Below are 56,110 nucleotides of genomic sequence, written 5' to 3' on the forward strand. Positions count from 1 at the left end.
ACGGCAGCCCCGCCGGCGCCTGGACCTTCTGGCAGAACCACCACTGGTACTAAACCACCAGCGGAACGCGGGGACACGAAACGCTCGGCCGGACATTCCGGCCGAGCGTTTTCGCATGCGTACTCCGCCCTCGCCGGACGCGCTGCCCGGACGGTCAGTGCACCGCGGGGTCGATGTTGCAGCTGGCTCGGCGGCGCCCGATGGTGACCAGGGCATGGTGGAGGGCGTCGAGATCTCCACGACGGACCTCGTGGATGGCCCCTTGGACCGGCTCGAGTCCCGGGCCGATCGCCTCGGCCGCCTCGTGCGGGTCGCGGCGCAGGATGATCCCCGTGGGAGGGTCGAAGGAGCGAAGGGCGTGAACGAGGGTCCGGCGGTCGCGTTCTCCCCGGGCGTCCGGACGGTGGAGGGTGACCACGGCGATGTCCGGCAGGAGCACGCGGGCCTGGGCCAGTGCGACGTCGGCTTCGTGGGTGTGGGCGACGATGCGGAAGTGCGGCCCCGTGTGAATGCACGTACGGAGGGCTTCCAGCTCGGCGCCATCCGTCACACCCGTCACCAGAACGGTCATCATTTACCCATTCTTCACGAATTCACCAATTTTGGTAGAGGTGGTGAGGTGGGTGGCCGAGTGCGGCGCGGTAGGGACGGGGCCGCGAGGCTAACGTCACTGTCATGACATCTGACTCCCTGCGCTCCGTCACCGTCGAGCGGACCGGTCCGGGCATGTTCACCGCGACCAACTCCCGCGGTGAAACGATCACCTTCGGCACCGGATCGGGCGGGGGCTTCACCCCCGTCGAACTCTTCCTCGCCGCGATCGGTGGCTGCTCCGCGGCCGATGTGGACGTCGCCACCAGCCGGCACGCCGAACCCACCGAGTTCTCCGTCGCCGTCCACGGGCACAAGGCCGAAGACGCCGACGGCAACCGCCTGACGGACCTGGAAGCAGCCTTCACGGTCCGCTTCCCGGCGGGCGAGACCGGGGACCGGGCCCGTGCGATCCTGCCTCGCGCGGTGAAGACCTCCCACGACAAGCTCTGCACGGTCAGCCGCACGGTGGAGGCCGGAACCCCGGTCGCCGTAAAGGTCGTGGACACGGACTGACCAGCCGAAACGGGTGGCAGGGACCCGAGCCGCGAGGCGTCGAGGGTGGCGGTCTGCCCGGTGCGGCCGGTCTCCCCGCACCAGGCACCCGCCGACGGCGGCCTCGGCCCGCCGGTGGTCGGCCGCGCGGTGTCCTGCGACCGTCACACCGGCCACCCCCTCCACGAACGGAAATCCCCTCCCGATGACCACCATCCGCCTCACCACCGCCGTGGCCGACGCCTTCCCCGACACCCTCATCGCCGTCGTCACCGCCACCGGCCTGCGCGGTCGCGAGGCCTGGCCCGCTACGGCCGCCGCCCAGGAAGACCTGGAGCGGCAGCTCGCCGCCGGCACCTGGGCCCCCGCCGACGAGACGGACCCGCGCATCGAGGCATGGCACACCGCCTACCGCTCCTTCGGCACGAACCCCCGCCGCATCCGCCCCAGCGTCGACGCCCTCGGCCGACGTCTGGCGAAGAAGGGCTCCCTGCCTCGGATCAACCCGGCCGTCGACTCCTACAACGCCGTCTCCGTCCGCCATGGCCTGCCGGCCGGCGCCTTCGACCTCGACCGCGTCACCGGCGACGTCGAACTCCGCTACGCCGACGGCGGCGAGGCCTTCACCCCGCTCGGCGAGGTCGGCACGGTCGAGAACGCCAAGGCCGGGGAGATCATCTACATCGACACCACCGACGTCCTCACCCGTCACTGGAACCACCGTGACGCCCACCGCACCCGCGTCACCGAAGACTCCACTCACGTCGCCTTCGCCCTCGAAACCCTGCACGCCATCCGCGACGGCCACCTCCTCGAGACCGCCGCCGCCGAACTGCGGGACCTGCTTGCCGGGCACTCCACCCAGAGCGCCGTCCACTACCTCAGCCCCGCACATCCGCAGATCACCGTCTGAAGTCAGGCCGGCGCCGGAGGCTCTTGCCGATCGGGGCCTGCCGCATCATGGCGAAGATCGCGGCGAGTGCGGCGAGTGCGGAGGGTTGGAGGGTGAGGCGGTGGGTGGCGCGAAAAGTGCCTGGACGGTCTCGGTGGCCAGCTCGCGCAGCCAGGTGTGGGCGCGGTCGTCGTCGTAGCGCTGGTGCCACAACAGGTACAGGGGTACGTCGGGCAGCGGGAGCGGCGGCACCAGGGCGACCAGGCCGAGTCGCTCCCGGGCCGTACGGGTCACCGCGTCGGGGAGGGTGACGACCAGGTCGGTGTCGAGGGCCAGTCTCAGGGCGAAGGCGGCGGTGGGCCCGGCGGCGACGACGCGACGTTCGAGGCCGCGTGCGGTCAGAGCGTCGTCGATCGGGTCGCGGAGGCTTCCGCGTCGCGAAACGGTGAGGTGGTCGGCGGCGGCGTAGCGCTCGAGGCTCAGCGGGCCCGTGGTGAGCGGGTGACCCGGCCGGACGGCGACGACGAGCCGGTCCGTGCCGACGAGGCGGTGGCGTATGTCGGGGAGCGTCGGGGGGCTGGAGCTCGATTCGAGGTCGACCTCACCCCGGCGCAGCTCGGCGTCGTCCGTCCCGGGTTCGGCGGACATGCGCAGCCGCACGCCGGGGGCCTGGCGGTGGACGGCGGTGATCAGGGCGGTGCCGGACGCCGCGGTCAGGGCATCGTGCCACCGCACGGTGAACACCCTTTCCAGAGCCGCCAGATCGAGTTCCCGCTGCGCGGAGAGAAGCCGGTGGGCCTGCTGTACGAGGGCGTGGACCTCGGCGCGCATGGCCAGTGCGCGGGTGGTGGGGACCATGCTGCGGCCGGTGCGGACCAGGATCTGGTCCCCGGTGGCCTTCCGGATCCGGCCCAGGGAGCGGCTCATCGCCGGTGAGGTGACGTGGAGGCGTGCTGCCGCGCCGGCGACGCTGCCCTCTTCCAGCAGGGCGTCCAAGGCCGTGAGCAGGTTCAAATCCAGTTGCATGGCAGTAACTCTACAAGTGACAAGCATGCACTTGTTGTTAACGATCGGGCGGCCTACCTTCGAAGTGCGGGCGAGACAACCGCCCCGCTTCTCCAGACATCTACAGATCTCCGTAGATCGCGTAGATCTCCACAGATCCCCAGGGAGTCCGCCATGAGCACAGCCATGCCTTTCGCCGCCGGTACGACGCTGCTGTCCGACGTGACCGCCGTGGTGAAGACGGCCGGCGTCACGCTGCGCGACCGCTACACCACCCAAGCCCGTGGCGTGAGCCTCGACGAGGTCGTGGGCGAGATCCACGCCAACGACGACGCGGTGCTGGAGGTGCTGCGGGAGCCGCTGCTGCGGGCCCGCCCGGGTTCCCGGTGGGCCGAGGACGAGCTGGCCGGCGGCGCGCTTCCGCCCGGCGAGTGGTGGGTGGTCGACCCCGCCGAGGGCAACATCAACCACGTCCACGGGATGGACGACTGGGCCGTCACCGCCACCCTGGTCAGCGACAACCGGCCCGTACTCACCGTCGTCCACCTGCCGCTGACCGGCGACACCTACACCGCGGTCGCCGGGGGCGGTGCCCATCTGGGCGACCGGCCCCTGAAGGTGTCGGCCAAGACCGACCTGGGCGCCGCACTCATCGGCACCGGCCAGGCCAAGCCCGGCGAGGACGAGCGCACCTTCCGGCGGATCGGTGACTCCGTGACCGCCATGCTCATCAACGGCCTGGTCGTACGCGTGTCCGTTCCCGCCACGATGCAGCTCATCCACGTCGCCGCCGGACGCATGGACGCGTTCTGGCAGTTCTCCGACGTCCGCTCCGGCCTGGTCGCCGGCGCCCTGCTCGTCTCCGAGGCCGGAGGCACTGTCACCGACCTGGCGGGCGAACCCTGGACCACCGCCAGCAGCGACTTCCTGGCGTCCGCGCCCGGCATCCACGCCGCGGCCTTGAAGGTCCTCGCGCCGATCGTCTGACCTGCGGCATCCGCACTTCCACCCACCCCACCCCCCTGATACCGCAAGGAGCATGCCCCCATGACCAGCATCGGCATCCTGGGCGCCGGCCGCGTCGGCACCAACCTCGCCCGCAAGCTCTCCGCAGCCGGGCACCACGTCACCCTCGGCGGCCGCGGCTCCGAAGACGCCACCTCCCACACCACCGCGCACACCGACGGGCTCGCCCCGCGGATCGCCTTCGCCGATCAGCGCACCACGGCCCTCACCTCGGAGATCGTGATCAACGCGACGCCCGGCGACAGTTCCCTGGACCGCCTCGCCGACCTGCGCACCGAACTGGCCGGCAAGATCCTCGTCGACGTCTCCAACGCCACCCGCAGCGACGGTGACGGCCTGCCCGGGGACCTGTGCTACCCCGGCAGCAGCCTCGCCGAGAAGCTCCAGGCCGCGCTCCCCGACACCCGCGTGGTCAAGACCCTGAACACCATGCTCTTCATGGTCATGACCGCCCCCGAAATCCTGGCCACCCCACCGACCGCCTACCTCTCGGGCAACGACCAGCACGCGAAGGCAACCGTCACCGGCCTCCTCGCCGACCTCGGTTGGCAGCCCGAACGCATCGAGGACCTCGGGGGCATCACAACGGCCCGCGCCACCGAGGCCATGATCCTGGTCGTGCCCCACATCCTGCGCCGACACGGGTTCAAGCCCTTCGCCGTCTCCCTGGCCCGCTGACCCGCCGAGACCGGGGGCTTCGGGCGCAGGCGAGGACGTCGGCCACGGCGCGCTCCGCGCCCGGGCCAGGCGCCGGGCCTCGGGCCTCGGGCGAATCGGGGGACGGCGCGGCCACCCGCGCCGCTGTCGCCCGCACATCCGAGTCCGTCAATCGAAGTGAACCGAGCCGGAGCGACCCAGCGGCCCCGTGCCTTCAGGTGTGGATCGGGAAGGACGCCTGGAACGCCAGACGATGGTCAGCCGCGTCGCCGATGCGAGTGAGAACCTCGTCGAGCGCCATGAACTCCTCCCATGACGCTCGCCCGGTCGCTCGGGCCAGGCGTGCCACGACGAGGTCTTCCAGGTCGGGGACGCGCTTGTTCTTCCAGATCTTGTCGGCGAGGCTCACCACCAGGTCATCCAGGCCGGCCCGCGCGTCCGTCCATGACGCGTGAGTGGCGGCGAAGCGCGCCAGCTCCGGACTGAACCCGTGGCCGATCAGAAGGGCTTGCCCGGCCTCCTCGTGCGCCGATCCGGGCCCGGAGAGTTCGGCGAGGTGCACCGTCTTTCCCACGTCATGCGTGGCCGCCCCGAAGAGCACCGCCTCGCGGTCGAAGACCACGGCGGGGGCGTGCCGTTCCACCCAGTCGACCAGCTGGTGCGCGACGTCATGGACGGCGCGCAGGTGAGCTCCCAGCCGTGGTGGGCTTCCCAGCTCCGAGAGAAGGTCGGCGACACGATCCGGCAGAGGGAGCAGCGGCGGGCGGGCGGTCCCTCTCATCGCCCTAGACAAGGGGGTGTTGGTCATCACCGCGTCAGGGTACTGACAGCCGCCCGCGCCGATGGCCGCTGCGTGCTGGCCCAGCGCCACGCGGTGGGACGAGGGTCAGGCGAGCCCGAAGCCTTCCGCCACGTCGTGCAGGGGGACCAGGGTCTCCACCACCCCCATCGCCGCGAAGCCCTCGGGGTCCGACACCCCGGCCGCATGGTGGGCGCGGACCCGGGGCGACGCCGTACGCACCATGGCGACCAGCAGCGCGCCGCACGCCTCCAGCACTTGCACCAGCCCGGCCGGTCCCGCGTCACGGTCCGCGTAGAGGAACTTCACGGGTCCGCCCGGCCTCTTCCGGCTCAGCGCGAAAGGAACATGGGTGTCCAGCGGCGGGCTCTGCGGCCCCAGCCAATCCCTGCTCGCCAGGGCGTGCGGGCTGTCCGGGATCACGTCGATCCGGGCGCCATCTGGACGGGCCGCCCGGACTCTCCCGAGCGCGGCCCGGGAGGGGCCGATGCGGGTACCGATGGCGATCCCGATGGTGATGGCGACGCTGATGCCCTTGTGCCGCCACCGATGGGTGGCCGCCGCCGGCCCGGGCTCAGCTGGCCCGCCACGAGCGCGGCCAAGGCGAGGCCGAATCCGGCGAGTTGGCCCGCGGTGAAGGCCTCGCCGAGCAGCACCGCGCCGATGACCGCCGCGACGAGCGGTGACAGCAGGACGAGCATGGCCGTCGCGGTGACCGGAAGGCGCCCGAGGCCGCGGAACCACAGCACGTGGGCGATGAAGCCGCCCACGGTGCCGAGCCACAGGTAGCCGGCCACCGCGGACCCGTCGAGGTGCGGGGGAGCCCCTTCGAAGACGGCGGCGAGCGGAAGCAGGACGAGTCCGCCGGCCGTGAGCTGCCAGCCGGCGAGCGCCGCCGGGCCGACTCCGGCGGGACGCCCCCAGTGCTTGGTGAGGACGATCCCCAGCGCCATCGACCCCGCCCCGGCGAGCCCCGCGAGGACTCCGACCCCGTCGAGCCGCGCGTTCGGTCCGAGGATCACGAGCCCCACCCCGGCCACTCCGGCGACTCCCCAGCCGATCCGCCAGGCCGAGGCCCGTTCCCGCAGCACCACCACCGCCAGCCCCGCGACCATGATCGGCTGGACGGCGGCGAGGGTTCCCGCGACGCCGCCGGGAAGCAACTCGGCGGCCACGAACAGGAACGCGTAGACGGCGCTGATGTTGAGGGTGCCGAGCACCGCCGCCTTCCCCCACCACGCGCCGCGCGGCAGGACGCGGGCGACCAGCGCGAGCAGCAACCCGCCGGGCAGCGACCGCAGGAGAGCGGCGAACAACGGGTGCCCCGGCGGCAGGAGTTCGGTCGTCACCGCGTACGTCGTCCCCCAAGCGGCGGGCGCGAGCGCGGTGGTGGCGATCAGTGCGACCGTGCCGCCGGCCCGGCGCCGCACCCGGGCGGAGCGTGCGGTGGGCGCGGGCGAAGGGATCTGCTTCCGGGGCGGGAAAGGGGTCATGCGGGCAGTTTCGGCCCGCCGTGATCCATGCGTCCAACACATGATTGGCATCGAACCGATCGCGGAGGAAGATGGATCGCGTGGAACTCCGACAGCTCCGGTACGTCGTCGCCGTCGCGGAGACCCGGAACTTCACCCGGGCCGCGGCGCGTTGCTTCGTCGCCCAATCGGCGTTGAGCCGTCAGATCGGCAACCTGGAGCGCGAGCTGGGGGCGAAGCTGTTCGCCCGGACCAGCCGGCGGGTCGAGCTCACACCGGCCGGCGAAGCCTTCCTGGTCGGCGCGCGGCAGTGTCTGGAGGCCGCCGAGCGGGCCGTGACCGACGCGGCCGCGGCGGTGGGCGAGGTCCGCGGCCGGCTGCTGATCGGGACCGTTCCCACGGTGGTCGCGGTCGACATCGCCGAGGTGCTCCAGCGGTTCCGGGAGCGGCATCCTCAGGTGCGCGTGGGCCTGAACGTCGGCGCCAGCGACGCCATGACGGCCGAGATCGCCGCCGGCGACCTGGACGTGGCCTTCCTCGGGCTGCCCGCCGGCCACGAGCCCCGGGGCGTCGCCGCACTGGAACTGGCCCGGGAACAACTCGTCGCCGTGGTCTCACCCACGCACGAACTCGCGGACCACGACCGGGTCAGCCTCCACCAACTCGCCACTTCTCCCTTCGCCGACTTCCCGGCGGGCTCCCCGGGCCGGGCGCAGAGCGACCGGGCCTTCGAAGCAGCGGAGTTGGAGCGCGAAGTCGCCTACGAAATGATGTCCGTCGACCTCATGACGCGCATCGTGGGCCGAGACCTGGCGGTCGCCCTCCTCCCCGCCGCCGTCGCCCGTGGCAACCCGTCGGTCCGCGCCCTCCCACTCACCGACGGGCCGAGCCGCGTCGAATACCTCGTCTGGAGCGGCTTCAACCCGACACCCGCGACCAGGGCATTCCTCTCCACATTCCGGCCGTGACCCCGCGCCGCCGTAGAAGTACTCGTCGTGGACCACGGCGATCCGGTCGACGGCCGCCTTGCACCAGCGGGCCGGCCGCCCGCCACCCGGTGCGGACCCAGGAGGGTCAGGCGTCCTCCGTCCGGCCCGTCCGGCCACTCCGGTCCGTCACCACCCGCAGGGTCATGGCGGCCGCGACTCCCGCCACCAGACCCCAGGTCAGGGCGGCCGGAACGCCACTGCCGAGGGCGGCGAACAGGCGCGGAGCCCCCCAGGGCGCGCCCGAGTCGGCCGCCTCCATGAGGACCTGCAGCAACTGGCTCGCCACCAGACCCAGGACGGTCGCGCACACCGCGCCCACTGCCATGGCCGGGACAGTGACTCGGGTGAGCAGCCCCGGCAGCCTGCGCAGGGCCCCCCACACCACGGCGAGCAACACCACGTCGGGGACGCGGTTCAGGAGCCAGCTGCCGATCGACCCGCCCTCCGGACCCGCCCATGCACCGAGCAGCAGCCACAGCCGCAGGAGGTCGCCGGGATCGGACAGCAGCCCGGAGGCCGTGGAGGCCTCCTGGATGGCGGCGGCGACCGGGTGGTACGACAGGACCACCAGCGACACGGCGATCAACGAGGTTCCGACGGTGGCGGCCAGCCGGGCCGCACGCGCCGGTACGACAGCCTGTGGCAGCGGGCCCGCGCCCTTGGCGGTGACCCGCGCCAGGAGCACCGTGACCGCCGCCGCCAGCAGGGCGGTCACCACCAAGACCTGGGCTCCGGAGGCGATCACACTCGCGATCTGGGGGAGGAAGCGGTAGCTTCCGTGCCCTTGCCCGGCGATCAGCCAGGGCGCGGAGACGGCCCGCCCCAGCATCCCGGCCACCAGCCCCCAGGCCCACACGGCGAGCAGCGTCGCCCACACGCGGCCGCGCAGCGGCGGCAGCCTGCGGACCAGGAGCAGCGCCCCGAGCACGAAGAGAGCGAATACCGCACCGAACCGGATCTGGACCGCGGTCTCGTACAGCGAGAGGTACCGGGACGAGTCGCCGCTCCCGACCGCGTAACCGCCGCCGACGACTGCGCTGTCCGCACCGTCCGCACCGGGGGGATCGTACGACCAGGGGGCGAGCCAGTGTTCGAGCTCGGCGGCGGTATCGATGCCGAGGACGCGGCTGCTGCCCGGCAGATGCAGTGCCGCCGCGCTCGCCCCCGCCCACCACAGGAGCGCCGCCAGGAGCAGCCCCCCGGCCAATGCCGGTATGGCCGCGCGCCGGTATGTCATGTACTGCCCCCGCTTGGTCGTGCACCCCGTGTGCTTCCTGATCAGCGGGAGAGTACGGGGTGGCGACGACACGCGGAAAGGCACCTGGTGCGCTCCACCTGCGAGCAAGGAAGACGTCTCAGGGTTCGGCCGTCCACCGAGTGCACACTCCGGTCGGTGGCCGGCCGGTGCTGGTGACTCGTCTGGTCAGAGGTCGACGCGGTGCTCGGCGGCCGATGGGTCATCGACTGATCCGTAGCGCAGGATGACATGGGCCGGGCGGTACGGGAGGCCGTGGAGGATGGGGGCCATCACCGCGAAGAGCGCGTCGGCGTCCGGTCCGTAGGTATAGAGCACCACCTCGCCGCCCCCGTACTCGTTTCCGTCGAACTCTCCGACCTCGGCCTGCTCGATCGCCTCGGTCAGCAGGGTCTCGGCCTCGCGGACGGCCTCCCGTTGGCGGGGCTCGCCGAAGCCTTCATCGGCCAGTCGGTAGCGCGCGATGACGGCGTGCTCAACGTCGGTGTCTGCTTCGTCGGTGTCGGCCATGCGGGAAACGATCGCATCCCGGACCGCAGCCCCGAACACGATTGCCCCTGGCGCAGTTGCCGGAGCATCGGTCGCCGGAGGGGCCCGGTGCGGGGGAGTCGGCCCGTCGCTTCGTGGAGCTCGCTCATCGGCGGCGCGGTGTCGTCGCGTTGCGTGCCGTGTCGGGTGTTGTGCCGCTACGCCCGCTCTGACCTCGGCTTATCCATGGCCTGAGCTATTGCGGAGAGTGATCACTTCGGGAATGATCCCGGCCGTGACCATCTTCCTCGCCGTTCTGCTCGGCGTGTTTCTCGTCGGGCTCCTCCTCTCCATCGCTCCCGGCGCTGCCGACCGCTGGGCCGAAAGACACTTCGTGGCATCCGCCTACGGCCTCCCGCCGCGTGAAGCCCTCGACAACCGGCGCCCCGGTCCGCCCGCGCCGGAACACCGAACGCAGGAGAGGCAGGCTGTCGCCGACGCGGCGTGGCAAGGTGACTGGAAGGCGGCCGAACGGTACGTGCGGGCCGCGGGAGAGGACTGGGACGAGCGCTGGGAGCGGCTGGAGCTCCTGCAGCACGTCGCCCGGCGGGACAGCGACTGGCTCGACGCCTGGCGCGCCGCCGAGCCGGCCGACTGTGACGCGATGACCCTCCACGCGAGCCTCATGGTCCACCGCGCCTGGGAGATCCGGGGCAGCGCCTTCGCCCACGCGGTCCCGCACGAGGACATGAAGCGCTTCCGCGCCATGCTCCCGGCTGCGATCGAGGAGGCCCGCAAGGCCGCGCTGCTCGACCCCGCGAACCCGGGCCCCTGGGTCGTCATGATCACAGCGGCGCGGGGAGCCCAGTACAACCCCTCGCAGTTCAAGCCGCTCTGGCAGGAACTCGCCGCCCGCGCGCCCCACCACTACGAGGGGCACTGGCAGGCCCTCCAGTACTGGTGTGCCAAGTGGTACGGCAGCAACCGGCAGATGATGCGGTTCGCCCGCCAGGCGGTCCGCAAGGCCCCGTCCGGCAGCCCGCTCGCCGGGATCTACCTGCACGCACTGAATGAACTCGCCGACCGGTCCTCCGCCGTCGCGCTGCCCGTCACGCCCATGACGAGGAGCACGCTGAAGCGGATCGCCGCGTCGTTCGACCAGGTCGCGCCCGACGACGAGCGCCTGCCGCTGCTGCGCCACCTGCTGGCGCACTACATGCTCCAGTCGATGATGTACGCGCCCGCTCTCCGCCAGTTCCGCGCGATCGGACCGTGGTGCGGAGCCGACCCCTGGCGCAAGGAGGGGAACCCGGTCATGGCGTTCGACACGGCTCGGGGCCGGGCCGTGCGGCTGTCCCGGAGCCGCCCGGCCGCGGCGGCGCGGGATCTCGGCATGGCGCGCTGACGGATGGTCCGCGGGACCCGGCGTCCGGCCGCGGGCCGGGTCTTCGCGTAAACAAATGTGCGATCGTCGGGCGGGCGTGATAATCACTTCTCTCATGGAGGGTGATCCATGCTCTCCCTGTGTGGATACGGCAAGGGGTGGGGACATGGCGTTGCTCCGTCAATGGGGGCTTACGCTGGGGAAATGGGCCGGCAAGCCCGTCGCGCGGGTCCAGGAGGACTCGGGCGATCCAGACGTACGGCGCGTGCGCGCGGCCGCCGCGGCCGCGGACTGGACCGCCGTGCGCGAGGTGCTCGAAGCACGTTCCGAGAGCGACGACCGGACCGAACTGCTGTGGGCCGTCGGTGATACCGCCGGGGTGGAGCGGTGGATCGTCCCGGTCCTCGAAGCGGACCAGAACGCGCCGCTGGCCCGGCTCGTGGCGGGGATCCGTCACATCAGCTGGGGATGGGAAGCCCGGACCGGCGCCCGGGCCTCGGAGGTCTCGAGCCAGCAGTTCGACGTGTTCCACGAGCGTCTGCGCACCGCCGAGCAGTGGTTGTACGAGGCGGCCGAGCGCGAACCGAGGTGGACCTCGCCCTGGTACGGCCTCCAGGTCACCGGCCGCGGCCTCCAGGTCGGGTCGACCGTCGCACGCCGCCGCTTCGAGGCGACCGTACGCCGTGACCCGCAGCACCTGGGAGCGCACCAGCAGCAGTTGCAGCAGGTCTGCGAGAAGTGGGGCGGCTCGCACGAGGAGATGCACGCCTTCGCCCGGGACTCCGCGTTCGGCGCGCCCGCCGGCACGCAGCTGGGCCAGCTCGTGGCCATCGCGCACATCGAACAGTGGCTCTCCCTCGACTCCGGACCGGACGCCGCGTACATGCGGAGGCCCGAGGTCGCGGCGTCGCTGCGGGAGGCCGCCGACCATTCCTTCCGGCATCCGGACTTCGTCGCCCGGGCCGGGTGGGCGCAGATCCTCAACACCTTCGCGATGGCCTTCTCGATCGCGGGGGACCGCGAGGGGGCAGCGGAGTGTTTCCGTGCCACCGACGGTCGGGTCACCGAGTTCCCCTGGTACTACATCAACGGCTCCGACCCCGCCGCGGCCTACCGGAAGCATCGTTCCTCCACCGGCGGCTGAGCACGCCGAGCCGCCGACCACCGCCGTACGCCTCCGTACCCCCGAAAGCCGGCACGGTCACCCACGGCACGGTCACTCCAGGCCCGGCCCGGCCCAGCGCCGCGACCGCGCGGTGACGCGGGCTCCGAACGGCCCGCGCCCTGACGGCCCGTGCTCCGGTTCCCGACCGCGCGCTATGACGGCTTGTGGTCCCGGTCCGGCCCCGCGCGTGGAGACGCCGGACGCTCGGTCCCGCAGGCCCGCGCCACGCACCCCTTCCCGCAACCTTCCCGTCCGCGTCGCCCACGGCGCGGGCGGGGCCCCACCGAAAGATTCCGCCAGGTGCCCGATTCCGAGACGTCCCACACCTTCCAGGTCGACCTTCGCGGCCTCGTCGACCTGCTCTCCCACCACCTCTACTCCAGCCCCCGCGTCTACCTGCGCGAGCTGCTGCAGAACGCCGTGGACGCCATCACCGCACGCCAGGCCGTAGCGCCCGGCTCACCGGCGACCATCACGGTGCGCACCGGCGAGACCCTCACCGTCACGGACACCGGCATCGGTCTGACCGAGGCCGACGTGCACCGGTTCCTCGCCACCATCGGCCGCAGCTCCAAGCGGACCCCCGACGGAGCCCTGGACGGTGCGGGACTCGACGCCGCGCGCGGGGACTTCATCGGTCAGTTCGGCATCGGACTGCTCGCCTGCTTCGTCGTCGCCGACGAGATCACGGTGCTCAGCCGCACGGCGGCCGACCCCTCGGCGCCCGCCGTCGAATGGCGCGGACACTCTGACGGCCGCTACACCATCCGTACCCTGCCCGCCTCGGCGATGCCGGAGCCGGGCACCACCGTGCGCCTCACCCCGCGCGCCGACAACGCCGAGTGGACCAGCCCCGAGCGGGTCGTCTCACTGGCCAGGCACTACGGCGGCCTCCTGCGCCACGAAGTCACCGTCGTCGGACCGCGCGGGGAGACCCACAAGGCCAACGAGACACCCCCTTGGGAGCAGACCCACCGCTCCCCGCTGGCCCGCCGCGAGGCGATGACCGCCTACTGCCGGAAGCTGTTCGACTTCACCCCGCTCGATGCCATCGACCTCGATCTGCCGGCGGCCGGGCTGCGCGGTGTCGCGTACGTCCTGCCCACGGCCATGAGCCCCGCGCAGCGGGCCGGCCACCGCGTCCACCTCAAGGGCATGCTGCTCACGGACCAGGCGCCCGAACTGCTCCCGGAATGGGCCTTCTTCGTCCGCTGCGTCGTCGACACCAGCAGTCTGCGGCCGACCGCCTCGCGGGAATCCCTGTACGAGGACGGCACGCTGTCCGCCGTACGGGACGCCCTGGGCGACCGGATCCGCGAATGGCTCACCGGGCTCGCCGCCAGCGACCCCTCCCTCCTGCACCGCTTTATCGAAACGCACCACCTCGCCGTGAAGGCGCTCGCCCGCTACGACGACGAGCTGCTGCGCATCGTCCTGCCGTGGCTGCCGTTCGAGACCACCGACGGCAACGTCACGCTGGAGGAGTTCGCGCGCACCCACCCGACCCTCCTGGTCACGCGCAGCGTCGAGGAGTTCCGCCAGGTCGCGCCCATCGCCGCGGCGGCCGGACTTGGCGTCGTCAACGGCGGCTACACCTACGACCGCGACCTCGTGCTGCGCCTGCCGGAGATCCGGCCCGGCACGTCCGTCACCGACCTCGATCCGGCCACCGTCACCGCCCACCTCGACGCCGTCGACCCCTCCGCCGAACTGCGTGCGGCGGCCTTCCTCTCCATCGCCCGGGAGACCGTCGGCGTCCACGACTGCGACGTCGTCCTGCGCGACTTCCAGCCCGTCACGGCGTCCGCCCTGCTCCTCGACAACCGGGAAGCACGCCACGAGCGGACCAGGTCGAGCCTGGCCGCCGACAGCGACGGAGTGTGGGCGGACATCCTCGGCTCCCTGCGCAGCGAGGCCCCCCGGGCCCAGCTCGTGCTGAACCACCTCAACCCGCTGGTACGCCAGGCGATCACCATCGCCGAGCGCGGACTGGCCGTCACGACCGCCGAAGCCCTCTACGGCCAGGCGCTGCTGCTCAGCCGCCGCCCGCTCCGGGCCAGCGAGAGCGCCCTGCTGAACAGGGCCTTCATCGGCCTGCTCACCCACGCCATGCACCACAGCGGTACGGCGGCACCCGGCTCCGAGCCGCGGAAGGAACTGTAGATGCTGGACACCCCCGAGGCCGTGGTCGAGGCCCTCCGCGAGAACCACGACCGACCGCACGGCCTGCACCGCACCGTGACCGCCGAGGAGATCGTCGACGCGGCGGAGCTCCTCGACGAGCCCGACACCCTCGTCACGGCCCTGCTGGAGCTGATGAGCTCGTACGAGTTCACCGGCGAGCACCGCAAGTCGCCCGTGGTCTTCGCCCGGCTGCTCAAGCTGTGGGACACCGACCCCGGCACCTTCAGCCAGTGGGAGGCCCATCAGGTCTTCTGGCGCTTCAAGTGGGTGGCGACCTCCCTCCTGCAGGTGCCGGAAGTACCTCTGGCCGCGATCCACGGCTGGCTCGAGACGATGCGCGGCCGCTACGCGGCGGCCGACCACGGCATGCAGCCGGTCGCGGCGATGCGCTACCACATCGCCCACCACACGGGCACCGGCCTCGCCGATGCCTACGACCTGTGGGCCACGCGCCCCCGTACCGAGCTGAGCGACTGCGAGGCCTGCGAGATACGGCACCTCGCCCAGCACCAAGTGGAGTCCGGTGACCTCGGCGGGGCGCTGGAGATCTGGGGTCCGGTCCTCGACGGGGAGACCGGCTGCACCGAGGAGCCCCAGCTGAGCCGGTCGCGCGCGCTCCTGCCGCTGCTGCGCTCGGGCCGCGCGGACGAAGCCCGCTCCCACCACCTCAGCGGCTACCGCCGGGTTCGCGGGAACACCGGCACGCAGGAGGAGGTCGGCCTCCACCTGGAGTTCTGCGCCCTCTCCCGCAACGAGGGGCGCGGGCTGGAGATCCTCGCGGAGAACCGCCCGCTGTTCGAGGCGACCGGCGCACCACTGGCCCACCTCGGCTTCCTCACCGGAGCGGGGGTGCTGCTCACCCGCCTCGTCGAGGACGGACACGCCGACACCGCCGTCGCCGGGCCGCCCGGGCGCGACTGGACCGCCGAGGCTCTCCTCGCCCACGTACGCTCCGAAGCCGGCCGCATCGCGGCGGCGTTCGACGCGCGCAACGCCACCAGCGCCGTGGGGGACCGGTTCCGGACCCGTCTCGCGGGGCGCCCGCTCCTCGACGAGCCGCTGCCGCTCGGCCTGCGCACTCGGGTCACGCGTCCTTCCGCGGCCGTCACGGTGACGTCCGCGGCCGCCACCGTGACGCCCACCGCCGGAGCGGACCTTTCCCAGGACTTCCCCACCCTGGTCCGCGAGGCGCGCCGGCTGGCCGCGGCGGGGCACCCCGGGGAGAACAGGCTCTGGGAGCGCATCGAGGCACGACTGGAGGACGGCAGCGCCGCCCACGACGAAGAGCTCGGCCCGCGGGATCTCCTGATGGCAGAGCTCGCCGACCAGCGGGCCTACAAGCTCGCCGGGAAGGAACGCGACGAGGAGAGCGTCGTCGAACTGAAGCGGGCGGCCGAACTGTACGAGGGCCTGGGGATGCCCTGGCACGCGCTGTCCGCGCGTTCCCGCTCCCTGGCCTGGCGGAACGATTCCGACGACGCGGACCACGACGCGGCCCGCGCGGACCTCGACGAGGTCGTGGCCGAAGCCGAGCGCCTCGCGGCCGAGGCCCCGCTGACGGAGGAGACCGCGCTGGAGTACCTCGCCGTGCGCTACTCCGATGTCTTCGCCGCCTACCAGGAAGCGCTGCGGGACCTGCCGGAGACCGAGGGGGCCGGCGCGGCGCGGTTCCGGGAGCGGGCACGTACGCTGCGCGCCGAGGCGGAGCGGCTGTCCGTACCCCACCACGTGGCCAACGCGCTGCAGCTCACCGCGGACCTGTCCGGCCGCGGCGGCGACACGGACGCGGCCGAGGAACTGCTGCGCGCGGCCCTGGACGCCGTGGAGGCCTCCGCGCGGCCCTGGCGGGGTACGCGCCCGCGCGCGCTGCTCGCGCAGTTCCTGCTGTCCAAGGGCGAGCCGGACGAGGCGGCGGAGCTCCTGCACCGCGCGCTCGCCGACGCGGCCCGGTACGACGACACGGACTTCGCGCTGGCCCCCACCTACTCCCTGCTCGGCCACGCGGCCTCGCACCTCGGGGACCTGAGCGGCGCCGTACGTCATCTCTCCGAGGCGGCCGCACTGTTCGACCAGGACGGGAGCCAAGCCGAAGCCACCGACGTACGCCTCCAGCTCGCGGACGTCCTGGGGCGCGGCGGCCGGCCGGAGGACGCCGTCGCGGTCCTCGAATCCCTCCTGGCGGACGAGGCCCCCTCCCCGGACAACGAACGGGCCTTCGCCCAGGCCCGCCTGTCCCTGGGCCGCGGCCTGCGGGATCTCGGTGAACACCTGCCCGCGGCGGAGGAGTTCCTGCGGCTGGCGGACACCGTCGCCGCATGGGAAGACGACCGCGCGGTCCACACCCTGGTGGCGGCGGAAGCGGCCGTCACGCTGGCGATGGCCGACCGGTGGGACGCGGCGAACGCGGCGTACGAGCGCGCGGTCGCCTCGCACGCCGAGGCGCCGAACCCGTCGCTGATTATCCACATGATGGGCCAGTTCGCGCGTCTCACCGTGTCGGCCAGGGGAGCCGAAGGCCTGGACGCGGCGCTGGAGCACCTCGTGCGGGCGGACGCGGTCCGCGCCGGAGTGCCCCAGGACGCCGAGGACTTCGCGCACTGGTACGAGCGCGGCACCGTGCACTACCGCCGGGCCTGTGTCCTGGCGGAGGCCGAGCGCTACGAGGAGGCCCTGCCCCAGGCGGAGGCGGCCATCGCGGCCCACGAGGAGGGCGGCGAGCAGGGCGAGGTGCCGCGCGCCGAAGCGGTACGGATGGCCGCTCTGATCGAAGGCAAGGGCCTCGGCCACTTCCAGGAGGCCGTCGGCCGCCTCACCACGGCGGCCACCCGCTGCCGCGCCGCCGGTCTCACCGAGGCCGCCGACATCCTGGAAGCCCTCCGCCAGGACTACCAGCGCCGCTGACCCCTCGCCCCGGCCGCCCCTCGGTTCGGCCCCTCTCGCCCCCGACCGTCCGGCCGGGGGCGAGAGGGCGTTGCTCTACATCCCGTTCGCGTGCTTGACGTGGTGCACGCTCCTGGCCGGGCCACACCGAACTGAGCGGCGGCCGGAGCGACCGGCTCGCCTTCACCGGGCAGGCGGGCCGCATCATGACCGGCACGGAACCCACGGGGGAAGCACTGACGAGCGAGCAGATCCTCGCGGTCTGCCGACTCCGGTCCTGCTGCTGCCCGGGCTGCCGTACGCCGTCGCCCACGCGCGGGCCGAGCGGAGCGGCCCCTCCGCCGACGAGGTTGCCGTAGGCCTTCCAGACCAATGACGGGCTCCCCGTTCGGGACTCCTTCGCGTATCCGTGCAGGTGGCGCACCGACACGGTGCCGAGAGAGCGCAGCCGGGCGTCAAACGAAGCCGGGACTCCCGCTTCCGGAGCCGCCGGGGCCGGACGCCTCCGCCGTGACCGGCAGGCCGAAGCGGCGGAGGTCGTGCGTCGAGCGGACGCCGGTCGGGCGCGGCGGGAGCGTGGCGAGGGCCGACAACAGGCCCTCCCATGCCTCGGTATGACCCGCGTCGACGGCGCGCCCGTAGGCCTCCCGCGCCTCGGCCATGCGTCCGGAGCCCGCCAGAAGCGGTCCGAGCGCCGCGAGCGCGGCCGTGTCACCGGCCGCCGCCCCGCGCAGGTAACAGCGCTCCGCGCCCGCCGTGTCGCCGCCGTCCTCGCGCACCCGGCCCAGTGCCGTCCAGGCCTCCACCGCGCCCAGGTCGACCGCCCGCCGCACGGCCCGTCCGGAGCCCGGACGGTCCCCGGCGCGTTCACGCATCCGCGACAGAGCGCCCCAGGCCAGCGGGGATCCGTGCTCGGCGGCGTGCTCGGCGGCCGACTCCGCGGCGTCCGGAGCCCCCTCCAGTTCGCGCGCCCGGGCAAGGCCGGTCCACGCCTCCACGCCACCCACGAGGGCGGCCTCACGGGCCGCGTGATCGGCGCCCGGCAGGTCGCTCCGGGACTGCCGTAGCTCCGCGAGCGCCGTCCACGCATCGCCGTCACCGGTTCGGGACGCCAGGGCGGCCCACTCCTCGGCCGCCGGCCGGTCGTCCGCCCGCTCGGCCATCAGGGCCAACCGTGACCAGGCGGTCGACATCCCCAGTCCGACGGCCGCACGGTACGCGGCCGCCGCCCCGGCCGGGTCGTCGTCCGCCTCCTGCAGCCTGGCCAGGACGGCCCACCCCTCGGCTTCCCCCACGGCGGCGCCGAGGCGCGCCGCCTCCTGAGCCGCCGCACGGTCCTCGCCGTTCCAGTGGAGCCGTACGAGGAGCGGGTGCGCGGCCGTCATCCCGGCCGCGGCGGCCCGCTCGGCGTGGCGGACCGCCTCGGCACGGTCGCCGTCCCGTTCCGCGAGCCGGGCCAGGCCCATCGTTCCCCAGGCGTCCCCCAGCGCCTCGGCCCGTTCGAGCGCCCGTCGTCCCCCGGACCGGTCGCCACGTGCCTCCCGGATCCGGCCGAGCACGCGCCAGACCACCGTATGACCGGCGGCAGTGGCCACCTCGGCGACCGCGTCCCCGGATCCGTCGCCGCCCTCCCGGATCCGGGCCAGTGCCGACCAGCTCCAGGCGTCACCCAGCCCGGCGGCCCGCGCGTACGCGGCTTCGGCCGCGACCGGGCCCGACGCGTCCTCACGGGACGCTCCCAGGGCCGCCCACGCGCCCCGGTCCCCGGCCGCGACGGCCTCGGCAGCCCCGGGACCGTCGGTGATCTCGAGGAGTACGGCCCAGGAAGCCCTGGCCCGTCCCGAACCGAGCTCCGCCGCCCGCTCGTAGAGGGACAGCGCGACGCCGTACCGCCGCCGGTCCGCCGCGGCCGTGGCCAAGGCGTGGGCGTCGTCTCCGGTACGCGCCCAGCGGGCCGCCTCCCAGAATCCGGCCGGTGGCACGCTGAGCGCCCGGACGCGGCGGGCGTGCTGGTCGAGGTAGTCGTCGGGCCGGTAGCCGTCTGGGGCGCCCACCCCGGGCCGGTGCCGTTCGGCGATCAGCGCGGCCGGAACGGCGGCGTGCGCCGCGGTCAGCGATTCCACCGCCGCCGTGAACCAGCCCGGGTCGGCCGTGGCCCGGGCCCGCGCGTCCAGGTACCCGGCCGCCGCCCCACTGAGGAACCGGGCCGGAACCGCGCTCGTGTGGCCCAGTCGCCGTGCGTCCAGGGCCGCGGTCAGGACGGCGTACTCGGCAGCGCTGAACCAGTGGTCCGGGCCGCTCTCCCAACGTCCCACCAGAGCGGGGCCGGACGTGAGGTGCTGCAGCATCCGTCCGCTGGAGCCCGCTGCCCGCAGCGCCGCGGCCACCCGCGGATCCCGGGCCGCGGCACCCGTCAGCCCCGGCAGCCGGGCGGGCAGGGCGTCCGGGACGTGGATGACGACATGACGCCCGGTGAGCAGGGCGCGGACGTGGTGCCCCGCACCCGCACCAGCCCCCGCACCAGCCCCCGGCCCCGCTTCGGGGCCGGGCCCCCACCGGTCCTGACCGCCCTCGGTCAGCCGCCGCAGGTGCTCGGGCCAGATCGTGCCCACCACCGCGAGCGGAGCGACCTCCTCCATCAGCCGCAGCACCGCGCGGGCGGCCTCCTCGCCGCTCGCCCCCGACAGGTAGCGCTGGGCTTCGTCGAGCCACAGCACCGTGCGTCCGTCGATGCCGTTCTGCGCCGTCCACGCGGCCAACTCGCGGGCGTCGGACGGGAAGAGCACCGGCCAGTCGGGCAGTGCTTCCCGTACGCCCTCCCAGGCGGCCCGGGTCTTTCCCGTCGCCGACCGGCCGACGAGCAGGACGAACACGGTGGACCCGGACTGTGCGGCATGCCCGAGGCGGCGGCGCAATGTCACGTCGTGCGGGCGTTCCAGGTACACGGGCAGGGGTCCGTCGCCGGAGCCGTCCGTGTCCGGTGCCGGATGCACCCCGAGCCGCAGTGGGTCCCAGCGGGCCGCGGGGCGGAGCGTCGTCCCCCGCTCCAGCCCGGCCCGCACCCACAGGGCCCGGATCTCGGTGTCCACGGCCGCCTGTTCCTCACCGGCCGCGGAGGCGAGTACGGCGGCCACCGAGACCGTGTCCTCAAGGGAGGCCAACTGGGCACTGCCGAGCAGCCGGTGAACCGTGTCCTTGGAGGGCGCGCCGGGCAACTCGTCGTCCTGGGCGACCCATTCGGCGATCCCCACGACGGAGGGCGCACCGGCTGCCCGGTACAGCGTGTGCAGCCGCAGCTTGAGCGTGCGCAACGGCCCCGGCGGCAAGCGCGGTACGGGCACCGGCCGCGGCCTGCGCACGGCCGACCGGGTGGCGGGGGAGCGGCCGTCACCACCTCCGGACGGGCCCTCGCGCCCGTCCGTCCCCCGTTCCCGCGCTTCTCGCCCCTTCGTCACTCCTCGCCTTTCATCGCCACTGGTCGCCTTCGGGCCGCCGACAGCAAGGCCGCGGAGCCCTTCCGTCGCCACCGATCGCCACCCGTCCCGGCCTTCCGGCCGGGCCGCACGGTGGGTCTCACGGCTCGTCACCGACGCACGCCGCCCGTACCCACCAGGAGGTTCCCGTGCTCACCCCCCTGCTGCTGTCCCTGAGCTCCCGAGCCACCGTCTCGACGCTGCGCACCGTCCTCGTGACCGTCCTGCTGCTGCCGGTCCTCCTGTTGGTGACGGCGGCGTGCCTGCCCGCACTGCTCGTCCTTCCCTTCCGTCCGTCCCGGGACACGCACGTCTTGGGCCTGTTGCGCGAGTTGCGGATCTTCACCGTCGCCCTGCTCCGTGGCGCACGGTGAACCGGCTCGTCTCACCTGGTGCGGCGTCCGCGTCCCCGGCACGACGCCCCGCGCTCAGCAGTCGGCTTCGAAGTCCGAGCGGGCCCGGGCCAGCACCTCCAACGCACGCTCCACGGTGTCGTAGGTGGGGCCCCACCGGCTCAACCGGATGATGCGGTGGGGCTTGCCACGGCCGTCGTCGTGGCAGACGACCGCCAGCGCACCGCCGTGCGCGGACGCCCGGTTGCGCGCGCCGTTGAGGACGGCGACGCCGGACGTGTCCATGAACTCGACCCGGGTCAGGTCGATGACCAGCCACACGTGTCCGAGGATGGTGAGTTCGGCGGAGCACTCACGGAACAGAGGGTGGGTGAAGACGTCCAACCTGCCCTCAGCCACCACGTGCGTGACGTCATCGGGCAGATGCTCGTGAGACAGGCGCAGATCGTCCACCGCCTCACGCTAGTCGACGACAGCCCGCTGCCAGAAGGTGCCGGACGGTGCCGGTACGCGGAGAGACACCGGCTGCGCCGGATGGCTCGGCTGATGGTGGATCACAACACCGCATCGGATGAGGTGAGTCCTCCCTGCCGGTGAAATCCTGGAAGAGCGTCTCGGCGAAGCGCCTGTCGAGCTCGAGACGACCCGACTCGCACACGTCACCCACCTGGAAGGGGAGAAGAGAACCCGATGACGCACCCAGCCTCCCGCAGAGCGGCCGCCGCCGTACTCGCCGTCGCCGCGTTGTTCGTCACCGGCTGCGACCAGGACAGCCCGGGAGGCGACGCCAAGCCGGTGCCGGTCCTGGCCGCTCTCCCGGACCGCACCCCCGATCCGGAGGCTCCCGGCCCGCCGGACGCGATCGCCCTCGCCTACATGACCCTCAGCCGTACGGTCACCGCCGCCGACGCAACCACCCCACACCGTCGCGCCGAGGCGTACATGACCTCGGACAACCCCGAGCGCGAGACCGGCCGGCCGGTCCACGACGTGCCCCCTCCAGGGGTCACCCGCCAACCCGCGGACATGAAGGTGTCACTGGCCCGCCCGCAAGAGGACCGGCTCATCTACCAGGTCACTTACACCCCCGTCCTCACACGGGACGGCAAGATCATCAAGGTCGAGCCCACGGTGACCACCTACGTGGTCTGCGACTGGCAGCCGAACAGCACCTACCTCGTCTCCCGTGAGGACCCCGACATCAACCCCCAGATCGACAACTAGGACTTGTCCGGTCCCAGCCCCTAGAGGATGTTGTAGACCTGGAAACCGCCGCCGATCTTCACCGGCTTCTGGAACGGCGCCGAGGCGTTTCCTGTGCCCGAGTACCGGTACAGCTCCCCGTTCGGCTTCCGCGCGACGAGATCGGTCGTGCCGTCCGCGTCCAGGTCACCGACCGACACCAGTCGGTCGTAGATGTTCCAGCCCGCCCCCACCTTGGTGCGCGGCGCGAAGGGTGCGGTGTAGTTGCCGGTGCCCTGGTACAGCCACAGCACGCCGTAGCCGTCCCGGGCGACGATGTCGGCCTTGCCGTCACCGGTCAGGTCGCCCTGCCCGGCGATCTGGGAGTACTGGCCCCAGCCGGCGCCGATCTTGATCCGGGACGTGAGCGACCCGCCCGGGTAGCCGAGGTACTCCCACAGCACGCCCGCCTTGTCGACACCCAGTAGATCGGCTTCCTTGGCCCCGCCGAGCTGACCCGGCGAGAGCAGCTTGCCGGCGTAGATGTGGTAGCCGGTCCCGACCTGCTTGATCTTGGCGACGTTCTCGATGTCGTCGATCCAGGAGTAGGTCAGCTTCCCGTTCTTTTCGGCGTCCCAGCTACCGTCGCTGTAGCCGTTCTTGTCGTTGTCCACGTTGATGAAGTCGTCGAAGCTCGAATAGTCGAGGTCGATGGTGTGCGCGGGCTCGAAGCCGCCTGTGCGGTCGGCGAAGAACATGTCGAGCTGGGCGTTCTTCTTGTTCACCGCGTACAGCGGGAAGGTGGGCGTTTCCACCGACCCCCCGGCACGCTTCGCCGGCGTGCCCTGCGCCCGCTGCTCGGCCCGCTGGGCCTTCTGTACGGCACCGGCCGCGGCGGGCGCATCGGCGGCGAACGCCGAACCCGCCGCGACTCCTACCGCCACCACGAGGGCGGTTCCCGCGACCAGCCCGCGACGTCCAACCGAGTTCATGGAATTCCCCCTGTTTGGTACTGGGCGGTGCGATGTGCCCCGCCGAAGATCGAAATCAAGCGCACCGGGCGCCACACAAGGGGAGACCCACGACGCCGCACAAGGGTTGTACGGGCTCCGAAGAAAGCGGCCGGCCGCGCATGGCTGTCACGAGGCGGCCGGGCTGTTTTCAGTAAAGGGTGAGCAGCACTTCGTCGATTTCGCCGCCCCGCGCTTGGCCGAAACCCCTTCCCTGCCCGGTGACGACGAAGCCGCACTTCTCCAGTACGCGGATCGAGCCCGCGTTGTCGGCTGCCGCGTGGGCACGCAACGGCCGAACGCTCACGAGATCGACCAGCGCCGCGAGCGCGGCTGTGGCGATGCCACGGCCCCAGTGCTTTCGATCGATCCAGTAAGTGACTTCGCGTTCGTCCGGCGGTCCGTACACCGCGGCATGGCCGACCACCTCGTCGTCGGCGAGCACGGTGCGCATCAGGACATCGGGGTTGGAGCGGATCCTGGCCCAGTGGCTGTCGAAGTGCTCCCTGTCGTAGTGGTACGCCCTGGTGACAGCGGCCACGTGCTGCGCCTCGGGGTCGGAGAGGTGCCCCCAAAAGACAGGCAGGTCGCTGTCGAGCACTTCACGCAGGGAGATCATCTCGGCGGTGGCTCCTGTGGCAAGTCCGGCACCCGGTACTGCGTCGAGTACGGCGTCCGAAAGCTGATCAAACTCATCGAGTGTACCCGTGGCCCGGGAAGGCCGGTCGGGCTCCCGTCCCACCGGACCTGCGGCTCCGCCTCCGAGTGCGAAGAGTCGGGCCGCCTCGGCGCCGGTGCCGTCGGTACCTGAGCGCTCTTGACAGCCGGGACGCCCACACGTCACTCTTTCACTACTTCCCTAGTGAAAGGGGGATGGTTGACGTGATCGAGTACCGCATCGACCGGCGCAGTGGTGTGGCCACCTACCTCCAGATCGCCCAGCAGACCAAACAGGCCCTTCGCTTGGGCCTGCTGGAGCCGGGGGACCGCCTACCCACTGCCCGTGAGGTGGTCGAGGCCCTTGCCGTCAATCCCAACACCGTGCTCAAGGCGTACCGGGAACTCGAACGCGAGGGGCTGGTGGAGGGCCGCAGAGGGCTCGGCACCTTCGTCCTGCGGACGCTGGGCGAGGGCGGGGCGGCGGACGGGGAACTGCGCACCGAGCTGGCGCAGTGGCTCGCACGGGCCAGGCTGGCGGGCCTGGAGCAAGACGACATCACCGCACTGTTCACCTCCGTGCTGAGCGGATCCGGCAGTGAATCGAACGAATCGAACAAGGGGGACGAGGAATGACGGCAGGCATCGAAGCGCAAGGCCTCGGACGGAGGTTCGGCCGCGATGGCTGGGCCCTGAGGGACTGCTCGTTCAGGCTTCCCGCCGGCCGTATATGTGCCCTGATCGGCCCCAACGGGGCGGGTAAGTCCACCCTGTTGGCCTTGGCCGCGGGCGTGCTGAAACCCACCGAGGGCACGGTGACGACGCCGGCCCGCGAGGCCATTGCCTATGTCGCCCAGAACAAGCCGCTCTACCCGCAGTTGACGGTCGCCGACACCCTCCGGATGGGCGCCGACCTCAATCGCGACCGCTGGGACCCGGTCGCCGCGGGCGACGTGGTGGAGGCGGGAGACCTCGATCCGGCCCTACGCGTCCGCGCCCTGTCCGGGGGCCAACGCTCCCGGCTCGCCCTCGCCTTGGCTCTGGGCAAGCGGCCCACGCTCTTGCTCCTGGACGAAGCACTGTCCGACGTGGACCCGTTCGCCCGCCGCGGACTGATGGGGGTGCTGCTGGCGACGGCCGCCGAACACGGCACCACCGTCCTGATGTCCTCACACATCCTCTCCGAGCTGGAGGACGCCTGTGACCACCTGCTCCTGATCGACGGCGGACGCGTCCGGCTCGGCGGACCGGTCGACGGCCTGCTGCGAGCCCACACCCTGGTAACGGGCCCGATCCGCGACCTGGCCCCGCACACAGTGATCTCCACGCGCTCCACCGGGCGCCAACTCACCGCCCTGATCCGTCCGGAGGGAACCGTGAACACCGGCAGCGACGGCTGGCTGGCCGTCGAACCCACCCTGGAGGAACTGGTGCTCGCCCACCTAGGCGCCCCCGACGCCCCGGTCCTGCTCACCCCGGCCGTGGAGGCGGCGGCATGACCCTCCTCGAACTGCGCGGACCCCTTCGCGTCACCGTCCGTCTGCACCGCCACGTTCTGTGGGTCTCGTTCGCCCTGGTGCTGTCCGCCGCCATCGCCCTGCCCGCCGGTCGCTGGTACGTCCAGTCACTGGCACAGGACTTCGCGGCGACAGGTTGCGAGGTGGAGAACACGGTGTCGGGCTGCGGCATCCAAGTCCGCAGCTTCCTCTCCCGCAGCCTGTACGTCCAGAAGATGTTCGACTTCGTCGCGCTCGCCGTCAGTGTGCTGCCCCTGCTCCTCGGCGCGTTCGTCGCGGGTCCGCTGATCGGGCGCGAGTTGGAATCCGACACCTACCGACTCCAGTGGACCCAGTCGGTCAGTCCGGCCCGCTGGCTGGCAGCGAAGCTGGCGGTGCCTGTCGCCGCCGTGCTCCTCGTCCTGCCCGTGTTCGTGCTGCTGACGGCCTGGATCCGCCGGGGAACGCTGGACACCTGGTACCCGATCCAGTGGTACGACCTCCCCATGTACGGGGCGATCGGCCCGGTGGCGGTGGGATACGCCCTCCTCGGCATCGCCATCGGCGCCTTGGCCGGCCTGCTGATCGGACGCACGCTGCCCGCCATGGCCGCGGCCGTGACCGCGGTCGGGACCGTCTGGGCGGTGATCGGCCTGCTCCGCCCCCGGCTCTGGCCCGCCCTCGACGGCCTCCCGGGCGCCGGGAACCACTGGAACCTTTCCGATGGGGTCGACCAGATGGAAACCCGCTACCACCCGGAGTCCCACTTCTGGCCGCTGCAACTGGTCGAGAGCGCGATCCTGCTGACCCTCGCCGCCGCAGCGATCGTCGCCGCCTTCGCACTCCTGCGCCGCCGACACCGCTGACCGGCCGCAACCGGTCGCGGCCCGGTCCGCATCTGGTTCCGCACGCGTCAACGACGCTGCCGACACCGTCGAGTGGGCCTCGACACCAGGAGAGCGAGCCGGCGCAACTGCCGGCAGTACTGGGCTCCTACAGGGTCATCGACCTCAGGGATGACTCGGTCCAGGTCCTCGATGCGGCTCTGCAGGAGGATGCTGTTCTCCGAGTCGAGAGCGCCGCCGTTGTCGAGCCAGCGAACAACGCAGCCGGCGATGTCGAATTCGATGAGCCACACGTCCGTGCCACCGAAGGTGACATGCCGCAGGCTGTCGGGGAAGGGCTCTTGGCGGAATTCCCGCCAGAGGTGATCGGCGGTCTGCACCTGCTCGGTCGATTCGCTCACTTGAGCCATCTTGCCGTAGCCGTTGATCCGGGTTGGTGCTCATTTTCAAGCAGCGGTGACGGATGAGGCCAGCGGCGATGCCGGGGTACGGCGTGCCGCGTCGGCGAGGGCGTCGGAGACGACGGAGTGGAAGAAGTGCGCAGGGGGAAGCGGCCGGGGTGGTCCGTCACGGGGTGGCGTACGCCGACCTGGGGAGGGGCGTGTGCAAGCGGCACGACTGCGGGGAGTCGTTCCAGTCCGCTGGGGCTTTGGCGACCTGGCGGTCCTCAGCACGCCCTTCCGGGCGGCGTACGGGCTCAGCCCCGCTCGGTCCGCGCCGAGAGTTAGGCAACCCCGCGCTGATCGTCAAGTGCCGCGATCGGCTCCTGCCTAGATTCTGTGACGTCCGACCAACGTCACAGACGTCATCCGGGGGAAAATCGTGATCACCATCAAACGCGCCAAGTCGCTCCGAAACCTTCTTACCGTCGCGGGCGTCGCAGGCCTCCTGCTGGCCGCGGTCCCGGCTTCCTCCGCCTCGGCGGCGATCCCCGGCCACACCATCCGGAACTTCAACAGCGGGAAGTGCATGGAGGTGGCCGACTGGCGCACCGACAACGGGGCGCCGGTCCGCCAGTGGGACTGCACCGGCGGCGCGAACCAGAACTGGGCGCTGATCCCCCAAGGCGGCTCCTGGTACAAGTTCGTGAACGAGGCCAGCGGGAAGTGCCTCGAGATCGCCGACTGGCGCACCGACTACGGCGCGCCGGCCCGGCAGTGGGACTGCACCGGCGGCGCGAACCAGCAGTGGCGGTGGGCTTGGTCCGACCGGGATGGGGACGGCATCTACACCCAGCACATCTGGAACCGGGAGAGTCTGCTCGTTCTCGAAATCCCGGCGTGGCGCACCGACAACGGTGCTCCGGTGACGCAGTGGGGCTACAACTACTCGCCCAACTTCAACCAGGAATGGCTGTAGCGGGGGGACGGAAACTCGGATCTACGGCGGCTACCCATTCACCGTCCGGTTCCTGGTCCAGGACACCAGTTCGCCGATGCGCTCCAGGCTGTCGGCCTGGAGGCAGGCCGCCCGGGAGTCGGGGAAGGCGGCCGCTCAGCGCAGGTCGCGGCAGGACAGAACACGGCAGCGCAGGTCGCAGCAGCACAGGTCGGGGCAGGTCGGGGCGGTCGGGTCCGCAAGTGGAGTTCATGCCACTGTCATACTCACCCCTTGCCACCCCCTCGTCCGCTCGCTGATGATCTGCGCATGCCAGCAGACCTCCGTGCCCACCGCGCGCCGGCCCCGCCCCTGCCGCGTCGCGTGCGGATCGGGTACGGCCTCGGCTCCCTGTGCACCGGCACGTTCGCCACCGTGCCGGGGCTGATCCTGCTCTACTACCTGACCAACATCCTCGCGGTCCCGGCGGCCGTCGCCGGGGCGGCGGTCTTCCTGCCCAAGGCGTGGGACGTCCTGATCAACCCGCTGGTCGGCGTGGTGTCCGACCGCAGCCGGCTGCGCGGCGGCCCCCGCCGGCCCTTCCTGCTCATCGGTGCCTGCACCCTCCCCCCGCTGTTCGTCCTGCTGTTCGCGGCGCCCCCGCTGCGCGGTGCGGCCGCCGCCGGATACGTGGCCGTGGTCTTCCTGCTGGCCGCCACCGCGTACGCCGTCTTCCAGGTGCCCTACGTGACGATGCCCGCCGAGATGACCGAGGACCCCGCCGAACGCGGCCGGATCCTCAGCTGGCGCGTGGGCTTCCTGGGCGTCGCGATCCTGCTGTCCGGAGCGCTCGCGCCGGCCCTCGCGCAGGCCGACGGGGGCAGTCCGGCGAGCTACCGGCTGATGGGGGCCGCCGTCGCCGTACTGCTTGCCCTCGGCATGTTCGGCGCCTGGTTCACCACCCGGTGGGCACCGCGGGCCGCCCGCAGCGAGTCCGAGCCGTCGTTGCGCGCCCAGTTGGCGACCGCCCGGTCCCACCGGCCGTTCCTCCACCTGGCCGGCATGTGGACGCTCCAGGCCCTCGCCGTCGGCGTGATGCTCGCCGGTGTGCAGTACTTCGCCACGTACACCCTCGGCTCGCCCACCGCCGTCACCCCGCTCTTCGCCTGTCTGATCGGCCCCCTCGTCCTCTTCATGCCGCTGTGGAGCGGGCTGTCCCGGCGGTGGGGTGTGAAGAACGCGCAGTGGGCCGCCTCGCTGCTGTTCCTCGCCGGCGCCCTGCTGCTGGCCCTCACCCCGACGGCCGGTGCCGGTCTCGGCTACGCGGCGGTCGCGGTCGTCGGAGTGGCCTACGCCGGACTGCAGCTGCTCCCCCTGACCATGCTGGCGGACACCCTCGCCGCGGACGCGGCCCGCACCGGCAAGCGCCGTGCCGCTACGTTCACCGGGCTGTGGACGGCCGCGGAAACCCTGGCGTTCGCGCTCGGCGCCGGCGTCTTCGCCCTGGTCCTCGCGGTGACCGGGTTCCGCTCTTCCGACGCGGACCACCGGGTGGCCCAGCCCGAGGCGGCCCTCACCGGCATCGCGGCGGGCATGAGCGTGCTCCCCGCCGTCCTCACCGCCGCCAGCCTGTGGCTGCTGCACCGTTACCGCGAGGACCCCACCGGGGCCACCCCGCACGACCCCTCACCCGGACCCGTACCGTCCGCACCGCCCCGGCAGGAAGAGAACAACACCCGTGTCGACTGAATCCACCCGCGCCCTGCCGGGCGGCCGTACCCCGGACGACGTGCTCGCCGAACTGCGCTCCCTGCGGGAGGGCGACGCGCCCACCCGGGGCGGCCGGACCTTCGCCTACGTCTACGACGCCGGCCTGGAGGGCCTCGACGAGTTGGCCGCCGCCGCGTACACCGCGTACGCCACCGTCAACGGGCTCGACCCGACCGTCTTCCCGAGCGTCGCCCGACTGGAGAACGACCTGGTGGGCGCCGTCGCGGCGGTCCTCGGGACGCCCGGCGCCCAGGGCACCTTCACCAGCGGCGGGACGGAGAGCATCCTGCTCGCGGTGAAGACCGCACGGGATCACGCGCGGGCCGTGCGGGGGATCAGCGCGCCTCAGCTCGTGCTCCCGTCCACCGCGCACGCCGCCTTCCACAAGGCCGCCCACTACCTGGGCCTGGAGACCGTCGTCGTCCCCGTGGACCCGGTCACCTTCCGCGCCGACGCCGACGCCATGGCCGCCGCGCTCACCGACCGCACGGCGCTCGTGGTCGCCTCGACGCCCTCGTACGCCCACGGGGTCATCGACCCGGTGCCCGAGATCGCCGCGGCAGCCGCCCGGCGCGGCGTGCTCTGCCACGTCGACGCCTGCATCGGCGGCTGGCTCCTGCCCCACCTGCGACGGGCCGGCCGCGAAGTCCCCCCGTTCGACCTGTCCGTGCCCGGGGTCACCTCCCTCTCCGTGGACCTGCACAAGTACGGGTACGCGGACAAGGGCGCCTCCGTCGTCCTGTACCGGGACGCCGAGCTGCGCCGGTACCAGTACTTCGCCCACGCGGGCTGGCCCGGCTACCCGGTGGTCAACCCGACGGTCCAGGGCACGAAGTCCGGCGGCCTGCTGGCCCAGGCATGGGCGGTGCTCCAGTACGTCGGTGAGGACGGCTACACCGCGTTGGCCGCCCGGGTGGCCGAGGCGTCGGACCGGCTGCTGGCAGGGCTGCGCGGGATCGAAGGCCTGCGCGTCCTGGGCGAACCGACCGCCGGACTGGTGGCGTTCACGACCGGAGCTCCCCGGGGCGCCGGTGCGCTCAGTGGCGGCCCGGAGTGCGAAGCTGCCCCCGACCTCAGCCTGCTGCTGCACCTCGCCGACGAGATGCGGGAGCGCGGCTGGTACCTGCAGCCCCAGCTCTCCTTCGACGGCCTGCCGCCCAACCTGCACCTCACTCTGACCCCGGCCACCGTCGGCCAGGTGGACGCCCTGGTCACGGACCTCGCCGCCGCCCTCGCCGCGAGCCGCGCGCTCCCACCGGTGACCGTGGACCCGGGTCTGGCCGAGTTGGCCGCCGGGCTGGACCCGGAGACCCTCGGGCCCGACGAGATCGCCGGCGTCCTGGCCTTCGCGGGCCTCGGCGGCGACGGAAAGCTGCCCGCCCGGACGGCCCCCGTCCTCATGCTGCTGGACGTGCTGCCGGGTCCCTTGAAGGAACGCCTCCTGGCGGAGTTCGTGGGATCGGTCTTCCGCGTCTGATTACGGCCGCCGGTAGACCGGGAGATCCACCGGCGTCGCACCGCTGCGATGTTCGTAAGCAACCAATTCCTCGCCCGATAGAGATCAAATGCTCATCGGACGAACGGGGGTTGCTCTTCTTTATGGCGTCTTATGGCGTGTCATCATGAATAAAAATTGGGAGTAAATGCCCTTATTGTGTGCGAATGATCTCGCTAAAAGGCTTCTCGCTGATGGGACCGGAGGGGTCGGTATTCGGTCCCCTCGACGCCGAGATCCGTAAGGGGCAGTTGGTCGCGGTGGTGGGCCCGGGAGGTTCCGGCCGGTCCAGCCTGCTGATGGTCCTGGCCGGCCGGTTGAAGGGAGGCCGGGGCGAGGGTCCGGGCGCCGACGTGCGCGAGATCGCCTCCCTGGCCCGGATCACCGGCGTGGTGGAGACCGACGCGTACCGCAAGGTGGGCCAACTTCTGCGAGACCAGGGCCTGAGCGGCGAGCTCCCGGGTGACCAGGACCAGCGGTACAGCGAACTGTCCGCCGCGGACAGGCTGCGGATCGACGTCGGGCTGGCCCTGGCCTCGGGAGCCGAGGCGGTCTTCGTCGACGACGTGGACGACGGCCTGGTCCCCGCGGATCTGGAACGGGCCTGGACGTATCTGCGCGAGGTCGCCGCCTCCGGTGTGGCCGTCGTGGCGAGCGCGTGCGCGGCTCCGGCCGACGTGGACGCCGTGATCGACCTCGGGCAGGGGGCGGCCGGATGAGCGCACTGCGGCTCGCCGCCGTCGAGCTCGCCCGGTTCACGACCGGTCCACTGGTCCGCCGCCTGGTCCCCCTCGCGCTGGTCCTGCTGCCGACGCTCTACGGCGGGCTGTACCTGTGGTCCAACTGGGACCCGTACGGCAGGCTGAAGAACGTACCCGTGGCGGTGGTGAACCTGGACCAGCCGGTGGCGGCGATGGGCAAGACCGTCGACGCGGGCAACAAGTTCGTCGAGGAGCTGACCCAGGACCACACCCTGGGCTGGCGGTTCGTCAGCGAGGACGAGGCCCGCCGCGGGCTCGAGGACGGCACCTACTACTTCATCGTGACCGTGCCCCGGGACTTCAGCGCGGACCTGGCCAGCCCCCTGTCCCTGGAGCCCCGGCGCGCCCACCTCACCTTCACCTTGAACGACGCGCGCGGGTTCACCATCGGAAAGATGGGCGAATCCGCCGAGCCGGAGCTGCAACGCCGCGTCAACTCCGCGGCCTTCAAGGCCTACACCCAAGGCGTACTGGGGAAGCTGCCCGAGCTGCACGACCAGATGACCAAGGCGGCGGACGGCGCGGCGAAACTCTCGACGGGCACGGGCACGGCGGTCGGTGGAGCCCAGAAGCTCGCCGACGGCATCACACAGCTCTCCGACGGCTCGAAAACCCTGGCCGACGGCGCCGGACAGGTGGCCGACGGCACCCAGCAGCTGGTCGACGCGGTCGACGAGGCCGTGGCGATGGCCGAGGGAGAGGCCGCGCACATCGCCTCCGCCGTCCGGGAAGGAGCGGGCGCGGCATCCTCGACGGTGGAAGTGCTGACCCAGCTGGCGGACAAGGGGGTCGTCGACACCGCGGCCGTGTTGACGACGGTCAAGCAGCTGTGCGCCGGAGACCGGGGCCCCGTCTGCCGCGACGCGATCCAGGCGGCGACCACCGCGCACCGGACCACCGTGAAGGTCTCCAAGGACCTGCACGCCCTCCAGCGCCTCCTCACCAAGGCCACCACGGTGCCACCCACGCTAGGAGCGCTCGCGAAACTCCTCGTCACGGGCGAGAACACCGTGCTCACGCTCTCTGACGACCTCACCAGAGCCACCACGAAGGCGGCCCGAGCGGCCGCCGCGGTCCACCGCCACGTCAAGCACAGGTGTGCGGGCGACCCCGGCCCAGTGTGCAGCGGACTCGTCGAACTGACGAAGGACGTGAAGATCGCGGCCGAATGGGTCAACACGTCCCAGCACCGGATCAACGCCGCCGTACGGCGCCTGGCGGGCATCGTCGACCAGGCCGCCGCCCGCATCGCCGAGCTCCCGGGCACTGTCGCCGAAGCGCAGGCAAAGGTCCAGCTCCTCAACGACGGCGCCCACCAGGTCGCGGACGGCGCGAACCTGCTCCGCGACAACCTGGGCAAGGCCAAGGACGGCGCGAACGAGCTGACGACCGGCTTGGTCCGGCTCAAGACGGGGGCGAACGAGCTGGCGAACGGACTCGACGCGGGCGTGAAGAAGATCCCCTCGATCCGTCCGGACCTGCGGGCCAAAATGGCCGACGTACTGTCCAACCCCGTGGAGATCCGCACCGACGTCGAGAACCCGGCCCACGTCAACGGCCGCGGCCTGGCCCCCTTCTTCTTCGGCATCGCCCTATGGGTCCTCGGGCTCCTCGGCTACCAGATCCTGCGCCCCTTCAACTCCAGGGCGCTGGCCGGGGACCTGCCCTCGACGACCATCGCCCTCGGGGGCTGGCTGCCGATCCTGGGCATCGGGGTCCTCGCGGTCGGCGTCCTCTACGCCGCCGTCGACCTGGGCCTCGGCCTCGACCCGCTCCAGCCCGTGCACACCGTCGGGATCATGGTGCTGGGCGCGGCGTCGTTCACCGCGATCTCCTACGCCCTCAGAGCCGCCCTCGGCGTGGTCGGCGGGCTGCTCTCGCTCGTGCTGCTGATGCTGCAGCTGACCTCGGGGGGCGGCACGTACCCCGTCCTCACATCACCACAGCCCTTCACCTCCCTGCACCCGGTTCTGCCGATGTCGTACCTGATCGACGGGCTGCGCGTCTCCATCTCCGGCGGCAGGGAACAGGACTTCTGGTTCGATGTGCTCATGCTGACGGGATACCTCGCGGGGGCGCTCGCCCTGGCCGTCCTGATCGCCCACAACCAGCGCACCTGGACCTTCGGCAGGATGAAACCCGCCGTGGAGATGTAGCGCGGCGACGCACCGTGACATCCCGCGGCCCGATCCCGGGAACCGGGGTCGGGATGTGTGTGCAGAACCGTTTGTCTTCTGGGTCGTTGAAGGGGCCGAGTTCCCTTGTGCGCACCCGTCGGCACCCCTGACCGTCCGATGCGCACCTGGGTCTTCACGGCAGCGGGGGTCGCGGGACAGGACCGTCCCTGATGCCGGGTGCCCGGCAATCCACCCCCCTCCTCGGAGTGCCGGGCACCCACCGACTGCCATGGGGTCGGTCGAACCGGCCGCCTGTCATTGACTATTCCCGCGGATCAAGCCCCCGCCCTAGACTGCGACCGCTCCAGGACTTGGCGATCATCGAGAGGGCGTACGAGATGAAGCGAGCACTGATCAGCGCATTGGCGGCCGTGGGGTTAGTCGTGTCCGGGGGGAGCGTCGCCACCGCTTCCGACGGCGCTCCGCCGCGCACGACGCACGGCCCTTGCCAGTACACCCAGACCCCGGACGAGCCGCCGGCGCGCTCTGTTCCGCTGCCGCCCGACCCGCGGCGCACCCCCAGTCGGGGCACGGTCGACATGGCTGTCCCGACCAGCCAGGGCCCGCTCCCGCTGCGGTTGGACCGGGCCAAGGCGCCGTGCACGGTCCAGAGTTTCCTGCACCTGGCACGGCACGGGTTCTACGACCGTACGGTGTGCCACCGTTTGACGGCGTACCCGACGCTGAAGGTCCTGCAGTGCGGTGACCCCACCGGTACCGGTGAGGGCGGGCCCGGGTACAAGTACAAGGACGAGCTGCCGGTGGACCTGCCGCCGGCACCGACCGATCCGACCGGCGCGCGCCGCCTCTACGGGCGCGGCCTGCTGGCGATGGCCAACGCCGGTCCGAACACGAACGGTTCGCAGTTCTTCGTCGTCTACGGCGATTCCGCGCTGCGACCGAACTACACGGTGTTCGGCACGGTCGGCACAGACGGCCTGACGACACTCGACAAGGTCGCCGCCGGAGGCATCGAAGCGACCGCGGAGGACCCGGCGCCGGTCGACGGCGCACCCGTACTGCGGACCGAGCTGCTCCGCGTCCGGCCGTCCTGCCGGCATTGACGCACCGAGGCGCGGCCACGTCCTCAGCGTGACGACACCTACGGGCCGCCGGCGTTGGGTGTCGCCGCGCTAGCGGCGGGGTCCCAGGCCCGGCGGCGTCCGGGGCGGGGACGTGGCGCGGGGCTGGTGTCGTCCCTGTCTGCGCCCTTTCGTCCATGCGGCCCCTCCACCGTATGTGAGCTGCGGATTCTTCCGCTCCGAAAGGGCATGGGGTGCCGAGCGCGATGTCAGAGGGGCGTGCGATGATCCTTCGACTTCGCGCCGGCAAGGGGTTGCCGGTGCACACGGCCGCCCCTGACGGAACACAACCGCGGGGGCGGCGCGTATCCGTAGGCAACACGAACAGACAGCATGCAGGGGTGGGGAAATGAGTACCAGGACGATGGCCGGTTTCGCGGTTGCGGCGGCCGTGGTGGTGGGGACGGCGGGCTGCTCGGCGGGGGCCGTCACGCAGAAGGCCGGTGAGAAGGCCGGCGAGTCCGCCCAGGCGATCCTCGGGGCGCTGTCCCACGCGTCCGATGAGGCCTCGCGGGCGAGCTCGGCCGACATCATCGCCACGGTGACGAGCCCGGACACCGGCGGGAAGCCGGTGACGATGAAGGGCCTCTACTCCTGGGGCGACGGCGTGGCGATGGAGACCGTGATGCCGGCCAAGGACCTCCAGATGGAGGAGATGGTCGAGGACGGCACCGTGACGATGCGCCTCGCGAAGGGCGCCTACTACTACGAGGTAGACCGGATCGAGGAGGGCCCGTACAAGGGCAAGACCTGGATCCGGGTGGAGATGTCCGCGGTCCTCGGCGAGAAGGGGGCGTCCGCCGCACAGGGTGACCCGACGGCGGCCCTCAAGAGCCTGAAGTACGCGAAAACCGCATCCCTGATCGGCGCGGAAAGCGTCAACGGGAGGAACACCAAGCACTACCGGGCCTCGGTCCCCGCCGCGAAGATGGGTGCCGCCGCCAGCGACATGTACAAGCACCTCGGGGTGTCCGGCGAGATCGTGACGGACGTGTGGCTGGACGACAACGGGATGCCGGCACGGCTGAACCAGGCCATCGGCGCGATGAGCATGAAGATGGACTTCCTCTCCTTCGGGACCGCGAAGACCGTCGAAGTGCCCCCGGCCTCGGACGTCGCGGACATGACCGACTTCTACAAGGAGCAGAAGCAGGGCAAGGCAGCCTGATCCGCCCCGGTTGGTACGGGCGCCGGGTCCGCGGTGCCCGGGGCTGCGCAGTGACGTTTCCCCGGTGAACTGGTCTGACCGGACGGGTGAATCCTTCTTCGCGGGCCTGCCACTGACGGTGCCGCAGCGGCTAGAACCGGCCCATGACGATCAAGAAGCGGGCTGCGGCTGCGGCCGTCGCGGCCCTCACGCTGTCCCTGCCCGTCACCATCGCACAGGCCACCGAGACGAGGACCGCGGCCGGGCCGCACCTCGTGCCGACCGGTGTCCCGGTGTCCGCGCCCCGGCCTGGCGCGGGTCCCGCCCCGGACGACGAGGGTGAGCTGCTGATCCTGTCGAACGAGGAGTACGCCAGGCGCTTCGGGAACCAGCCCCCGCGGACGGCCGGTGCGCCGGTGCCTGCCGTCCCGCTCGCACCCGCCGCCCCCGTACTCCAGGACCGGGATCTCCAGCAGCCTTGGCACACGGTCGACTGGTCCCTCCACGCCTGGGACGTCAACAACCGGTGAGGGCAGGGCCGGGCTTGAGCGCTCAGCGCAGTACGGCCGCCAGCAGGTCGGAGCCCAGGGCCGTCAGGTCGGGCAGGTTGAGGGTGTAACGGACGTAACGGCCGTGTCGGCGGGCCGTGAGCAGGCCCGCGCGGCGCAGGACGGCGAGGTGGCGGGAGACCTCCGGGGGTGAGAGCTCCCAGGCGTGGGCCAGTTCACCGTTGGTGTGCGGGCCGCGGGCCAGGGTGCGCAGCAGCCGCAGCCGTACCGGATGGGCGAGTGCGTCCAGTCTCAGCGTGACCGTTGCCAGCGATACGGGTTCTGCCGGGCCCGGCTCCGCCACCGGGTACTGCACCACCGGCTGCCATCCGGGCGCGTGGACCGCGACCAGGTGCGGGCGGCCGAAGACACTGGGGATGAAGGTGAGTCCGGTGCCGTGGGCCGAGGTCGCGTTGTCCTGCAGCTTGTCCACGATGACGCAGTCGCCGTCGGGCGCCAGGGTGACCGCGCCGGAGACCGATGCGAGTGCCGCCCCGATGCCCTGGCGCTTGAGCAGGTCGTTCTTCAGGCGCAGGTCGGTCGCGAGTCGCACGGCGACGCCCTTCCAAGCTGCGTCGAAGAAGGCCTCGGCGCACTGTTCGAGGGTGTCGCGCACCCGTGCCCGTACGGCGGACGGGTCCGCGAGCAGCCTTTCCGCGAAGGCCTCTTGGAGCGCGCCGCGGGCCTGGGCCAGGTCCAGTACCCGCTCGCGCGCCGTCGGGTCGGCGAGCGGCGACGGCGCGGCGAAGTGGACCCGGTTGCTGCCGCACGTGGTGACGAGCGCGGCGGTCACGTACGTTTCGTCGTCGATGCGGTCCACACCGTCCAGCTCCTCGGCGAGGGTCGCCTGGGGCCGGGCGGGGACCAGGAAGTCGGCCCGTGAGGACCGCCAGAGGAACTCCGCCTCCCGCAACCGCTCGGCCAGCTCCGGCCGCAGCCCGGTCCAGACGTCCCCGGCCCAGCCGGCGAGCTGCGGGTGATGCCCGGGTTCGGCCAGCACGTGCAGCATCGCGGTCAGCTCGGCCAGCGGGGAGGCGGCGAACCGCAGCCGCTCGGACGGCAGTCCGCCGATGTCGATCCTCAACGTCACCCCCTCATCATCACCGACCGGTCGGCGGACGACAGCGACGGTTGACGATGTCCGTCAACCGTCGCACCCCGCCCGGCACCCGGACGCACCGTGGGGCCATGGCAACCACCACCACCACCAAGATCCGACCCCGCGCCCTCGTCCGTGCCTCCGGAGGTCCCCGCTACGCCGTCGCCCTGGCCGTGGACGCACTCGGCACCGGCCTGCTGCGTCCCTTCCTGCTGCTCTACGGGGTGACCGTGCTGGACCTGGCCGCGCCGGCCACCGGAATCGCCATGACGGCAGGCATCGTCGTGGGGCTGGTGTGCATGCCCGCGGTGGGCCGATGGCTGGACCGGGGCGCACGCAGCGCGGTCGTCGCGGCGTCGATGCTGGTACGGGTGCTGGGCGTGGCGCTGTTGCTGGCCACCCCGGCGGGGCACGTCTGGCTGTTCGCGGCGGCGGCGCTCTTCCTCGGCATGGGCAACCAGGCGTGGCCGGCCGCCCACGCGGCTGTCGTGGCCACGATCGCCCAGGGCCGGGAACGCGACATCGCCCTCGCGGCAGGGCGCGCCCTGCGCAACGCGGGCCTGGGCGTGGGCGCGCTCCTCGCCACCGTCTGCCTGGCGGGCGGCGCCACCGCGTTGCAGGCGCTCGCGGCCGTCACCGGGCTCGCCTACCTCACGGCGGCGGCCCTGACATGGTCGGTCCACCTGCACGCGCGCCCGGCCGCTGCCCCGGCCAAGGACGGGGAGGGGTGCGGAAGCGGGGACGGAAGCGGGGGCGACGGGCCCGCACCACGGATGCGCGGGCTGTTCGCCGCCAACGTGGTCTACGTCTTCTGCCTCAACGTCCCCGAAATCGCCCTCCCTCTGGTCCTGTTGACTCAGCTTCACGCGTCCCCGGTGTGGTCGGCGGCCATCTTCGTGGCCAACACGGTGCTGGTGGTCGCCCTGCAGGTGCCGGTCACCGTCCTGATGTCCCGGTTCTCCCGGCGGACCTCGCTGGCTCTCGCGGGCGTGGTACTCGCCGCGTCCTACCTCGGCTTCCTCGCGGCCACCTCACTTGGACACGGCTGGGGTGCCCCGGCTGTCGCCGCGGTGTCCGTCGTTTGCACCATCGGCGAGATCCTCTACGCCGGCAGCGCCACCGCCCTCGTCACGGCCCTCGCCCCGGCCCCTGTCCTGGGCCGCGCCCTCGCCCGCTTCCAGCTCTCCACGGGGTTCGGCCTCGCCGTCTCTCCCGCGGTCATCACCTCTCTCGCACCCCACGGCCCGTCCGCCCTCTGGGGCAGCCTCGCCGCCGCGACGCTCCTCTCCGCCACTGCGGTCGCCACCGAGAAGGGCCAAGGACCAGGGCTCGGCGATCGCCCGGCCCCCGAAGGGCGGTGCTCGCCAGAAGCCGGGAGGGTGCCCACCGTTCGACTGCCATAGCGCGGCCGAGGGCCGACGGCGCTCATCCGCGCCTTCGTCGTCGAGGCCGAACCGAAGCGACCGCGGGGACGACGAAAGGTCCTCTCCGAACAGCGGGTCGGGAACCGTCTGGCGTGATCGTGCGTGAGCTCTTGATGGACAGTCGGCTGGTGGAGGGGAATCTGATGAAGATGAAGACGCGGGTTTGGGCGAACGCGGCAGCGGTATCGGCATGCGTGGCGCTGCTGACGTGCGGGTGCGGTCCGGACGAAGCGAAGGAGGGCGCCGCCGCGAAGCCTTCGCCGCCGTCCGCGTCCACACCATCGGGCGTTCCGTCGGGCACGCCGTCCGCATCCGCCGGAACCGGACAGCCATCGGCCACCGTGAGCGCCGACCTGCCCGCGCCCAGGACGAAGGAGCGCGCGATCCAGCGGTACGAGCAGTACCTCCACGCCCTCGGTCGTGAGGACATCGGCACAGTCTGCGAGGTGGCCGGGCCAGGAGCGAAGAAGGCAGAGGATCAGGGGTTCGGTCCGTGCACGACGACCTACGCGATCGTGTTCCAGATGATTTCACCCGAGCAGAAGAAGGCCCTGCAGACCGCGACGGTCGATCCGCAGCGCGTTCGGGTGCGCACCCTCGACACGATCGAGATGCCGCTCGAAGCGGTCAGGTCCTCCGCCACCTTCTCCGAGGAAGACCTCGGCAGCTACGTCCTGGAATACCTCAAGGACGACTACTACATCACCGACGGTCAGTAACGCGTCAGTCGCGGGGACCCGCCAGAGGCTCCAGGCTGCCGAGGCCGAACGGCCGGCACCCGGTCCGCTTGGTGATCACTTCAGCCGGGACGACCTCACCGCGGTGGTCGCGGGTCGGTGCCCGACGGCTCGCCGTGTCGGTCCTGGCCCGCGTTCCGGTTCAGCCAGTGCCGCAGAGCCCTGATCTCCGAGAGGGTGTCGGCCGCCATCCGGCGTGCCTCCGGTGAGTCCTGGTCCGTCCGCAGGCGGTGGGCGTACCAGCCGGAATACCAGGAGGCGAACGCCCCGATGACGATGCCGAACAGGGCGACGGCCACGATGCTGAGCCCCACCGCCGCCAGCCTCCCGACGGGCGTGATCGGATACAGCTCCCCGTACATGGTCATCGTCATCGTGGTGGCCGCCCAGTAGGCCGCCAGCCCGAGGCTCGTGATCGTCGCGCCCGGCGCACCGCGCTCCGCGGCCAGGGTGACCAGCGCACCCGCCGTGCACAGCAGGACGGAGGCCATCCCGGCGTACAGCATGAGTTCGACGTCCAGACCGCGGCGCACACGATGGCGCAGTGTGGAGACCGCGGTGAGCTCGCGCACCGCACGTACCGGCCGCAGGAACGGGAAGAACACGATCAACAAGTCCGACAGGTGTCTGCCGAACCAGGCAAGGCGGTTGCCTGCCAGGGCGAGCCGGACGAGATAGTCCACGAGGAACACCGCCCAGGTGGCCATCAGGCCGATGAAACACATCTGCCGCATCGCGGCGGTCAGGTGCTCGTCGGCGATCGGCACCGCGAAGCAGGCCATGAACAGCACGGACACGACCAGGAGCGGAATCTCCCCGGCCGCCTCCCAGGCCGCCACCCGCCCGTTGTCGGAGGCCTCCCGGGAAGATGCCCCGTCCGCCCCCGTTGCCTGCGGTGCTTCGCTGGTGTTCACGCCGCCAAGCCTGCCGTGAGATCACGTCACCGACGGCCGTACACGCCGCGAAATGCGGCGGCGTCGGGGGCTGTGGGTCCAAAGTAGGTCAGAATCTGTCCTATCTGGCCTCTAACCTGCGGCTTATGCAGAAATACGAGGACGGCGTCGAGATTCTTGTCCCCGCGAGCCCGGCAGAGCTGGAGGCATGGCTCGACGAGCATCACGGGGAGCGGACCGCGCTCTGGGTGAAGATCGCCAAGAAGCATACCGGCATCCCGTCGCTCACCTGGGAAGAGATGGTCGACACGGTGCTCTGCTTCGGCTGGATCGACGGTCTGCGGCGCGGCTTCGACGACACGTACTTCCTGCAGCGCACGACACCCCGCCGCCCCCGCTCGCCCTGGTCGCAGGTGAACGTCGCCAAGGCAGAGGCCCTGATCGCCGAGGGACGGATGCGCCCCCGCGGTCTCGCCGAGGCCGAGGCGGCGCGGGCGGACGGTCGCTGGGCGACGGCATACGCCTCGCAGAAGAACGCCACCGCACCGCCGGATCTCGTCGAGGCGCTCGACGCGAACCCGGCGGCGCGGGCGTTCTACGAAACGCTCGGCAAGTCCGACCGCTTCGCCCTGTATCTCAGCCTGGTCACCGCCCGTACGGAGAAGACCCGGCTGGCCCGCCTGGAGCGGATGGTGGCGACGCTGGCGAGGTCCGAGCGGCCATCGTGATCAACCGTACTGGGGGTCCAGCGGGCCCGTGCCGCGACTGACGAACCTGGCGAAGGGGTGTGTCCTACCGGCTCGAGGCGCGGCCAACCGCCCTGCTGCCTCCTACTTCTCCTCAGGCTCCCAGGCGCGGAGCAGGTCGAGCAGCCCTGCGTCTCCGTCAACGTGCAAGGAGTCGGCCCGGATCCGGTCGTACAGGTAGAGGACCAGCTCACTGGCCGTGCCGTGGACGGAGGCGCCGGCGGCGTCCGAGTCTTCGCCGGTCGCGGCTGTGGGCGCGGGTATGCGGGTGATGCGTGCGCCGTCGCCGTCGACGCTGAGGCGCCAGGAGCGGCCCTCGGCGGCGTGGAAGTCGAAGGCCGTGGGCTTGTGCGGCCAGGCACTCGGCGTTGCGCAGACGGTGAACAGGAACTCCTCCACACCGTCGAGTGCCAGCTCGACCGGCAGGGGCTGCGGGGCGCCCCCGGCGAGCTGGGCGTCGTAGGTGTGCACCGCGGTCTCCTGGACCCGGTGCCGGGCAGTGCCGCCGGCGGTCCGCGGTGACTGCGACGCGGGCCACCACGTCCAGCAGCCGCTCTCCGGTCCCGCCGCGCGCAGGGCGCCCAGCAGAAGCTGCGTCGACGCGTCCAGCCAGGCCAGCAGGGCCTCACGCTCCTCTGGCACTTCCAGCGCGGCGCGCGCGGCGACGGCCTCGGCCGGGGGAGCGTCGGCAGGCCCCGCGCCGACGATGGCGGCCCAGAAACGGTCTCCGCCACCCAGGTGCTTCACCAGATCGAACAGCGTCCACCCGGGGCAAGACGGCACCTGCGCGTCGAGACCGGGCGCGGCGGCGACCACGGCTCGGAAGGCGGTCGACCGTTCATCGATCAGTCGCAACAGGTCGGGGAACTCAAGATTCTTTTCCACGCCGGTTGTCTATCACCGTGCTCCGGTGATCGGACAGCGATTTTTCGCGGTCGCCGCCGGGGTGTTGAACGCGTGGGCTGGTGGCAGCGGCTCGGCGTCGGCAAGGCGATGAGGGCTGGTCCTTCTCATACTGCGTTCCGGTAGTGATCCTGGCTGTCGCCGGGTGCCCAAGTCGCTTCTGGGATAGGCGAACAGGCGCATTGACCAGGCGAGCGCAGGCGGGCCGAGGGCAAGGGGCACGAGCAGGCGCTGCCGACGCTCGCCCGACGCGGGGCCAACGTCCTGTGGGACGTGTTCCGCGACGGCGCGTCCACCGATCCACACCACCAGTCAAAACGCCGACTTGACCACCTCCTGGGCCGCGACACCGGCACGAAACAGACGTCCAGCTACGAGGTCGGTCGGTCGAGGCCCGTGCCTCGGGCGAACCGGCAGGCCGACGGCTCGCTCCGAGATGGGGATGAGCTGGGGTGAAACCGGTTCACGGAACCTGCGCCAGAACCGGGCTTCGACAGCACTTCGGCGCTTGACCGGCTTTCCCCCTCGGCATGCTCAGGGCGCGGTCACAGCGATGCCCGCCAGCGCTTCTCGATCGGCGATCACCTTCACCTCGGTGATCAGCCCGCTCTCCCCGTTCACCGCGAACCACAGCACCAGGCGCAGCCTTCGCCCCTCGGCCATGACCAGCCCGAACTCTCCGTCCAGGAGCGCCACTCCGGTCGTCGCGGCCCGCCCGATCGCCGCCATCGCTCCCTTGGCAACGGTGTGCGCGCCGAGTACCACGACCGGTTGGGGTGTCGGGATCACGGCCGGGTCCGCGGTCAGCACCACGTCCGGATGCAGCAGACCCACCAGTGCCTCGAAGTCCCCGGCGCGGGTCGCGGCGAGGAAGGCGTCGACGGCCTGTCGCTTTCGGCTCTGGCGTTCCGGTTCGGTGGGGAGCTCGGCGCCCCGGACGCGCCGTCGAGCGCGGCTGGCCAGCTGGCGTGCGGCGGCCGGCGTCTTCTCCAGCATCACGGCGATGTCGTCAAACGACACCGCGAACAGATCGTGCAGCACGAACGCGAGCCGCTCCGCCGGTCCCAGTACCTCCATGACCACGAGGAGCGCCACACCGGCCTCGTCCGCCATCTCGGCCTCGGCGGCCGGATCGATGGCCCCCGGACCGGCCTGTGCCAAGGGTGCCGCGTCGATGCCTTCCTCGCGTCGAGCCTGGCGGGCACGGAGAAGGTTCAGGCAGACCCGGGAGACGATCGTGGTCAGCCAGCCGCCGATGTTACGGACATCAACGATGTCGGTCGTGCTCACCCGCAGCCAGGCTTCCTGGAGTGCGTCGTCGGCCTCGGTGAGCGAGCCCAGCATGCGGTAGGCCACCGCCCGCAAATGGGGGCGCTCCGTCTCGTACCGCTCGGCCTGAAGAAATTTCTCCGCCATCTTTCACATCCCCTCGCGCAGCCGTGGCAGTGAAGCAGAACGACCACGGCAGACCCCGCACCGATGCCCCCGGTGCCAAGTTCGAGGAGACACCATCATGACCGGCAAGATCAACACCTCCATCCTGGTACCCGGCGGCACCGGAACCATCGGCCTCCTCGCCGTCCCGCTCCTGGTCGCGGCCGGGTGGATCGACGTCGGCTGATGTCCGGGCGAGTGTGGGGGGTGCCGTAGACCGAGGTCCCTCGTTGGAAGGACTCCTGCCGGTGTTGGTTGTGTCTGTCCTGGCGGGTGCCGATATCCGGGAAGGACTATGCATCTGCCACGAACGGATTTCCATGCTCATCATCACCTTGCGTGCCGCTACCGGCGCCGCGGTCGCTGCCGGACTCCTCGCCTTCGCCACGCCGGCGCCCAGTACCGTGCTGGTAGCCCATGCCGCGGAGCCGGCACGCACGGCCCGGGCCGGGGAGTGCCTGTATCAGCCCGCCAAGGGGCAGGGAACCAGGAATGTTGGCCGGCCGCCCGCCAAGCCCGCGTACACCGGCGCCGTGCCCGTCACGCTCCAGACCAACCTCGGGGCCATCGGTCTGTCGCTGGACGGCGGGAACGCGCCCTGCACCGTCAACTCCTTCACCTACCTGGCGGGGAAGAACTTCTTCGATACGACCAACTGCCACCGCCTGACCACTGGCGCCCTGAAGGTCCTGCAATGCGGCGACCCCACCGCCACCGGCTCTGGCGGGCCGACCTACCGGTACGGCGACGAGAACCTCCCCAGTCCTGATCCCGGCAAGGGGACAGCCACCTACGCCAAGGGCACCGTGGCGATGGCCAACGCGGGTCCGGGCACCAACGGCAGCCAGTTCTTCCTGGTCTACGGCGACACCGTGCTGCCCCCCAACTACACCGTCTTCGGGAAGGTCGACAGCGGCATGGCCATCCTGCGGGACGTCGCGAAGGCCGGAACCGACAACTCCAACGGCGAGGGCGACGGAGCGCCCAAGAAGAAGATCACCATCCAGAACGTGACCATCGCGCGCTGACCGCCCTTGCAGGGAGCCCGACGCACTGAGAGTGCGTCGGGCTCGGCTGTTGGTGGGGAGGCCTCAGCTGCCGCGGGGGAGCGAGGTGACATCCTGGCCGGGTTACTGCCCGTCAGGTGGGCTGTCGCCGGCGATCCGTTGGGCAACCCGGATTGCCTGCGCGGTGGCGTCGCTGGGGGAGGAAATGTAGACCGCGATGGCAACTGGGCGGCCGGCCGGTGTGCGCGTGGCAGACAGGGCCCAGGAGGCGGATGCGGAAGGAACCCATGCGCTGAACGAGCTTCCGACGGCTGAACGGAGCTGCTCTGTGGTGCGCTCGGAGAGCGCGCGGTGCGGGGGCATGGACCACTTCGGGTCGGTCGTGATCCGGGGGTGGACGCGGAGGCCGCCGTTGGAGATGAGGGCCATCACCATCGCCATCTGCATCGGGGTGACCTTGACTTCGGAGAGTCCGCCAGCGGCGAGAGCGAGCTGGGTGGCGTTCTGCGGCTCGCGCGGCCAGGTGCTTTCGAAGGCGCGGACCGGTGTGTCCATCTTGTCGTTGTTGAACCCGGCCTCCTCGGCCGTGGATGCCAGAGCGTCGGCTCCGAGGTCGGAGGCGATGTGCGCGAAAACGTTCTCGCACGCATATCGCAGAGCTGCTCGCAGGGTGGCGTTGGTGCAGTGGGCCGGGTCGCCGGAGAACCGGGTCGTACTGCCCGGAGCGATGTAGACAGCCGGGTTGTTCGTCGGCGCGTCCACGGATGCCAGGAGTCCACTTTCCAGGGCTGCGGCAGCGACGAGGACGTGGATGGCCGACCCGGGATTCTCCACCTTGCGCAGGGCGCGGTTCCGCAAAGGGCCGTCGACATCCTTGAGCGTTTCCCAGGTCCGTGCATCAGCTCCGGAGTTGCCGCTGAACGCACCGGGATCGAACGACGGTGTGCTCACTTGGCCGAGGATGGCCCCGGTCTCCGTGTCGAGGACAACCGCCGCGCCCCGCTGGTCACGCAGGCCCTCGAAAGCCGCACGTTGCACGTTGGGGTCAATGGTCGTCGGCACGTCTTTGCCGGCCTGGACATCGTCCGCCATGACGCCGTCCAGGCCGACCCTACCGAAGGCCATCGACCAGTAGCCCGTGACCGTGGAGTACAGCTCTCCTTCGGTGTAGGTGCGTTGGAAGGGGGCACCGGGATGTCCCGTCGCCTTCGACCCGGTGATGGGGCGGCCGGCCACGAGGATGTCGCCGGGGCTTCCGTCCGTCTTGGGGGGTCGGGGTTTTGCATCCTGCGTCAGTCCCGTCGGGCTGCGCGAGAGGCCGGGGCGGGCCTCCGCCGGCTCGTCCTGACCTTCCCCGCACCCGGAGATCCCGATGAGCAGGGAAAAGAGCGCGGTGAGCGCGGCGCCGGAGCGGCGGGAGGGTGCAGGCATGCGGGCAATCCTATGAGGCCCTGCCGCAGCCTCAGTTGCAGCGCTGACGCCCTGTGGTCTTGGGGTGTCGGGTTCCTGGTTGGGCGTCTTCCCGGTACCCGTGTCCCGGGTACCGGGGACGCCCCCCGCTATGCAATCGATACGAAACGGACCGTTGCGTGATCATTGTGTGGCCGGAAGTGAAAGCTGTCAACACGAGACGTAGCGTTGCGTTCGGATAGGGTCGGTCCGTGAGCCCCGCAACCCGCAGCGAAGAGTCCCGTCAGGCCATCATCGAGGCCGCTCTCAGCCTTTGCGTCGAACGAGGATTTACCTCGACCACGATCGAGGGCATCGCGGCCCGGGCGGGTGTCGGTAAGACGACCATCTACCGGTGGTGGCCCTCCAAGGCCGCCATCCTCATCGAGGGCGTCGAGAACGCCCGGGACGCCGCAGCCGGCTTTCCCGACACCGGGGACATCCACGCGGACCTGGCCGCACAGACCTCGAGCGTCATGCGACTGTTCAACACGGAGTTCGGTCAGATCTGGCGGGGGCTCATCGGCGCCGCCCAATCCGACGAAGCCGCGGCGGACGGTGTCACCCGGATCCTGAGGGTCTCCATCGACGCATGCGTCGCGCGCCTCGCCAAAGCGCGCGATGCCGGGCAGATCCGCCCCGACCTCGACCTCGAGCTGGCGGTCGAGCTGCTCTACGGGCCGATTTACCACACCTGGCTCCTGCGCACCCGCCCCCTGCCGGAGGGGTACATGGAAGGGGTTCTCGCCATGCTTCTGCCCGCGTTGGTACCCGCGCCCGGCGAACGCTGACCTACGGTCGCCCGCCCTCTACCAGGCCGACGCCGCGCCCTGAATCCAACCCTGTCCGTGATGTCAGGAGGCGTGCTGCACGTGGCGGACCAGCCACGTCAGCAGGGTGTCCAGGTCGGCGGCGGCCGAGAGGACCCGGTCGAGCGCCTCGGAGGTGTGGAGCCACTCGTCGCAGCCGAGGGGGCGGGCGGCGATCAGAGAGCGATGGCGCAGCAGGTCCGTACGGGAGTGGTTCGTCGGATAGCCGCGCGGGGGACGTTTCATCACGTCCCCGGAGATGTCGTAGCCCATCCTCCGAAGGTCCTCGACGATGGCGGACAATTCCCGGCCGCTCCCCTCGGATGCCACGGCCTTGCGGAACCGGTCCACCTGGCCGGGATCGGGGTACCACCAGGCGCCCTGGATGCGCAGGCCGTCCAGGGAGAAACGGAGACCGATCTCGATCTTGCGGTCGAGCCTGATCGCCGCGCTCTGGTTCTGCCACCACCAGGAGTCGGTGCGGTAGTGCCAGACGGAGAAGTCCTCGTATCGCGGGTCCGCGTCCGCGACCTCGTTGAGCAGGGCGATCATCGGCTGGCGGACCAGGCGCTCGCGGTCCGCGCGACAGCGCTCGCGGATCGCATGGCTCGGTTCGCCCTGGAGCTGCCCCAACACGTCCATGGCCTGCTCAGGCCAGCCGGTGAACTGTGCGCGCATGCCGGCAGGTTAGCTCAGCTCGGCGATCTCAGCTCGGCGATCTCATTCTTCACGTCACCAGGTGCAGCGATGTTCCAGCGATACCCAGCCGTACGCTCTGGCCCCAGGTCAGCTCCAGCGCATCGCTCTCCATCCCGTCGCCGAACACCACGATCCGGTCCGACTCCACGGTCAGCTGCAACCCCTGACCCCGCCCCAGTTCCCCGGCGACCCTCGTCGTGCCGGTCGTGGGAGAGGGCCAGGCCTCCCGTACGAACCACACGAGCCGCCGCTCGCAGGGCGCGGGCAGCCCCGCGGAGCTGCCGCGCTCCAGCCACAGGGAACGCAGCCAGCCGGTGGCGCCCGTGCCTGTGCCCACCAGCACCCCGGAGGATGCCTGGGCCTCACCAGGGCCGTTGTCGCCGTCGGAACCCAGGCGGTAGCGGGCCGTCTGGTGACCGTGCGAGCCCAGGTAGATCTCGTTCAGCGCGAGAAGACGCTGGGTGTCGTCGGCGACGGCCTCGACCATGGTCAGTTCCTCCGCCCGGCCGCCGGCAGCGATTGCCGCACGCAGCAGGGCAGCCGTGTCGCCGCAGCGGTGCCGGACCAGGACTCCCGGGTTTCGCCCCGGGTCGGTGTCGATGCCCACGACCGGCTGTCCGCGCAGATACTTCGCGGTATTGGCGACCAGGCCGTCCTGGCCGACCACGACCACCACGTCCTCCGGGGCGAACAGGAAGCGGTCCAGGTCCGCCCGTTCCACCCGGGAGCTGCGCCAGGTGAGCGGCACCGCCGCCGCCACCTCCCGCAGCGCCTGTCGCGTGCGTTCGTGGCGGCGGACCACCTCGTCGATCGACCGGCCCCGGCTGGTAAGGAAGAACGCGGCCTGCCCGTGCGTCCCGTGCCGGGCGAGAAGTTCCTCGTACTCGGTTCTGCGGTGCACGAGCACCGCCCTTGGGGCCAGGCTCACGCTCCCGCGCCGCCTTCCGGGCGTCCGAGCTTGGCGAGGAGCCCGGTGAGGACGTCAGGAGAGAGGGTGATGCTCTCGATCCGCGGCAGGTTCTCCGCCAGCCGGGTCGCCGCCAGGGCGTGCAGCGTGCCCGGGCCTGCTTCGTCGTGCACGCGAAGCCAGGCTGCCTGGACCTCGGCGCGCGCCGCGCCCGTCTCGCGCGCCGCCTCGGCGTCCGCGCGGGCCAGGCAGACCTTGCGGGACGCCTCGGTCTCGGTCCGGATGCCGTCGGCCGTCGCCTTCTCCTCGGCCTCGCGGCGGGCGTTGGTGCCGCGCTGGTCGATCAACTGCTCCTCGCGCCTGGCCAGTTCGATCTGGCTGGCCAGCTCGTTCTCGGCGATGGCACGCTCACGCTCGACGGCGACGGCTCGCCGCTCGTAGGTGGCCCGGTCCGCCTCCTGCTGGATCTGCTCGCGGGCCGGGGTGCGCAGGGCGCGCTCCACCTCTGCCTCGGGGCGGATCGCCACGACCCGCACGGCCACCACATCGATGCCGGTGGCCGGGAGTCTGGGCTCGGCGGCGAGACCGGCGGTGACGTTCTCCCGTACGGAGGCGACGCCGTTCACCAGGGCGACGGCCAGCGGAGTCCGGGCCAGTACGTCCAGCGTGTGCTGTTGCGCGGTTTCGGTGAGGAGGGTGGCGATCTGCTCCAAGGGGGCTCCGCGCCAGCTCCCGGTGTCCGGGTCGACGGAGAAGTCGAGTCGGGCCGCGGCTTCGGCCGGGTCGCTGATCCGGTAGGTGACGGTGGCCTGCACGGCGACGTCCTGAAAGTCGGACGTACGGGCGTGGAACGCCATGGCCAGCTCCCGGTCGTCGACCGGGACTTCGGACAGCGCCGCCGAGAGTGACCGGTACCAGAAACTGAGCCCCAGCCCGTCGTGTACGAGTCGGCCGCGCTTGTGGTGGCGGATGTGCGTGGTGGGCGCGGAGCGCAGATGGCGCCAGCCGAAGCGCCGGGTGATGTCGGCCATGGCGAACCCCCTTCATTTCGTCAATGCGACGATAACGAGATGCGTCGATATCGTCAAGAGGACGAAAAGGGTGGGGGTGAGGCGCTACCCCGACAGCAACGGAAGCCGCACAGAAGGACCCTCGGCCTACGTCCCGTCAGGAGCGGCCGAACCAGCGGCGCTTGCCCCGGGGCGGGGGCGCGGGCGGGGGCGCGGCGCCATTCGCCGGGGCCGCCGGCGGGTCGTCGTACTCGCGGGAGATCGCCTGGACCTGGCCCGACTCGACGTCGTGGCGCACCGTGTCCAGTCCCTGGCGGTCCAGTTGGGCGATGGTCTCGGCGTGGGTGGTGATGTTCAGGGCGAGCATCCCGACCTTCGGGTGGCTCGGGCCGAGCTTCACCTCCTCGCCGAGCAGGATCTGCATCAGGCGGTCGGCGGAGTCGGAGGGCAGGTCCTCGTCCACGGCGACGTGCAGCATCAGGTGCTCCTCGCCGCTGGCTCGCCACCGGACCTGCCCCACCCATACCGAGCGGACGGCGGGGAATTCGCGAATCCGCCGGACCAGTGCGTCGCGCAGGGCGACCGCTACGGGGTCGGTGGACCAGTCGAGCTTCATTTCCGCCCCGGGCCCGTAGGCCGCCCAGTCCCGCAGCACCTGCTCAGGAAAGATCACCTGTCCGTTTCCGGAGCGGACCCCCAACACGGCGACGCCGGTCTTCTCCAGGATGTCCGTCAGTCGCGCCGCGTCGCAGTGCACCATCCCGGCGGCCGTCGGAAGCAGTTGTGCGCCGAGCGCCGCGTCGGTGAAGCCGAGCAGTGTGGGTGGCTGCTCGTCGTCGGGGAGGAACAACACCGATCCGGTGTCGGTGACGGGAACGAACACCCCGCCCTCGAACAGTGCGGAGAGCACCGTGTCCGGCGCAGGCTCGTGCCCGTCCGCACGCCGGTCGAGAAGGTCGGCGAGACGTACGTTCGAATGAGTGATCACGGGTGGAGCGTAGCGCCCAGACGGCCGTAGTCGGCCCCGCCCTTTGGGCATCCGACCACCGTTCCGCGCGGGCTCCCGGGCTACGAGGGGCCGTGCGAGATCCGCGATCCCCGACCCTGCCCGGCGCCCGGATGCGCGGGTGAGTGGTACGGTCCCGACCGGCCGGAAGTCGAGGCCCCCGGAACGGCGTCGTGGGGGTGCGCGCACACCCTCCAACCCTTCCCCCTGGCTGTGGTGTCAGTGGGCCGGGCTATTCTTCCGGGCACCGCACACCGACCTTGAGGACCACCAGAAGTGACCGGCCTGTCCGCTTTTCCGCTGCCCTTCCAGACCTCCCGTTCCCCGGTGTTCGCGACACCGCGGACGCTGCGGGAGCTGCAGATGATGGAGTGCAGCTCGCACTTGCGCGCCAAGCCCGTCTGGTTCGACAAGATGAAGGACGCCGACATCATTGCCAGATGGACGCGGGAAGCGGTGGAGCAGGGCCTGACCGAAGCACAGATGCGCTACGTTCTCGCCGAGCTGGGGCACTACGCCGCGTTGCGGGACGCGCGCACGGGCATCGAGGTGTCCGCGGTCGACGGGGTCTGGCAGTCGGACACCCTCGTCGACGAGCAGCTCAGGTCCCGGCTGCGCGACGCGGTCCGGGTCCTGGAAGAGGTCCCCGAAGCGGAGCGCGACTGGCATCCCGGATCCGACGGCCAAGTGCTGGATCTCGTACACCCCTCCCTGTTCTGCCTGGTGAGGGATGCGAGCGGAGGGCCCGAGCGGGCCTGGCAGAACCCGACGAACCGCTACTCGAAGTACGAGTTCTCGGAGAGGTTCCAGTGGCTGCCCACGGACGTCGACGTCACTGACGACGGCGCCGTCGCCTTCCGCTCGTACGTCAACAACGTCCACCCCGAGGAGCATCGCGCACTGGCGAACGTCCTGCCGGACGTGCTGGCGCGCCTGCGCCCGCTGTTCGAGAACGTGCTCACCGATCTGCGGCACCCGCGGCCCCTGCGGATCGAGGCCGATCCCTACGGCTGGTACGACTCGGAGCCGGAGTACCCGAGCCGGTCTGCCTACAGTGACGACGCGGCCCACATGGATGCCCGCGATGCCTGGGAAGCGGCCTATGAGGCCTGGCGGGAGGACCGCAGCCCGATCGTCCCGGACGCCCCGGTGTACAGCCCGCCCGCACTGCCCGATGCCGCAACCCGGGTCGACCTGCGCGGCCGCCGGCTCCAGGTCATCGTCAAGCTAGCCACCATCCACCTCACCCCGGACCAGCCCGAGTACCCCGGCGGTTCCTGGCATGTCGAGGGCATGCTGAACGAGCGGATCGTCTCGACCGGCATCTACTACTGGGACAGCGAGAACACCAGCGAGAGCCGGCTGGGTTTCCGGGCCGCACTCGACGACCCGCACTATGAGCAGAACGACGACGCCGGGCTGCGCGAGGTCTATGGCCTCCAGGACGAGGACGCGCTGAATCAGCCGCTCGGCTCGGTACCGACCCCGGCGGGCCGCTGCCTGGCGTTCCCCAACGTCCTGCAACACCGCGTGGACGCGTTCCGCCTCGAGGACCCCACCCGCCCGGGACACCGCAAGATCCTCGCGTTCTTCCTGGTCGACCCGGCGGAGCGGATCGTCTCGACCTCCGACGTACCGCCGCAGCAGCCTTGGGCCGACTCGTCGACCATGACGCTGGAGCACGCCAAGGCGTACCGCGAGGAACTCATGCGGGAAAGGAAGTTCTTCGTGGACGAACACAACGAGCAGCTCTACGAACGGGAGTTCTCCCTCTGCGAGCACTGAACCGCGGGTTGGCAGGAGCCCTACCGGCTCCCCACCGCTGGCAGTGGCTTCTGCAACCCGCAAACCGGCCTCTGTCTCGACCTGCCCGCCGCCAGCACGGACAACGGCACCCCACTAGAAGTCGCCGTGTCGACGATCTGCGGGAGGAGGCCGACCGCTTCCAGGTGGAGCCGGCCGTGGCTGAGCGGGAGTGGAACGATCGGGTCATCGCCCGCTCACGCGTTGGCGAGGTACTGGCCCAGGCAAACAACGCCGTCGTCGGCCTCGCAGCCTCCGAGGGTCTGCCGGTCCCGGTGTGCAGCCGGCGATTCCCGCCGTCGCCGACATCGTCACCGGACTCCACGATCGCGGGTACACCTTCGTGACGGTCTCCCAACTCCTCGCACCGGCCCACCCCGAGCCCGGCAAGGTCTACCGCCCGTAGGTGCCTGTGCCTGGGCATGGGCCCGCAGGCGCGCCTCATCCCCGTCCCACTTCTGCCGACGGGCGCACTCCTCGGGTCGCATCGCCGCCATCAGCTCACCGAGCGGAACCCCCTGACGCAGGCCTCGCGACACGACCGGCGACCGCCTGCGGAACCCGGCGGGTCAAGAGCCCAGGCCGACGAAGCCGGCTGCGGAGGTGGGTGCGGCAGGCCGACGAGCGGGCCGGCCGCGGGCCCGCCCGTGGAGGCGAGGCGGCCGAAGGCCGGGACGAGGAGCTGGTTCGGCTGCGGGCGTGCTTGGCAGGCTGCGCGAGGCCAGCCGGATCGCACCGCGTGATCTCCCCATCGGCGTCGCGGGCCCCGAGGCGGCGGCCGAAGGCGTGCAGAAGCAACTGCAGGAGAAGCCGGGCGCGTTCGAGATCCATCGGTACGCCGACGAAGCCGCGGCCCGTGCGGCCATCGAGGCCCGGACGGTCTACGGCGCGGTCGTCGTCACCCAGCAGGGCCCGAAGCTGCTCACCGCCTCGGCCGCGAGCACGGTGGTGGCCCAGCTGCTGCAGCAGGCGGTAACCGCTGGGAGCCCGCAGGGCACGCAGGTTCAGATCACCGACGTGGTCGCGGCGCCGGCCAAGGACCCACGCGGCGCCGTACTCAACTCCAGCCTGCTGCCGATGACCCTCGCGGGAATCGCGGCCGGCGCCGTCATTACACGCCGGAGCCGGGGACGTGGTCGGTGGCCTGGGGGAGCATCGGCTCGAGGGCCGGTACCGGCCTGTGGTGGGAGTCGGACCCGGCCCTCGTCAAGCGGTTCCGCAAGGGCGGTGGCGCCTGACGGAGAAGACCTCGGGGAGGCCTTCTCCGTCAGATGGGGTGCTCAGACTCCGGTCGCCGTCAGCACGGCCGGACGTGGTACACGGGGTTGTAGTCGTAGTTCCAGTTGTGCTGATCGGGCCCGGCCAACGGGTAGATGGTCGAGCCGTTGCCGCGCATGAACCGGGCCCACGTGTTGCCGGTCTGGCGGCTGTACCACCCGCCGATCCCGTTCCAGTTGTACAGGTTGTACGTGGTGCAGTGCGGCAGCTCGAAATGGACACCACCGATCTGGTTCGTGTAGATGCAGATCGCGCCCACGGGGCAGGGCACGTCCTGGGAGTAGGCGGGCAGCCAGCCCTCCTGCGGCCCCCACACACTGGCGCTTTCATTGTCGCCGTCGGCGGTGGCGGAGGCCGACCCGGTCAGCCCCGTGGTCGTCAGCGCGAGTGCCGCGGCGGCCACCGCGACCGCGGTGCGGGTGCTTCGAAACTTCATGGTGACTCCCTTGAACGGATGGGGGTTCAGGCGGTGGCGCAGGTGGGGACGCCGGCCATCCACGCGTCCCCCTTGAGGTAAATGTTGGTGATCCATCCGCCCAGGTCGGGCAGGTAGGACCAGGCGTCGTTGGTGACGCCTTCGGCTGTGATGGATTGGGCGTGCATCTGGCAGGAGATCAGCACGCTGGTGCCGCCGGTGATCGTGGTGACCACGGCCGCGCCGGTGTTCGGCTGGGTCCGGATGTTCAGGGTGCCGCCCCAGGTGGCGTGTCCGATACTGCCGCCGGTCGAGCCTCCGGAGTCCCCGCAGGTGGGTACCCCGGTCATCCAGGCCGGCCCCCTGAGGTAGATGTTGGTGATCCAGCCGCCCAGTTCGGGGAGGTAGGACCAGGCGTCGTTGGTGACGCCTTCGGCGCTGATCGACTGCGCGTGCATCTGGCAGGAGATGACCACGCTGGTGCCGCCCGGGATGCTGGTCACCACGGCCGCCCCGGTGTTGGGCTGCGCCCGGACGTTGAGCGAATCGCCCCAGGTGGCGTGTCCGATGCCGCTTCCTCCACCACCCGCGTCCGGAACGGGTACGTCACGACAGGACGGCACGTCGGTCATCCAGGCCGGACCTCTGAGGTAGATATTGGTGATCCACCCGTGCAGGGCCGGGAGGTAGGACCAGGCGTCGTTGGTGACTCCCTCCGCCGTGATCGACTGGGCGTGCGCCTGGCAGCCGATGAAGACGCTGGTGCCGCCCGCGATGGTGGTCACCACGGCCGCCCCGGTGTTGGGCTGCGCCCGGACATTCAGCGTGTCGCCCCACGTGGCGTGCTGGATCTGACCGGTGTCCCCGCCTCCGCCGCCGGGGTCGGGAGCCTTGGACTGCATCCGCAGGGCGCCCGCGTAGTCGTTCTTGGAGCCCCAACGGAAGTCCGAGACCATGATCTTGGTGTCGGACTCCTTCGCCTCGACCATCAGTCCCGCTCCGAGGTAGATGGCGACGTGGTGGATCGCTCCAGGTTTGCCCCAGAAGAGGATGTCCCCCGGCAGCAGCGGGGCGGTGCCCGCGGCTGCGCCGAAGCGTGTCGAGCCCGGCGGGTACAGCCCGTAGAGGTTGTTCGTCAGGCCGGGGGAGCCGGCGATGTCGTAGTCGTAGGCCTGCGCCAGGGCCCAGCGCACCAGGCCCGAGCAGTCGAATCCCGTCCGGAACGGATCGTTCCTGGAGCGGACGGGATCGGACCGGTCGATCGCTCCCTTGGTCATGCCCGGCTTCGCGCCGTGCCCGCCGGTCCAGACGTACCAGATGTCGGAGTCGGCCACGGCGCACGCGGCCCGGACGGTCTCCGCGGCGATCTCCGAAATGTCGTCCTCGTGTTCGCGGGGCTGGCACAACCCCGCGGCGTGAGCCGGTGCGGCGAGCGCCGTCGACGTCACGACGCCCCCCAGCACGGCCAGCAAGGCCGCCAACGCGAACGTGGTCAGCCTGTGCACAAGTCTGCGCACGTCGATCCCTTCTGCTCTGGTTTGGGGCCGGCCAGCCCCCGTGTTCGCGCTCGCGCCGCTCGCCCCCCGCAAAGGGCAGACGTCGTCTGACTCGGCATCGATTCCGCGCCGACTGGCCGGCGTGCTCACTGTGAGGGGGCCCGCTATGCGTCCGCCAATCACCCGCTACACGCCGCCGCTAACCGTCCCGAACAGGAAGAACTCCGGTGAACGGACCCGGCCGACCGCCATGTCTGTAGTCCCCATTCGAGCCAGGAAGGGTCGTGAGGGCGTTACGCCGCCGGAGCGCGCGGCTTTAAGATCGCCCGGCACTTGTGCTTCTAGGGGGAGACGGACATGCGGTTCACGGTTCTGGGACAGGTAGGGGCACAGGGCGTCGACGGGGTGATCGAGGTCCAA

General features: G+C 71.3%; 52 protein-coding genes and 2 pseudogenes (1 of these 54 cut by a window edge). 31 read left to right on the plus strand and 23 right to left on the minus strand.

Annotated elements, in window-relative coordinates; genetic code table 11:
- Positions 1–154: 154 nt before the first annotated feature.
- The gene (locus ACFYYB_RS39785; RefSeq protein ID WP_389443165.1) at positions 155–574 is read right to left on the minus strand and encodes a hypothetical protein; all 420 of its coding nucleotides are present in this window, start codon (positions 572–574) and stop codon (positions 155–157) included.
- Between the two features lie 101 nt (positions 575–675).
- Between ACFYYB_RS39785 and ACFYYB_RS39790 the strand changes: the two genes are divergently transcribed.
- Both ACFYYB_RS39790 and ACFYYB_RS39795 read left to right on the plus strand, forming a co-directional pair.
- Positions 676–1,107, plus strand: coding sequence for an OsmC family protein (locus ACFYYB_RS39790; protein WP_389443167.1), 432 nt, complete (start codon positions 676–678; stop codon positions 1,105–1,107).
- Positions 1,108–1,291: 184 nt separating this feature from the next.
- Positions 1,292–1,999 (plus strand): B3/4 domain-containing protein, encoded by a 708-nt coding sequence (locus ACFYYB_RS39795; RefSeq protein ID WP_389443169.1) that lies wholly within the window; start codon positions 1,292–1,294, stop codon positions 1,997–1,999.
- 45 nt (positions 2,000–2,044) lie between these two features.
- Here the strand turns inward: ACFYYB_RS39795 and ACFYYB_RS39800 are convergent, their stop codons facing one another.
- Positions 2,045–3,004 carry a LysR substrate-binding domain-containing protein gene (locus ACFYYB_RS39800; RefSeq protein WP_389443171.1) on the minus strand — a complete coding sequence of 320 codons (960 nt, stop codon included), beginning with the start codon at positions 3,002–3,004 and terminating at the stop codon, positions 2,045–2,047.
- A 153-nt stretch (positions 3,005–3,157) separates the two neighbouring features.
- Here ACFYYB_RS39800 and ACFYYB_RS39805 point away from each other — a divergent pair, with 153 nt between their 5' ends.
- Positions 3,158–3,970, plus strand: a complete 813-nt coding sequence (locus ACFYYB_RS39805; protein ID WP_389443173.1) for an inositol monophosphatase family protein — start codon at positions 3,158–3,160, stop codon at positions 3,968–3,970.
- Between the two features lie 60 nt (positions 3,971–4,030).
- A complete protein-coding gene (locus ACFYYB_RS39810) occupies positions 4,031–4,687 on the plus strand; it encodes an NADPH-dependent F420 reductase (protein WP_389443175.1) in 657 nt (218 codons plus the stop codon).
- Between the two features lie 193 nt (positions 4,688–4,880).
- Here ACFYYB_RS39810 and ACFYYB_RS39815 read toward each other — a convergent pair whose 3' ends face one another.
- From ACFYYB_RS39815 to ACFYYB_RS39825, 3 genes and pseudogenes are all read right to left on the minus strand, one after another.
- Positions 4,881–5,474 (minus strand): phosphohydrolase, encoded by a 594-nt coding sequence (locus ACFYYB_RS39815; protein ID WP_389443323.1) that lies wholly within the window; start codon positions 5,472–5,474, stop codon positions 4,881–4,883.
- A gap of 84 nt (positions 5,475–5,558) precedes the next feature.
- A pseudogene (locus ACFYYB_RS39820) lies at positions 5,559–5,846 on the minus strand (hypothetical protein); the annotation flags it as partial.
- 38 nt (positions 5,847–5,884) lie between these two features.
- The gene (locus tag ACFYYB_RS39825; RefSeq protein WP_389443177.1) at positions 5,885–6,958 is read right to left on the minus strand and encodes an EamA family transporter; all 1,074 of its coding nucleotides are present in this window, start codon (positions 6,956–6,958) and stop codon (positions 5,885–5,887) included.
- Positions 6,959–7,038: 80 nt separating this feature from the next.
- Between ACFYYB_RS39825 and ACFYYB_RS39830 the strand changes: the two genes are divergently transcribed.
- Positions 7,039–7,905, plus strand: a complete 867-nt coding sequence (locus tag ACFYYB_RS39830) for a LysR substrate-binding domain-containing protein (RefSeq protein ID WP_389443179.1) — start codon at positions 7,039–7,041, stop codon at positions 7,903–7,905.
- 106 nt (positions 7,906–8,011) lie between these two features.
- On the opposite strand, the gene ACFYYB_RS39835 is transcribed toward ACFYYB_RS39830, so the two are convergent.
- The gene (locus ACFYYB_RS39835; RefSeq protein ID WP_389443181.1) at positions 8,012–9,163 is read right to left on the minus strand and encodes a hypothetical protein; all 1,152 of its coding nucleotides are present in this window, start codon (positions 9,161–9,163) and stop codon (positions 8,012–8,014) included.
- Between the two features lie 186 nt (positions 9,164–9,349).
- The gene (locus ACFYYB_RS39840) at positions 9,350–9,691 is read right to left on the minus strand and encodes a hypothetical protein (protein WP_389443183.1); all 342 of its coding nucleotides are present in this window, start codon (positions 9,689–9,691) and stop codon (positions 9,350–9,352) included.
- Between the two features lie 253 nt (positions 9,692–9,944).
- On the opposite strand from ACFYYB_RS39840, the gene ACFYYB_RS39845 reads away from it, so the two are divergent.
- The 4 genes from ACFYYB_RS39845 to ACFYYB_RS39860 all read left to right on the plus strand — a co-directional run bounded on the left by ACFYYB_RS39845 (position 9,945) and on the right by ACFYYB_RS39860 (position 17,283).
- A complete protein-coding gene (locus tag ACFYYB_RS39845; RefSeq protein WP_389443185.1) occupies positions 9,945–11,054 on the plus strand; it encodes a hypothetical protein in 1,110 nt (369 codons plus the stop codon).
- A gap of 145 nt (positions 11,055–11,199) precedes the next feature.
- The gene (locus tag ACFYYB_RS39850) at positions 11,200–12,177 is read left to right on the plus strand and encodes a hypothetical protein (RefSeq protein WP_389443187.1); all 978 of its coding nucleotides are present in this window, start codon (positions 11,200–11,202) and stop codon (positions 12,175–12,177) included.
- Positions 12,178–12,498: 321 nt separating this feature from the next.
- The gene (locus ACFYYB_RS39855) at positions 12,499–14,361 is read left to right on the plus strand and encodes an HSP90 family protein (RefSeq protein WP_389443189.1); all 1,863 of its coding nucleotides are present in this window, start codon (positions 12,499–12,501) and stop codon (positions 14,359–14,361) included.
- Complete coding sequence (locus ACFYYB_RS39860; protein WP_389443191.1) at positions 14,362–17,283, plus strand: hypothetical protein; 2,922 nt, start codon at positions 14,362–14,364, stop codon at positions 17,281–17,283.
- A gap of 434 nt (positions 17,284–17,717) precedes the next feature.
- Here ACFYYB_RS39860 and ACFYYB_RS39865 read toward each other — a convergent pair whose 3' ends face one another.
- Positions 17,718–20,603, minus strand: a complete 2,886-nt coding sequence (locus ACFYYB_RS39865) for a hypothetical protein (protein ID WP_389443193.1) — start codon at positions 20,601–20,603, stop codon at positions 17,718–17,720.
- Positions 20,604–20,884: 281 nt separating this feature from the next.
- Between ACFYYB_RS39865 and ACFYYB_RS39870 the strand changes: the two genes are divergently transcribed.
- On the plus strand, positions 20,885–21,109 hold the full coding sequence (locus ACFYYB_RS39870; RefSeq protein WP_389443195.1) for a hypothetical protein: 225 nt from the start codon (positions 20,885–20,887) through the stop codon (positions 21,107–21,109).
- A gap of 54 nt (positions 21,110–21,163) precedes the next feature.
- Here ACFYYB_RS39870 and ACFYYB_RS39875 read toward each other — a convergent pair whose 3' ends face one another.
- The gene (locus tag ACFYYB_RS39875) at positions 21,164–21,541 is read right to left on the minus strand and encodes an STAS domain-containing protein (protein WP_389443197.1); all 378 of its coding nucleotides are present in this window, start codon (positions 21,539–21,541) and stop codon (positions 21,164–21,166) included.
- A 237-nt stretch (positions 21,542–21,778) separates the two neighbouring features.
- Here ACFYYB_RS39875 and ACFYYB_RS39880 point away from each other — a divergent pair, with 237 nt between their 5' ends.
- The gene (locus tag ACFYYB_RS39880) at positions 21,779–22,312 is read left to right on the plus strand and encodes a hypothetical protein (protein WP_389443199.1); all 534 of its coding nucleotides are present in this window, start codon (positions 21,779–21,781) and stop codon (positions 22,310–22,312) included.
- Between the two features lie 20 nt (positions 22,313–22,332).
- Here the strand turns inward: ACFYYB_RS39880 and ACFYYB_RS39885 are convergent, their stop codons facing one another.
- Positions 22,333–23,262, minus strand: coding sequence for an FG-GAP repeat domain-containing protein (locus tag ACFYYB_RS39885; protein ID WP_389443201.1), 930 nt, complete (start codon positions 23,260–23,262; stop codon positions 22,333–22,335).
- A gap of 169 nt (positions 23,263–23,431) precedes the next feature.
- Positions 23,432–23,899, minus strand: a complete 468-nt coding sequence (locus ACFYYB_RS39890; protein WP_389443204.1) for a GNAT family N-acetyltransferase — start codon at positions 23,897–23,899, stop codon at positions 23,432–23,434.
- Between the two features lie 254 nt (positions 23,900–24,153).
- Here ACFYYB_RS39890 and ACFYYB_RS39895 point away from each other — a divergent pair, with 254 nt between their 5' ends.
- Genes ACFYYB_RS39895 through ACFYYB_RS39905 form a run of 3 tightly spaced genes read left to right on the plus strand, consistent with a single transcriptional unit; the run spans position 24,154 to position 26,299 of the window.
- A complete protein-coding gene (locus ACFYYB_RS39895; protein ID WP_389443206.1) occupies positions 24,154–24,573 on the plus strand; it encodes a GntR family transcriptional regulator in 420 nt (139 codons plus the stop codon).
- The gene (locus ACFYYB_RS39900) at positions 24,570–25,436 is read left to right on the plus strand and encodes an ABC transporter ATP-binding protein (RefSeq protein ID WP_389443208.1); all 867 of its coding nucleotides are present in this window, start codon (positions 24,570–24,572) and stop codon (positions 25,434–25,436) included. The genes ACFYYB_RS39895 and ACFYYB_RS39900 overlap by 4 nt, the downstream gene beginning before the upstream one ends.
- Positions 25,433–26,299 (plus strand): hypothetical protein, encoded by an 867-nt coding sequence (locus ACFYYB_RS39905; RefSeq protein ID WP_389443210.1) that lies wholly within the window; start codon positions 25,433–25,435, stop codon positions 26,297–26,299. The genes ACFYYB_RS39900 and ACFYYB_RS39905 overlap by 4 nt, the downstream gene beginning before the upstream one ends.
- Before the next feature lie 47 nt (positions 26,300–26,346).
- On the opposite strand, the gene ACFYYB_RS39910 is transcribed toward ACFYYB_RS39905, so the two are convergent.
- The gene (locus ACFYYB_RS39910; RefSeq protein ID WP_389443212.1) at positions 26,347–26,679 is read right to left on the minus strand and encodes a hypothetical protein; all 333 of its coding nucleotides are present in this window, start codon (positions 26,677–26,679) and stop codon (positions 26,347–26,349) included.
- Between the two features lie 421 nt (positions 26,680–27,100).
- Between ACFYYB_RS39910 and ACFYYB_RS39915 the strand changes: the two genes are divergently transcribed.
- From ACFYYB_RS39915 to ACFYYB_RS39950, 8 genes are all read left to right on the plus strand, one after another.
- The gene (locus ACFYYB_RS39915) at positions 27,101–27,637 is read left to right on the plus strand and encodes an RICIN domain-containing protein (RefSeq protein WP_389443214.1); all 537 of its coding nucleotides are present in this window, start codon (positions 27,101–27,103) and stop codon (positions 27,635–27,637) included.
- A 288-nt stretch (positions 27,638–27,925) separates the two neighbouring features.
- Positions 27,926–29,344 carry an MFS transporter gene (locus ACFYYB_RS39920; RefSeq protein ID WP_389443216.1) on the plus strand — a complete coding sequence of 473 codons (1,419 nt, stop codon included), beginning with the start codon at positions 27,926–27,928 and terminating at the stop codon, positions 29,342–29,344.
- Entirely contained in the window at positions 29,334–30,842 is a 1,509-nt protein-coding gene (locus ACFYYB_RS39925; protein ID WP_389443218.1) for a pyridoxal phosphate-dependent decarboxylase family protein, read from the plus strand. Before ACFYYB_RS39920 ends, ACFYYB_RS39925 begins: the two co-directional genes overlap by 11 nt.
- 185 nt (positions 30,843–31,027) lie before the next feature.
- The gene (locus tag ACFYYB_RS39930) at positions 31,028–31,579 is read left to right on the plus strand and encodes an ATP-binding cassette domain-containing protein (RefSeq protein ID WP_389443220.1); all 552 of its coding nucleotides are present in this window, start codon (positions 31,028–31,030) and stop codon (positions 31,577–31,579) included.
- Positions 31,576–33,777, plus strand: a complete 2,202-nt coding sequence (locus ACFYYB_RS39935; RefSeq protein WP_389443222.1) for a YhgE/Pip family protein — start codon at positions 31,576–31,578, stop codon at positions 33,775–33,777. Before ACFYYB_RS39930 ends, ACFYYB_RS39935 begins: the two co-directional genes overlap by 4 nt.
- Before the next feature lie 560 nt (positions 33,778–34,337).
- Entirely contained in the window at positions 34,338–34,862 is a 525-nt protein-coding gene (locus ACFYYB_RS39940) for a peptidylprolyl isomerase (protein ID WP_389443224.1), read from the plus strand.
- 367 nt (positions 34,863–35,229) lie between these two features.
- Positions 35,230–36,048: a hypothetical protein gene (locus tag ACFYYB_RS39945; protein ID WP_389443226.1), complete on the plus strand. Its 819-nt coding sequence runs from the start codon at positions 35,230–35,232 to the stop codon at positions 36,046–36,048.
- Between the two features lie 143 nt (positions 36,049–36,191).
- On the plus strand, positions 36,192–36,557 hold the full coding sequence (locus ACFYYB_RS39950) for a hypothetical protein (RefSeq protein WP_389443228.1): 366 nt from the start codon (positions 36,192–36,194) through the stop codon (positions 36,555–36,557).
- A gap of 22 nt (positions 36,558–36,579) precedes the next feature.
- Here the strand turns inward: ACFYYB_RS39950 and ACFYYB_RS39955 are convergent, their stop codons facing one another.
- Positions 36,580–37,665 (minus strand): DUF5937 family protein, encoded by a 1,086-nt coding sequence (locus ACFYYB_RS39955; RefSeq protein WP_389443230.1) that lies wholly within the window; start codon positions 37,663–37,665, stop codon positions 36,580–36,582.
- 98 nt (positions 37,666–37,763) lie between these two features.
- Here ACFYYB_RS39955 and ACFYYB_RS39960 point away from each other — a divergent pair, with 98 nt between their 5' ends.
- The gene (locus ACFYYB_RS39960; protein ID WP_389443232.1) at positions 37,764–39,077 is read left to right on the plus strand and encodes an MFS transporter; all 1,314 of its coding nucleotides are present in this window, start codon (positions 37,764–37,766) and stop codon (positions 39,075–39,077) included.
- Between the two features lie 113 nt (positions 39,078–39,190).
- Positions 39,191–39,817 (plus strand): hypothetical protein, encoded by a 627-nt coding sequence (locus ACFYYB_RS39965; protein WP_389443234.1) that lies wholly within the window; start codon positions 39,191–39,193, stop codon positions 39,815–39,817.
- 95 nt (positions 39,818–39,912) lie between these two features.
- Here ACFYYB_RS39965 and ACFYYB_RS39970 read toward each other — a convergent pair whose 3' ends face one another.
- Complete coding sequence (locus ACFYYB_RS39970) at positions 39,913–40,749, minus strand: potassium channel family protein (protein ID WP_389443236.1); 837 nt, start codon at positions 40,747–40,749, stop codon at positions 39,913–39,915.
- A 125-nt stretch (positions 40,750–40,874) separates the two neighbouring features.
- On the opposite strand from ACFYYB_RS39970, the gene ACFYYB_RS39975 reads away from it, so the two are divergent.
- Positions 40,875–41,456 (plus strand): YdeI family protein, encoded by a 582-nt coding sequence (locus tag ACFYYB_RS39975; RefSeq protein ID WP_389443238.1) that lies wholly within the window; start codon positions 40,875–40,877, stop codon positions 41,454–41,456.
- 102 nt (positions 41,457–41,558) lie between these two features.
- Here the strand turns inward: ACFYYB_RS39975 and ACFYYB_RS39980 are convergent, their stop codons facing one another.
- Both ACFYYB_RS39980 and ACFYYB_RS39985 read right to left on the minus strand, forming a co-directional pair.
- Positions 41,559–42,359, minus strand: coding sequence for a maleylpyruvate isomerase family mycothiol-dependent enzyme (locus ACFYYB_RS39980; RefSeq protein WP_389443240.1), 801 nt, complete (start codon positions 42,357–42,359; stop codon positions 41,559–41,561).
- Between the two features lie 552 nt (positions 42,360–42,911).
- Complete coding sequence (locus tag ACFYYB_RS39985) at positions 42,912–43,793, minus strand: sigma-70 family RNA polymerase sigma factor (protein WP_389443242.1); 882 nt, start codon at positions 43,791–43,793, stop codon at positions 42,912–42,914.
- A 338-nt stretch (positions 43,794–44,131) separates the two neighbouring features.
- Here ACFYYB_RS39985 and ACFYYB_RS39990 point away from each other — a divergent pair, with 338 nt between their 5' ends.
- Positions 44,132–44,839 carry a peptidylprolyl isomerase gene (locus ACFYYB_RS39990; RefSeq protein WP_389443244.1) on the plus strand — a complete coding sequence of 236 codons (708 nt, stop codon included), beginning with the start codon at positions 44,132–44,134 and terminating at the stop codon, positions 44,837–44,839.
- 102 nt (positions 44,840–44,941) lie between these two features.
- Here the strand turns inward: ACFYYB_RS39990 and ACFYYB_RS39995 are convergent, their stop codons facing one another.
- Positions 44,942–46,054, minus strand: a complete 1,113-nt coding sequence (locus tag ACFYYB_RS39995; protein WP_389443246.1) for a penicillin-binding transpeptidase domain-containing protein — start codon at positions 46,052–46,054, stop codon at positions 44,942–44,944.
- A 425-nt stretch (positions 46,055–46,479) separates the two neighbouring features.
- Between ACFYYB_RS39995 and ACFYYB_RS40000 the strand changes: the two genes are divergently transcribed.
- A complete protein-coding gene (locus tag ACFYYB_RS40000) occupies positions 46,480–47,058 on the plus strand; it encodes a TetR/AcrR family transcriptional regulator (protein ID WP_389443248.1) in 579 nt (192 codons plus the stop codon).
- A 63-nt stretch (positions 47,059–47,121) separates the two neighbouring features.
- Here the strand turns inward: ACFYYB_RS40000 and ACFYYB_RS40005 are convergent, their stop codons facing one another.
- The 4 genes from ACFYYB_RS40005 to ACFYYB_RS40020 form a co-directional block, all read right to left on the minus strand.
- Positions 47,122–47,754 (minus strand): DUF2461 family protein, encoded by a 633-nt coding sequence (locus ACFYYB_RS40005; protein ID WP_389443250.1) that lies wholly within the window; start codon positions 47,752–47,754, stop codon positions 47,122–47,124.
- Positions 47,755–47,803: 49 nt separating this feature from the next.
- Positions 47,804–48,703 carry a hypothetical protein gene (locus ACFYYB_RS40010; protein ID WP_389443252.1) on the minus strand — a complete coding sequence of 300 codons (900 nt, stop codon included), beginning with the start codon at positions 48,701–48,703 and terminating at the stop codon, positions 47,804–47,806.
- Positions 48,700–49,713 carry an SPFH domain-containing protein gene (locus tag ACFYYB_RS40015; RefSeq protein WP_389443254.1) on the minus strand — a complete coding sequence of 338 codons (1,014 nt, stop codon included), beginning with the start codon at positions 49,711–49,713 and terminating at the stop codon, positions 48,700–48,702. Before ACFYYB_RS40015 ends, ACFYYB_RS40010 begins: the two co-directional genes overlap by 4 nt.
- Positions 49,714–49,849: 136 nt before the next feature.
- Positions 49,850–50,680, minus strand: a complete 831-nt coding sequence (locus tag ACFYYB_RS40020) for a hypothetical protein (protein ID WP_389443256.1) — start codon at positions 50,678–50,680, stop codon at positions 49,850–49,852.
- A 294-nt stretch (positions 50,681–50,974) separates the two neighbouring features.
- On the opposite strand from ACFYYB_RS40020, the gene ACFYYB_RS40025 reads away from it, so the two are divergent.
- The 3 genes and pseudogenes from ACFYYB_RS40025 to ACFYYB_RS40035 all read left to right on the plus strand — a co-directional run.
- On the plus strand, positions 50,975–52,483 hold the full coding sequence (locus ACFYYB_RS40025; RefSeq protein ID WP_389443258.1) for a DUF4246 domain-containing protein: 1,509 nt from the start codon (positions 50,975–50,977) through the stop codon (positions 52,481–52,483).
- Between the two features lie 295 nt (positions 52,484–52,778).
- Positions 52,779–52,907, plus strand: a complete 129-nt coding sequence (locus ACFYYB_RS40030) for a hypothetical protein (RefSeq protein ID WP_389443260.1) — start codon at positions 52,779–52,781, stop codon at positions 52,905–52,907.
- Between the two features lie 314 nt (positions 52,908–53,221).
- Positions 53,222–53,617 (plus strand): annotated as a pseudogene (locus ACFYYB_RS40035) (ABC transporter permease); the annotation flags it as partial.
- A 181-nt stretch (positions 53,618–53,798) separates the two neighbouring features.
- Here ACFYYB_RS40035 and ACFYYB_RS40040 read toward each other — a convergent pair.
- Both ACFYYB_RS40040 and ACFYYB_RS40045 read right to left on the minus strand, forming a co-directional pair.
- Positions 53,799–54,215, minus strand: coding sequence for a hypothetical protein (locus tag ACFYYB_RS40040; RefSeq protein WP_389443262.1), 417 nt, complete (start codon positions 54,213–54,215; stop codon positions 53,799–53,801).
- Between the two features lie 26 nt (positions 54,216–54,241).
- The gene (locus ACFYYB_RS40045) at positions 54,242–55,711 is read right to left on the minus strand and encodes an NlpC/P60 family protein (RefSeq protein WP_389443264.1); all 1,470 of its coding nucleotides are present in this window, start codon (positions 55,709–55,711) and stop codon (positions 54,242–54,244) included.
- 336 nt (positions 55,712–56,047) lie between these two features.
- Here ACFYYB_RS40045 and ACFYYB_RS40050 point away from each other — a divergent pair, with 336 nt between their 5' ends.
- Positions 56,048–56,110, plus strand: the start of a protein-coding gene (locus ACFYYB_RS40050) for a BTAD domain-containing putative transcriptional regulator (protein WP_389443266.1). Its footprint extends 1,377 nt past the window's final position; only the first 63 of its 1,440 coding nucleotides appear in the window; the start codon lies at positions 56,048–56,050; its stop codon lies beyond the right edge, outside the window.

Source organism: Streptomyces sp. NPDC002886, from assembly GCF_042888445.1.
GTDB lineage: Bacteria > Actinomycetota > Actinomycetes > Streptomycetales > Streptomycetaceae > Streptomyces.

Excerpts from the sequence above, each read along its gene's own strand:
- ACFYYB_RS39985 (WP_389443242.1), bottom strand. The coding sequence starts at position 43,793 with ATGGCGGAGAAATTTCTTCAGGCCGAGCGGTACGAGACGGAGCGCCCC.
- ACFYYB_RS39850 (WP_389443187.1), top strand. The coding sequence starts at position 11,200 with ATGGCGTTGCTCCGTCAATGGGGGCTTACGCTGGGGAAATGGGCCGGC.
- ACFYYB_RS39785 (WP_389443165.1), bottom strand. The coding sequence starts at position 574 with ATGATGACCGTTCTGGTGACGGGTGTGACGGATGGCGCCGAGCTGGAA.
- ACFYYB_RS39950 (WP_389443228.1), top strand. The coding sequence starts at position 36,192 with ATGACGATCAAGAAGCGGGCTGCGGCTGCGGCCGTCGCGGCCCTCACG.
- ACFYYB_RS39890 (WP_389443204.1), bottom strand. The coding sequence starts at position 23,899 with ATGATCTCCCTGCGTGAAGTGCTCGACAGCGACCTGCCTGTCTTTTGG.
- ACFYYB_RS39935 (WP_389443222.1), top strand. The coding sequence starts at position 31,576 with ATGAGCGCACTGCGGCTCGCCGCCGTCGAGCTCGCCCGGTTCACGACC.
- ACFYYB_RS39900 (WP_389443208.1), top strand. The coding sequence starts at position 24,570 with ATGACGGCAGGCATCGAAGCGCAAGGCCTCGGACGGAGGTTCGGCCGC.
- ACFYYB_RS39880 (WP_389443199.1), top strand. The coding sequence starts at position 21,779 with ATGACGCACCCAGCCTCCCGCAGAGCGGCCGCCGCCGTACTCGCCGTC.
- ACFYYB_RS39920 (WP_389443216.1), top strand. The coding sequence starts at position 27,926 with ATGCCAGCAGACCTCCGTGCCCACCGCGCGCCGGCCCCGCCCCTGCCG.
- ACFYYB_RS39860 (WP_389443191.1), top strand. The coding sequence starts at position 14,362 with ATGCTGGACACCCCCGAGGCCGTGGTCGAGGCCCTCCGCGAGAACCAC.
- ACFYYB_RS39795 (WP_389443169.1), top strand. The coding sequence starts at position 1,292 with ATGACCACCATCCGCCTCACCACCGCCGTGGCCGACGCCTTCCCCGAC.
- ACFYYB_RS40005 (WP_389443250.1), bottom strand. The coding sequence starts at position 47,754 with ATGCGCGCACAGTTCACCGGCTGGCCTGAGCAGGCCATGGACGTGTTG.
- ACFYYB_RS39990 (WP_389443244.1), top strand. The coding sequence starts at position 44,132 with ATGCTCATCATCACCTTGCGTGCCGCTACCGGCGCCGCGGTCGCTGCC.
- ACFYYB_RS39840 (WP_389443183.1), bottom strand. The coding sequence starts at position 9,691 with ATGGCCGACACCGACGAAGCAGACACCGACGTTGAGCACGCCGTCATC.
- ACFYYB_RS39905 (WP_389443210.1), top strand. The coding sequence starts at position 25,433 with ATGACCCTCCTCGAACTGCGCGGACCCCTTCGCGTCACCGTCCGTCTG.
- ACFYYB_RS39885 (WP_389443201.1), bottom strand. The coding sequence starts at position 23,262 with ATGAACTCGGTTGGACGTCGCGGGCTGGTCGCGGGAACCGCCCTCGTG.
- ACFYYB_RS39945 (WP_389443226.1), top strand. The coding sequence starts at position 35,230 with ATGAGTACCAGGACGATGGCCGGTTTCGCGGTTGCGGCGGCCGTGGTG.
- ACFYYB_RS39805 (WP_389443173.1), top strand. The coding sequence starts at position 3,158 with ATGAGCACAGCCATGCCTTTCGCCGCCGGTACGACGCTGCTGTCCGAC.
- ACFYYB_RS40015 (WP_389443254.1), bottom strand. The coding sequence starts at position 49,713 with ATGGCCGACATCACCCGGCGCTTCGGCTGGCGCCATCTGCGCTCCGCG.
- ACFYYB_RS40040 (WP_389443262.1), bottom strand. The coding sequence starts at position 54,215 with ATGAAGTTTCGAAGCACCCGCACCGCGGTCGCGGTGGCCGCCGCGGCA.
- ACFYYB_RS39975 (WP_389443238.1), top strand. The coding sequence starts at position 40,875 with ATGCAGAAATACGAGGACGGCGTCGAGATTCTTGTCCCCGCGAGCCCG.
- ACFYYB_RS39940 (WP_389443224.1), top strand. The coding sequence starts at position 34,338 with ATGGCTGTCCCGACCAGCCAGGGCCCGCTCCCGCTGCGGTTGGACCGG.
- ACFYYB_RS39960 (WP_389443232.1), top strand. The coding sequence starts at position 37,764 with ATGGCAACCACCACCACCACCAAGATCCGACCCCGCGCCCTCGTCCGT.
- ACFYYB_RS39835 (WP_389443181.1), bottom strand. The coding sequence starts at position 9,163 with ATGACATACCGGCGCGCGGCCATACCGGCATTGGCCGGGGGGCTGCTC.
- ACFYYB_RS39895 (WP_389443206.1), top strand. The coding sequence starts at position 24,154 with ATGGTTGACGTGATCGAGTACCGCATCGACCGGCGCAGTGGTGTGGCC.
- ACFYYB_RS39930 (WP_389443220.1), top strand. The coding sequence starts at position 31,028 with ATGATCTCGCTAAAAGGCTTCTCGCTGATGGGACCGGAGGGGTCGGTA.
- ACFYYB_RS39810 (WP_389443175.1), top strand. The coding sequence starts at position 4,031 with ATGACCAGCATCGGCATCCTGGGCGCCGGCCGCGTCGGCACCAACCTC.
- ACFYYB_RS39815 (WP_389443323.1), bottom strand. The coding sequence starts at position 5,474 with ATGACCAACACCCCCTTGTCTAGGGCGATGAGAGGGACCGCCCGCCCG.
- ACFYYB_RS39825 (WP_389443177.1), bottom strand. The coding sequence starts at position 6,958 with ATGACCCCTTTCCCGCCCCGGAAGCAGATCCCTTCGCCCGCGCCCACC.
- ACFYYB_RS39790 (WP_389443167.1), top strand. The coding sequence starts at position 676 with ATGACATCTGACTCCCTGCGCTCCGTCACCGTCGAGCGGACCGGTCCG.
- ACFYYB_RS39800 (WP_389443171.1), bottom strand. The coding sequence starts at position 3,004 with ATGCAACTGGATTTGAACCTGCTCACGGCCTTGGACGCCCTGCTGGAA.